The organism is Streptomyces sp. NPDC030991 (assembly GCF_055571235.1).
Map to the genome: position 1 here is coordinate 1 of NZ_JBVIFR010000022.1, position 54,715 is coordinate 54,715.

A 54,715-nucleotide genomic window follows, 5' to 3' on the forward strand; every position below is an offset into this window, starting at 1 on the left:
CCCTCATAGCGGAGCTATGCGGGCGTTCCGGCAACGCGGCGAGCGTGCGTGCCAGGCGTCGCGGGGCAGGCGGGACTTTCGAAACACGCCCTAGAGGCACAGCCAGAGGGCCGAGCCGGAGGGCGGGCAGCCGGAAACCTCGTGTACATCCGGGTGGCCTACGGTGGACCGTGGGCCACCCGACGCATGTGAAGGTTGTTTGCGTGAAGAGCGGGGGTGTGTGGTGCAATCACCCGATGCGTACCCCCCACCGCATATCCAACGCCCCCAATCCGTACGAGCAGTTGGCCGACCTCGCGGACCACCCGCTCGATGACTACCTGTACGAGGAGCCGGAGCGCGCGGAGCCCCGCGCCGGCCTCGCCGACCCCGACGACGCCTGGCTGCCCCCCGACCACGGGCGCGGGCGCCGCAGCCGCCGCCGCAACCGCTTCGCGGGGCTGCCGGCCGTCGCCAAGGGGCTGGTCGCGGTCCTTGTCCTGGTCGCGTTCCTCACCCTCGCCGACCGCTGGGCCGTGCTCTACGCCGAGCACCGCGCCGCGCAGCAGCTCAAGAAGGAGCTGAAGCTGACCGCGGCGCCCGAGGTCGAGATCAAGGGGTTCCCCTTCCTCACGCAGCTCGCCGACCGCCGTGTGGACGAGATGAAGGTCACCGTCCCCGACGTCGCCGCCGACCGCGTCACCCTCGCCGAGGTCTCGGCGACCGCGCACGACGTACGCATCGAGGGCTCGGGCCCCACCGACATCAGCGGCGCGTACGTCGACGCGATGCGGGGCGAGGTGCTGCTCAGCTTCGACGACATGAACCGTGAACTCGGCGCCTCCCAGGTCACGTTCACCAGCCACGGCCGCGACCGCGTGCTGGCCCGCGGCACCCTGCCGGTCGCCGGGCACGAGGTACGGGTGCGGGCCGACGCCACGATCCGCCGCCTCGGCGCGTCCGGCATCTCCACCGACATCGACGGCATGCGTCTCGACATCGGCGACCTCGCCACCTACCGGCCCGGCACCGGCGCCACCGAGGGCCTGCACCTGACCGCCAAGTCGGTGCGGCGCATCACCGAGGAGACCGACAAGGCCAGGCGGCTGCTGTCGATCCCCGCCCTCGTGCACCGGGCCGGCGTCCCGGACTCGGCCGTGCGCCAGGCGTTGCGCGGCGACAAGAAGGTGAGCGAGGTGACCGGTACGCCCCGCTTCGTCAAGAGCCTGATGGGGATGAACCTGATCGACATCGCCCTCGACCACCCCTGGCTCCTCCAGAAGCTCGGCCTGGACCCCTCCCTGCTCAACGGCCTCTCCGAGCTCACCCGCCCCGCGCTCGCCGACCGCCTCTCCCTCGCCTTCCGGCTGCCGAAGCTGCCGGGCGGCCACGGCTACGTACGGCTGCGCGACGTGACCGTGGAGAAGAAGGGCATCCGGGTGGACCTGTCGGGCGCGGGCCTCTCCGTCGGCCACTGAGGTCAGTCGGGTCAGTCGGGACAGTCGGACAGCCGGGTCAGCCGGGTCAGTCGGCGGTGCCGGGGAGTTCCGGTGGCGGTGTCGGGGCGCCGGGCAGCCGCATGGTCGCGACCGTGCCGCCACCGTCCGCCGCGGCGAGCGCCACCTCGCCGCCGTTCGCCTCGACGGTACGGGCCACGATCGACAGCCCGAGCCCCGAACCGGGCAGCGCGCGGGCCGTCGGGGAGCGCCAGAACCGGTCGAAGACATAGGGGAGTTCATCGGCCGGGATGCCCGGCCCGTGATCCCGCACGGTGAGCGTGCCGCGCATCAGCCGCACCTCGACCGTGCCCTTCTCCGGGCTGAACTTCACGGCGTTGTCCAGCAGGTTCACGATCGCCCGCTCCAGCGCCGCCGGTTCCGCCCGTACGTACCAGGGGGCCAGTTCGGAGTCGATGGTCAGCTCGGGGCCGCGCAGCCGGGCGCGTTCGATGGCGGTGCGGACGGTCTCGTGCAGCGAGACCACCTTCAGGGGGCCGTCGCTCCCGTTCAGGCCGGTACGCGACAGCTCCTGGAGGTCCCCGATGAGCGCGGCCAGTTCGATCATCTGCGCCTTCACCGACGCCATCAGCGCCTTGCGGTCGTCCGGGGGGATGGCGCGGCCCGTCTCCTCGCTGCGGGTGAGCAGTTCGATGTTGGTCCGCATCGAGGTGAGCGGGGTGCGCAGCTCGTGCCCCGCGTCGGCGATCAGCTGCTGTTGCAGTTCGCGGGAGGAGGCGAGGGAGGCCGTCATCGAGTTGAACGACGCGGAGAGCCGGGCGATCTCGTCGTCGCCCTCGACGGGGATGCGGACGGTGAGGTCCTCGGTCCTGGCCACGTGTTCGACGGCATCGGTGAGCTTGTCGACGGGCCGCAGCCCGGCGCGGGCGATCCAGAGGCCCGCGGCGGTGGCGCCGAGTACGCCGATGCCGCCTACCAGGAGGAGGATCCAGGCCAGCGAGGTGAGCGGCTTGGTGATCTCGCTCATGGGCTGGGCGATGGAGACGGCGTACCCGTCCTGGAGCAGGTCGGACGCGCGAGGCCCGGGCTGGTAGGTGTAGACGCGCATGGTCGTGCCGTTGTCGCTGTCGGTCGTGTGCAGCGAGAAGTCCTTCTCGCCCTGGGCGACTCGGATGTCGCTGGGCTGCACCGGGATGGGGTCCTGGTTCACGGCTGTGCAGGTACGGTCCGAGGCCGTCACGATCTGGACGGTGTAGTTCCCCACCGGGGGCACCGCCTGGGAGCCGCCGCCGACGCAGGTGGAGGCCACCAGAGCCACGTAGCGGTCGTCGACCTTCGTGTTGCGCAGCGAGGAATCCATCTGCGCCTGCAACTGGGCCCGGGTCATGAACCAGCACGTCACCGCCACCGCGGCGACCGCCGCGGCCACCGCCACCGCGACCAGCAGCGCCAGCCGCGACCGCAACGCCAGCCCGCGCAACCGGCGGAGCCTCCCGCTCATTCGGCCCCGCCGGAGCGCAACACGTACCCCACACCCCGCACCGTGTGGACGAGCCGCGGCTCGCCCCCGGCCTCGGTCTTGCGCCGGAGGTACATCACGTACACGTCCAGCGAGTTGGACGACGGCTCGAAGTCGAAGCCCCACACGGCCTTGAGGATCTGCTCGCGCGTGAGGACCTGGCGCGGGTGGGCCAGGAACATCTCGAGCAGCGTGAACTCGGTGCGGGTCAGTTCGACCGTGCGCTCGCCCCGTGTGACCTCCCGGGTCGCCAGGTCCATCCGCAGGTCGGCGAAGGACAGCGCGTCGGAGTCGTCCATGGCGGCGCCGGCGGCAGCGGCGTAGGAGCTGCGCCGCAGCAGCGCGCGGACGCGGGCGAACAGCTCGTCCAGTTCGAACGGCTTGACCAGGTAGTCGTCGGCGCCCGCGTCGAGCCCGGTGACCCGGTCGCCGACGGTGTCGCGCGCGGTGAGCATCAGGATCGGGGTGGTGGAGCCGGTCGCGCGCAGCCGGCGCGCGGCCGTCAGGCCGTCCATGCGCGGCATCTGGACGTCCAGGACGACCAGGTCCGGCTGGTAGGCGGCCGCCTTCTCCAGCGCGTCGGCGCCGTCGACGGCGACCTCGGTGCCGTAGCCCTCGAAGGCGAGGGAGCGCTGGAGTGCCTCCCGCACCGCCGGCTCGTCGTCGACGATGAGGATGCGGTGCGGGTCGCGGTCGCCTTCGGCGGGGCTCATGGACTGCGCTTCCTTACGGATGAGGGGCGGGCGGGGCCGTACGGGGGTTCAAAGACAGGCTCTCAGCCTCGCACGGGCGCGCGACGGCCGCGTACGGAGCGGCGCGGCGCCGCCGGCACCACTTCGGGGGCGCGGGTGACGGGCGGGTGCAGCGCGGCGGCGACGGCGAGGGCGAGGCCCGGGTCGGCGGGGTCCGCGGGGGTCTCTTCGGGGTGTCGGACGGTGCGGATCATGGTGGTGCTCCTGCTTCTCCCCGGGCGGGGTCAGTTGTCGGCGCCTCCGGCGCGCAGCGTGTCGAGGTCGGCCTTGACGGTGTTGATCGGGATGGCGAAGCCGAGACCGACGCTGCCCGCGCTCGACGAGCCCCCCGACGAACCGGAGGAGTCGGAACTGGCGGAGTACATGGCCGAGTTGATGCCGATGATGTTGCCGTTCATGTCGATGAGGGCGCCGCCGGAGTTGCCGGGGTTGAGGGACGCGTCGGTCTGGAGGGCCTTGTACGTCGTCGTGGACGAGCCGGTGTCGCCGTTGAACTCCTGACCGCCGAACTCGAACGGCCACTGGCCGCTGCCACCCTGCTGCTGTTGCTGCTCCTGGCCCTCGTCGGTGGAGACGGTGACGTCGCGGTCGAGCGCGGAGACGATGCCGCTGGTGACGGTGCCGGTCAGGCCCTCGGGGGAGCCGATGGCGACGACCTGGTCGCCGACCTTGACGCCGTCGGAGTCGCCGAGCGTGGCGGCCTTCAGGCCGGAGGCGTTCTTCAGCTTGATGAGCGCCAGGTCCTTCTTGGCGTCGGTGCCGACGACCTCGGCGGTGTACGACGTGCCGTCGCTCGTCCGCACCTTGATGGAGGAGGCGCCGGAGATGACGTGGTTGTTGGTGAGGATCTCGCCGTCGCTGGTCGTGATGACGCCCGAGCCGGTGGAGGAGCCGGACGAGAGCGTCGCGTTGACCTCGACGATCGACGGGCTGACCGCCGTGGCGACGCCGGAGACGGTGCCCTTCTGGCTGCTGGGCACGACGTTGGTGCTGGTGGTGCTGGAGGCGGTGGTGTCGGAGCCGCTCAGCTCCTGGAAGGCGTACGAGGTGCCGCCGCCGACGACCGCCGCCGCGACGGCCACGGCCGCGAGCAGCCCGACCGGGCCGCGCAGCCGCTTCCGCTTCTTCGGGGCGGCGGGGGCGGCGGGAGTGACGGGGGCGAAAGGCACGACGGGCTGCTCGGGCCCGTACGCGGCGAACTGGGTGGTGTGCGGCCCGCCGCCGTGGCCACCGTGACCGGAGTCACCGCCGGCCGGCCACACCGTCTGCCCGGGAGCGACGCTCACGGGCTCGTGCGACGGCGGGGGCGGGTACGCGCTCTCGGAGTACGGGGACGGCTGCTGGGCGGTGCCTTCGGTGCCGTACTGGGGGGACTCGCCGCTGCGGCGGAAGCTCTCGGTCATGCTGCAAGCGTGTGGCGCGTACATGAGAGGCGGCTGAGCGTGGGCTGAGAGTCCCGGCAGAACCCTGTTTGCCCGAAATAAAGACCCGAGGCGAAGGCCCGAAACCAAGGCCCGAAACCAAGGCCCGAAACGAAGGCCCGAAACGAATGGAGGGCCGCGGCCGGCTACGCGCAGCCGCAGGACTGGCGGACGACGAGGCGCGACGGGAACAGTTTCAGGCGCTCGCGACGCGAGCCCGCGACGCGCAGCGAGTCGTCGAGGACCAGGTCCACCGCGGCCCGCGCCATCGCCGAGCGGTCCGAGGCGACGGTGGTCAGCGGCGGGTCGGTCAGCCCCGCCTCCTTCACGTCGTCGAACCCGGCCACGGCCAGCCCGGCCGGCACGTCGATACGCAGTTCGCGCGCGGCGCGCAGGACGCCGATGGCCTGGTCGTCGGTGGAGCAGAAGATCGCGGGCGGCCGGTCGGGCCCGGCCAGCAGGCCGAGCGCCACCTGGTACGCGTCGTAGCGGTTGTACGGCGCTTCGAACAGCCGGCCCTCGGTGGGGATCCCCGCTTCCTGCATCGCGCGGCGCCACCCCTCGACGTGGTCGGAGACGGGGTCGCCGACGGACGGGGTCTCGGCGGTGCCGCCGAGGCAGGCCACGTACTCGTTGCCGTGCTCCAGGAGGTGGCGGGTGGCGAGCTGGGCGCCGCCCACGTCGTCGGTGACGACGGCGACGTCGTCGATCGCCTCAGGCCGCTCGTGCAGCAGGACGACGCGGGCGTCCCACGCCTCGATCTCGGCGGCGGCCAGGTCGTTGAAGCCGTGGCTGACGAGGATCAGGCCCGAGACCCGCATCCCGAGAAAGGCGCGCAGATAGTGGACCTCGCGGTCACCGACGTAGTCGGAGTTGCCGACGAGGACCATCTTTCCGCGCTCGGACGCCGCCTGTTCCACCGCGTGCGCCATCTCCGCGAAGAACGGCTGGCGCGCGTCCGGCACGATCATGCCTATGAGGTCGGTCCGCCGCGACGCCATGGCCTGGGCGACCCGGTCGGGCCGGTACCCCAGCTCCTTGATCGCGGCGAGTACGCGCTCGCGCGTGGCCGGGGCGACCGGCCGGGGTCCGTTGTTGATCACGTAGGAGACGACGGCGGTCGAAGTACCCGCCAGTCGCGCAACGTCGTCCCGAGTCACCTTGGCCACGCGCGGAGTCTACGCGGATGGACCTGCTAGTGGGCAGGGCGTGAGGGCCCTGCCTACGGCTCTGCCGTGACCGCCCGGACGTGTGCGACAGCGGGGTTGTCCGCTTCGTCGCCATTGCTGGCGTTACCGGAGCCGTCGGCGTTGTTGGGGGCGCCGGCGTCGTCGCCCCGCTTCTCCGACCCGGCGCTCCTCTCGGCGCTCTTCTCGGCGTTCTTCTCCGGCTTCTCCGGGGTCACGAAGCGGTAGCCCACGTTGCGCACGGTGCCGATGAGCGACTCGTGCTCGGGGCCGAGCTTGGCGCGCAGCCGCCGTACGTGGACGTCCACGGTCCGGGTGCCGCCGAAGTAGTCGTAGCCCCAGACCTCCTGGAGCAGCTGGGCGCGCGTGAAGACGCGGCCGGGGTGCTGTGCCAGGTACTTCAGGAGCTCGAACTCCTTGAAGGTCAGATCGAGGACCCGGCCCTTGAGCTTGGCGCTGTACGTCGCCTCGTCCACGGAGAGGTCGCCGTTGCGGATCTCCATGGGGGAGTCGTCGGCGACGATCTGCTGACGGCCCATCGCGAGGCGCAGACGGGCCTCGACCTCGGCAGGTCCCGCGGTGTCGAGGAGTACGTCGTCGATGCCCCAGTCGGCGGTGACGGCGGCGAGGCCGCCCTCCGTCACGACGAGCACCAGCGGACAGCCGGGCCCGGTGGACCGCAGAAGCTGACAGAGGCTGCGGACCTGCGGGAGGTCGCGGCGCCCGTCGATGAGGATGACGTCGGCACCTGGGGTGTCGACGAGGGCGGGGCCTTCGGCGGGGGCCACCCGCACGTTGTGCAGGAGCAGGCCGAGGGCGGGGAGCACCTCCGTCGACGGCTGGAGGGCGTTGGTGAGGAGCAGCAGAGAGCTCATCGCGCCCCACCTGCCCGGGTCGTCATACGTTCGTGCACGGTTCGCTCGCCCATAACGTCTGGTTCCTCCTCGGTCCCTGCGAGGACGTTTGCGGCACTGCTGGTGGTGCTTGTGGTGCTTGTGGTGCTTGTGGTGCTTGTGGTGCTTGGTCGTGCTTGATGCTGCTTTGTTGTACTCGGTCGTACTTGGTGCTGCTTTCGCGTGGGCCCGCGCCCCGGACCCTGCGCCTTCGTATACAACGCTCGCGAAAGCACAAAAGGACCCGGGGGCTGCATTGCCCGAGTCCTCTGCCCAGCAGAATAGCCCACATGACTTGGGGTCCGGCAGATGAAGAGAGCGGATCTTCTGTGCGGCCGATCACTGAACGGCGACTGCGCGTGATCCTTCGTACACAGGACGGCATCGCGATCGACGCGGCGTACGACCCGGGTCCCGGGCCCGGCGACGGCCCCGTGATCGTGCTCGCGCACGGCTTCACCGGCGATCTGGAGCGGCCGCACGTACGACGCGCCGCCGGTGTGTTCGCGCAGCGTGCGGCCGTGGTCACGTTCTCGTTCCGGGGTCATGGGCGCTCCGGCGGGCGCTCGACGGTCGGTGACCGGGAGGTGCTCGATCTCGTGGCGGCCGTCGAGTGGGCGCGTTCGCTCGGCCACGCGCGCGTGGTGACGGTCGGATTCTCGATGGGCGGGTCTGTGGTGCTGCGGCACGCGGCGTCGCACAGGGGGCGCACGGAAGCGCGGACGGACGCGGTCGTCTCCGTGAGCGCCCCGGCCCGGTGGTTCTACCGCGGTACGGCGCCGATGCGGCGGCTGCACTGGGTGGTGACCCGGCCGACGGGCCGCGTCGTCGGCCGGCTCGGGCTGCGCACGCGCATCCAGCCCTGGTCGGGAGGGGTCTGGGACCCCGTCCCGCCGTCGCCCGTCGAGTCGGTCCCGCTGATCGCGCCGACGCCGCTGCTCCTGGTGCACGGCGACCGCGACCCGTACTTCCCGCTCGACCATCCCCGGATGCTGGCCGAGGCGGCTTCCTCGGACGGGGGCCCCGGCGCCGAGTTGTGGCTGGAGCCGGGCATGGGGCACGCGGAGAACGCGGCGAGCGACGAGCTGCTCGGCCGGATCGGGGCGTGGGCCGCCGCCGCGGGTGCCGCACAATAGGACGCCGACCGCACACGAGGAGAGGAGCCGCCGACATGGCTCAGGGCACGATCCGTTACTGGGCGGCGGCCAAGGCGGCCGCCGGCGTCGCGGAGGAACCGTACGACGCGGAGACCCTGGCCGCGGCCCTGACGGCGGTCCGCGCGCGACACCCCGGTGAGCTCGTGCGGGTGCTGCGGCGTTCCTCGTTCCTGATCGACGGGGACCCCGTGGGGACCCGCGGGCATGAGACGGTACGGCTTGCCGAGGGCGGCACGGTCGAGGTGCTCCCGCCGTTCGCAGGAGGGTGACCCCGATGAGCAACGACCAGCAGTATCCGCAGCAGCCCCAGTACGACCAGTACGGACAGCCGTACGAGCAGCAGTCGTATGAGCAGCAGTCCTACGCGCAGCAGCACTCCCAGCAGCAGTACGGGCAACAGCAGCGGCACGGACAGCAGAACTACGGACAGCAGGACTACGGGCAGCAGCAGTACAGCCAGCCGCCGTACAGCCAGCAGCAGTACGGGCAGCCCGGGTACGGGCAGCAGCACGACGACGGGCCGCAGACGCAGCAGTGGCAGGGGCAGACCTGGGACACGCAGGTGCAGCCCGCCCAGCAGCCGTATCTGCCGCCCCAGCAGCAGGAGTGGGCGGCCTACGACGCGGCGCCGACGCCCGGCCCGACGCCGACGCCCGGCCCGGTACCGGCACCGGCACCGGCATCCACTCCTGCCCCGGCCCCCGTCCCGGCCGCCGGGCCCGCGCCGTCCGTCTCCTCCGGGGGCGCCGGATCCGCCGGGCCCTCGTACGGCCCCGCCACCACCACCGGCAACACCCGCGTCACCGACGCCCAGCGCGCCCGCGCCGAAGGCCGCTCGCCGGTCATCGAGCCGGGCATCCAGCCGGCCGCGCTCACGGCCGCCCTGGGCCTGCTGCTCGCGGGCGGCGCCGCCGTCGGCCCGTACGCGCTGCTCGTGCCGCTGCTGCTGCTCCAGGCGGTCACCGCCGCGGGCTGGTTCCGGCTCAACGGCATGTGGCCCGCCCGGCAGGGCATCGCGCTCGCCTTCCTGGGCGGCGTCGTCGCCGACATCGCGCTGCTCGCCGCCGGGCGGGAGAACGGGCCCGCGGCGATCCTGGGCACGCTCGGCGTCTGGGTCCTGCTCACGCTCGTCCTCCAGCTCCGCTCGCACGCCTCGCCGGACGAGCGGATGTACGGCCTGATGGCGACCGTCACCTCGGCGGCGCTGGCCATCGTGGCCACCGGCCACCTCGCGGCCGAGCCGGACGCGGTCACCGTCGGCGCGATCGCCGTGGCCGTCGCCGTCGTGGCCCGCGCGCTGCCGCTGCCGACGCCCGTCTCCGTGGTCGTCGCGCTCGCCGCTGCCGCCGGTGCCGGGATCGCCGCGGGCGGCATGACCGACCTGGGCCAGGACGGCGCGCTGCTCGGGCTCGGCGCGGGCGTCTGCGCGCTGATCGGCCACCGCGTCGCCTCGTACGACTACCCGTCCCGCTTCGTCCACATGACCGCGGGCGTCGCCCTGCCGCTCGCCGCCGCGGCCCCGGCCGTCTACCTGCTGGGCCGTGCGCTGGGCTGAGCGGGCCGCTGTTCCCCGCGGCCCGCGCCCCGCGGCCCACGGTTCCGCCGCGGCCAAGACCGGGCCGCGGCGCCCGGGGGTGCGGGGAACGGCACGGGGAAAGCGCCACCGGGCCGCACCCGCCGGCGCCCCGTCCCCACTCGCGCGTTGATCGACAACTTGGGAACAACCGCGCCCGGCCCCTCCCTCCGCGGACGCGGCCACGTACTCTCGCCGCATGAATCACCTCCGGCGGGGGGACACGGAGCGCCGGGGACGTTCGGATGTGGGGGAGCCCCAAGGCCATGCGCGCACTGCGAATACTGCTGATCTTCGTCGTCATCGTCGGCGGCCTCTTCGTGATCGCCGACCGGGTCGCGGTCCACTTCGCCGAGGGCAAGGCCGCCGACAAGCTGCGCACCAGCGAGGGCCTGGCCGCCACGCCCGACGTCGACATCAAGGGCTTCCCGTTCCTCACCCAGGTCGCGGACGGCAGCCTGGACGACGTCGAGATCGGCATCCGGGACTACGAGGCGAAGAGCGGCGGCGACAGCGTCCGCATCGCCGATCTGAACGCCGAGATGCACGGCGTGAAGTTCGACAGCAGCTTCAGCTCCGCCACCGCCGACTCGGCCACCGGTACCGCCCGGATCTCCTACGCCGAGCTGCTGAAGGCCGTGAAGAAGCAGGACGTGGCCCAGGTCGCCCCGGGGGTGACCGCGGAGATCGTCGGACTCTCGTACGGCGGCGGCGACAAGGTCAAGGTGGCGGTCACCGTGAAGACGCCGGTGATCACCCTGCACCCGACCGTGCTCAGCTCCGTGAAGGTCACCGGCGGCAAGGTCTCGGCCCGCGCCGACAACCTGCCCAAGATCGGCGCGCTCGACCTGGCCGAGGGCCGGATCCGCGCCGTCACCGACTTCCAGCAGGCGATCGACGACCTGCCCGCGGGCATCGAGCTGGACAAGGTCCAGGCCGTCAAGGACGGCATGGAGATCACGGTGAAGGGTTCGAACCTCGACCTCGTCGGGTAGGGACCGGGTCGGATTCGTAGAGACGGGCCGGGTTCGTAGACGGGCAGGGTTCGTAGACGGGCCGGGCGGCTCGTGACGGGCCCGGGCGGCTCGTGGAGGGGCCCGCTCGAAGGGCCGGAAAAGGACGTCGCGTCCGCAGTGCGAGACGGCACCGTCCGTACAGCAGCGCACAGCGGGGCCCGAGCGGCCCAGGAGCGCGGCGGGAGCGGCTTCGAGGGCTGATCATTCTCATCATTCGGATGAATGTGTCTCAGCATTCGACATGCCGGTGACACGGCCGCCGATGCGTCCTTACGATCGGAGGCATGAAGCGACAGGCGGACCTCACGAAGCGGCGGGCAGTAGACCTGTGCCGCGTCGCCGCCATGCTCTGTCGCACTGTCTGAGCGGGACCCCGGCCGTTCGGCCCGACGCCCCGCCTTCCCCGGACCCCTTGAGTCGGCCGGGTCATCGAGTCGACTCGGGGTCGCCCGCGCTCTTCCGCGCACCGAATTCCGCATGCCCCGCCGCAACTGCCCCGGAGGAAGACAGTATGAGCCGCAGCGACGTCCTGGTCGATGCCGACTGGGTCGAGGCCAACCTCGACAACGAGAACGTGGCGATCGTCGAGGTCGACGAGGACACGTCGGCGTACGACAAGAACCACATCAAGAACGCGATCCGCATCGACTGGACCAAGGACCTTCAGGACCCGGTCCGCCGCGACTTCATCGACCAGGCCGGCTTCGAGGAGCTCCTGTCGAAGAAGGGCATCGCCAACGACACGACCGTCGTCCTCTACGGCGGCAACAACAACTGGTTCGCCTCCTACGCGTACTGGTACTTCAAGCTCTACGGCCACCAGGACGTGAAGCTCCTCGACGGCGGCCGCAAGAAGTGGGAGCTCGACTCCCGCGACCTGGTCGACGGCGACAAGGTCCCCAGCCGCCCGGAGACGCAGTACAAGGCCAAGCCGCAGGACACCTCGATCCGCGCCTTCCGCGACGACGTGGTCAACGCGATCGGCAACCAGAACCTCGTCGACGTGCGCTCGCCCGACGAGTTCAGCGGGAAGCTCCTCGCCCCCGCGCACCTGCCGCAGGAGCAGTCGCAGCGTCCGGGCCACGTCCCGTCCGCGCGCAACATCCCGTGGTCGAAGAACGCCAACGACGACGGCACCTTCAAGTCGGACGACGAGCTCAAGGAGCTGTACGCCGAGGAGAGCGTGGACCTCGCCAAGGACTCCATCGCGTACTGCCGCATCGGTGAGCGTTCCGCGCTGACCTGGTTCGTGCTGCACGAGCTGCTCGGTGTCGAGAACGTCAAGAACTACGACGGCTCGTGGACGGAGTACGGCTCCCTCGTCGGCGTGCCGATCGAGCTCGGCGCCGCCAAGTAAGCCGGTCGTCCGGATTCTCAAGGTCCAACTGACCTTTCCTGCCTAGGAGTTACGTATGTGTGGAGCGAAGGCCGGCGGTCCCGACGCCTCGACGATCAAGCCCGGTGAGACCACGATCCAGGGCCAGGTGACCCGCGACGGCGAGCCGGTGACGGGCTACGTCCGCCTCCTCGACTCGACCGGCGAGTTCACCGCCGAGGTCCCCACCTCGGCCACGGGCCAGTTCCGCTTCTACGCGGCCGAGGGCACGTGGACCCTGCGCGCGCTGGTCCCGGGCGGCACCGCGGACCGTACGGTCGTCGCCCAGACGGGCGGGCTCGCGGAGGTCGCGATCGCCGTGTGACGGCGGCGCCGCGACGCGCTTCGAACGGCTGAAGGGCCGCACCCCCGGGGGTTGGACGCCACTGGTACGGGGTGCGGTCCTTCGGCTTGCCCGCAGCCGCTCCCACGGGCTTACGCTGGGGCTATGTACGCGCGGCGGAAGCATCTGTACTTCGCCATGATGGGCCTGTGCATCGGGCTGTTCGTCCTCGCCTGGGCCGTGGTGCGGCTCTGGTCCGTGCCGGCGGCCGTCGCCATGTGCGTCGTCGCCATGGTCATCCCGCCGGTCGCCGCCATCGTCGCCAACCGCCGCGGCCCCGACGACCGCTGGTGGGACGACCCCTCCGGCGACCCCAGGTCCGACGAATGGTGGGACGAACTGGACGGCAAGAAGCGGCGACGCCCCTGACCGCGGGCCGCACCGGCTGGTCGAAGCGGTTTCGTTACCAAGTTCCGTGCAACCCACACGAGTTCTTGTGGGTCTCCTGTGCGCGCGGATACGGAATTCGCGCGTCGAGTTCCGTGGGGGGACCCGTTGGATTACGTACAAACTCCGCAACTGTCGGTACCTGAGGTGCCGCAGCCGGTACCCGGGGCGCCGCGTCCGGCGCGTCGCCGCGGCCGCACCACCCTGCTGATCGCCTGCGCCGCCGTACTCGGCGCCGTCGCGGGGGTGTGCACGGGGTACATCGTGCAGGCCGACCGGGTTCCGGACCGGCTGCCGCCGCTGTCCCAGGCCGAGCTGAAGCAGGCCGAGGGCGAGCCGAAGCCGCTGTCCGCCGCGCAGGACCGGGCGGTGCGCACCGAGGGCGACCTGCGCCGGCTGCTGCTGCGCGCGCCCAAGGGGGCCCGCGACCGCTCCGGCGGGATGGGCGACGACGCCTGGATGGACGTGCAGGAGGTCGCGTCGACGTACGAGAGGCCGGAGCATGCCTTCGCCGACCTGCTGGCGAAGGGCTTCCGGCGCGCGGCGGACGTGCACTGGAGCGAAGGCGGGATGGATGTCGACATCCGGCTCACCCAGTACCGCGATCTGGAGAGCACCGCCGCCCTCGACTCCGCGACCGAGCAGCAGGGGTACCTGGACCAGAACTTCGGCAACGCGCTCCCCGACTACATTCCCGGCTCCGGGATCGGCGCCGTCTACGTCGGGAGCCGGGTGGACGCCGACACCGGTCGGTACGAGGCCGAGGGCATCGCGCTCCGCGGCAGCGTGCAGATGGACTTCTGGCTCAGCAGCGACCGGCCGGTGAGCAAGAAGCGGGCCATGCAGTTGGCCCGCGCACAGTGGGAGCGGATGTGACCGAGAACCAGCAGCAGACCGGGGCCGTGGAACAGGTACCGGCGGCCGAGGAGACGGGGGCCGCTCCGGCACCCGTGACGCGGCGGTCGCGGCGACGCCTGATCGTGGGCCTCGCCGTGACCGCGCTCGTCCTGGGCGTCGTCGGCACCGGTGTCGGTGTCACGGCGTCCCGGGTGGCGACCGCGGACCGGGAGCCGGGCACGCCGCGCTGGCAGTTCCCCGCGCGCGGCGCCGACGCGGACGGAGCGGACGACGACGCGCCGGGACACCGGGGCATCAGCTCCTTCCTGCTGCCCTACCCGGGCGGCTACGAGAAGGGGCCCGACATGGACGAGTTCGGCAGCGACAAGGAGTTCACCGGGCGGGAGGCCATGGCCCTGCGCAAGAAGGCGCTGCGCTTCCTGCCGCTGACCCAGCGCCGGGCCGCCGAGAAGCAGATCGACCGGCAGAAGATCACCGGCATGGCCATGCGCTCGTACGCCACGCCGTACCTGGCCGACGGCGGCATCGTCGTCACGATGTCCCTCTCCCGGATGCAGGGGAGCGGCACGGCCCGGAACATCGCCCGCTCGCAGTCGGCCGGGTTCGACGCGATCAGCGTCTTCCGCAAGGGCCCCACGATCAAGGGGTACAAGGAGGCGCGCTGCTTTCTGCCGCCCAGCGACTCCGAGGAGAAACTGGAGACGATGTTCTGCTCCGCCTACCGGGGCGACGTCCTGGTGACGTTCATGGCGTCCGGGACCAAGAAGGACCCCTTCGGCACCGCTGACGGCAAGGCCTTCGTGGCCTCCGGCCAACCCGCCGAACTGCTGCGCGCCCAGCTGGACCGGCTCGGCAACCTGGGGGAGGCGGTATGAGCGAGAACCAGACCCCGACTCAGGTCCCGACCCAGGCCCCGGTCCAGGCCGAGACCCCGGCCCCGGCCCCGACCCAGGCCCAAGCCCCGGTCCAGACCGAGGCCCCGACCCAGCCCCCGGTCCAGACCGAGACCGAGGCCCCGGCCCAGGCCCCGGCCCAGGCCCCGAGCCAGGCCCAGACGGCGCGACAACAGTCCGAGCCGCCCGCGCCCGCCGAGCCGCCCGCACCGCCGGCACCCCCCGCGGCGCCGCCCCGGCAGCGCCGCGGGCTGCGGGCCGTGCTGCGCTGGACCGCCGCGGTCGTCGTCTTCGCCGCCGTGGCGGGCGGCACCGCCTACGGCCTCACCGAGCAGAAGCGGTCGGACCTGCCCGGGCTCGCGACCGAGTCCGACGGCCGCTGGGAGTACCCGGTGCTCGAACGGCCCGCCCTGCCCAAGGGCGCCCCGCGCCCCTTCGACGAGCGCAACGCCGCGCAGGCGCACTACGCAGACCCGCGCGCCCTGGTGCTGCCCGCGCCCGAGGGGGCCCGCCCCGACCCGGGGCTGCGCACCGACGGCGGCTGGGTCACCACCAAGGCGTTCCTCGCCCAGTACGAGGCGGAGGAGCGCGAGGACATCGGCACCGATCTGACCGACGCGGGCCTGCGGCACATCACCGGCCGCGCCTGGGTGATGCCGGACGGCACCCGCACCCGGATCCTGCTGCTCCACTTCGGCACGGGAGCCGAGGCCACCGCGGTCGCCGACGGCCTGGCGGGCGGGAGCACGCCCCAGCATTACCTGTCCGGGGCGCTGGGCGCCGAGCTCGACCAGTACTTCCCGGAGAAGGCACACGACAGGAACGTCACGGTGTACCCGTTCGACGAGCCGAGCCCGAGCGGCGCGGCCCAGGTGCGGCAGGCGTACCTCGTGGCCGGCGACATGGTCGGCCTGGTGACGCAGCAGCGCAAGGGCAGCGCGGCGGCGGTGCCGTTCCAGCAGACCGTCGCCCTGCAGAGCGAGCTGCTCGGCTGACCCCGCCGCCCGGTGTCACCGCGTGACCCCGCCGGCGGACCTCGCCGAGAGCTCCGGGCCCCACCCGACTAGAGTGGGGTCCGGCTCTGTACCGCATCGATCCGCCAGTACCGGCAGCACCGCCAGTACCGCTCACCGAGGAGCACCCGTGCTTGAGGCCTTCTTCTCCGCTCTCCTTGTCCTGGTCTGCGTCGGCGTTCTCGCCTTCGCCGGTCTGACCGTGAAGAAGCTGTACCAGGGCCAGCGCTGACCCCCGTACGACAGTCCACCGAGAGACGTCTGAACCGCTCATGATCCAGATCCCGTCAGACCTGCACCCCGACCTTCTTCCGCTCGCGTTCCTCCTGGGCGACTGGGCGGGCGCCGGCGTCACCGACTTCCCGGGCGCCGAGAAGGCCAACTTCGGTCAGGAGGTCTCCTTCACCCACGACGGGCGGGACTTCCTGGAGTACCACTCGCACAGCTGGATCCTCGACAGCGACGGCAACAAGGTCCGGCCGCTGGAGTCCGAGGCCGGGTACTGGCGGATCGACAAGGACCGCAAGGTCGAGGTCGTCATGGTCCGTGACGACGGCGTCGTCGAGGTCTGGTACGGCGAGCTGGCCGACAAGAAGCCGCAGATCGACCTGGCCACCGACGCGGTCGCCCGCACCGCGGCCTCCGGCCCGTACAGCGGCGGCAAGCGTCTCTACGGCTACGTGAAGAGCGACCTGATGTGGGTCGGCGAGAAGCAGACCCCCGAGGTCCCGCTGCGCCCCTACATGTCGGCGCAGCTCAAGAAGGTCGTCTCCCCGGAGGAAGTCGCCGAGATGGCGCGCAACCTCCCGGACATGCCCGACGACGGCATCGCCTTCTTCAAGTAGGTCCGGACTCCGGACGGCTCCCGGTCGTTAGACTCGACGCTGTGGTGAGCACCGAGGAAAGCACCGAGGGAACGGACTGGAAGAGCGACCTGCGGCAGCGCGGTTACCGGCTGACACCGCAGCGCCAGCTCGTCCTCGAAGCCGTGGACACCCTGGAGCACGCGACCCCCGACGACATCCTGAGCGAAGTGCGCAGGACGGCGTCGGGGGTCAACATTTCCACCGTGTACCGGACGCTCGAACTCCTGGAGGAGCTCGGGCTCGTCAGCCACGCCCACCTCGGCCACGGGGCGCCCACGTACCACCTCGCCGACCGGCACCACCACATCCACATGGTGTGCAGGGACTGTACGAACGTGATCGAGGCCGATGTCGGCGTGGCCGCGGAGTTCACCGCCAAGCTGCGCGAGCAGTTCGGCTTCGACACCGACCTGAAGCACTTCGCGATCTTCGGCCGCTGCGAGAACTGCACCAAGGAACACGAGGCCCCGCAGGAATAAGCGGGTCCGGCTCCTCGTCGTAGTCTCTGTGAACATGCAGCGACAATCAACGAGCAGTCCCCTGCTGACCCTGCCCGGTGCCGTCCCCGGCGAAGGCGTGGACGAAGGCGTCGCCGCGCACTACGGCGACCTGTTCCGAGAACAGCGTTCCCTCGCCGACGGGGCGGGCGTCGTCGACCTCTCGCACCGCGGCGTGCTCACGGTCACCGGCGACGACCGGCTGAGCTGGCTGCACCTGCTGCTCACCCAGCACGTCTCCGAGCTGCCCCCGGGGCAGTCGACCGAGGCGTTGATCCTCTCCGCCAACGGCCACATCGAGCACGCCCTGTACCTCGTCGACGACGGCACGACGACGTGGGCGCACGTGGAGCCCGGCACGCAGGAGGCGCTCGTCGCGTACCTGGAGTCGATGAAGTTCTTCTACCGGGTCGAAGTCGCCGACGCCACGGGCGAGTTCGCCGTCGTGCACCTGCCCGCCGGGTCCATCGCGCCGGTGCCGGACGGGGTGGCCGTGCGCGAGACCGCGTACGGGCGCGACCTCTTCCTGCCGCGCGGCGACCTGGAGTCGTACGCGCGGGAGAACGGCCCCGCGATCGGGCTCCTCGCCCACGAGGCGCTCCGCGTCGAGCAGCACCGGCCCCGCCTCGGCTTCGAGACCGACCACCGCACCATCCCGCACGAGCTGGGCTGGCTCGACTCGGCCGTCCACCTCCAGAAGGGCTGCTACCGCGGGCAGGAGACCGTCGCCCGCGTGCAGAACCTCGGCAAGCCGCCCCGGCGCCTCGTCTTCCTGCACCTGGACGGCAGCGAGGTCCACCTGCCGCCGCACGGCGCCGACGTCCGGCTCGCGGCGGACGGCCCCGACGGCCGCAAGATCGGCTTCGTGACGACGTCCGTACGCCACCACGAGCTCGGCCCGATCGCCCTCGCCCTGGTGAAGCGGAACGTGCCGCTCGACGCCGAGCTGATGGCGGAGACCACGGCGGCGGCGCAGGAAGTCGTCGTGGAACCCTAGAAGGCTCATAAGATCTTGGGTCCGGCCCTCAGATCTCCAGCAGCACGGTGAACGGGCCGTCGTTGGTCAGGGACACCCGCATCTGCGCCCCGAACCGGCCCGTCGCCACGGTCGCCCCGAGGGCGCGGAGCTGCGCCACGACCTCGTCGACCAGCGGTTCCGCGATGTCACCGGGGGCTGCCGCGTTCCAGGTGGGGCGGCGCCCCTTGCGGGCGTCGCCGTAGAGCGTGAACTGGCTGATCACGAGCAGCGGCGCGTCGATGTCGCTGCACGATTTCTCGTCGGAGAGCATCCGGACCGTCCAGAGCTTGCGGGCCAGTTGCGCCGCTTTCTCCTTGGTGTCCTCGTGCGTGACCCCGACGAGGACACAGAGCCCCTCGCCCTCGATCTCGCCCGCGGTCCGCTTCTCGCCGGCCTCGTCCACGACGACGCTCGCGCCGTCCACTCGTTGTACTACTGCTCGCATACGGCCATCATGCCGTGGTCCCGAACCCCCCATCCGGGGCCTATATGGGGTACTCGCGCACAGAGCGGGCACCATGAGTGGCACCATGCTCACACGTGGTGCGCCGGTGGCGCGCGGCGTCGGTCCGGTCGAGGGGACGGTTAGCACACCATGGATGCTCATGCCATGAGTCACGCGTCGAGTACGAGCCCGCCCGGGGGCCCTGTCTCCCTGACGCACACCGGCAGGGTCGCTCCGATGGCCAGGCCGCCCGTGCAGCGCGTCGGCAGCCCCGAACTGCCGGCCGTTCCCGAGCACGATCTGGCGGGCCTGCGCCTGCCCGAGCTGCGCCGGGTGCGCCGTGAGTCGCAGCAGGACGAGGCGGACCTGAGCTACGTACGCCGACTGCTCCAGGGCCGTATCGACATCCTGCGGGCCGAGCTGGGCCGGCGGCGTGACCCCGAGTCGCCCGTCGTGGACCGGCTCTCGGAGATCCTGCGCGACCAGCCGACGCGGCAGCGTTCATCGGCCCGGCACGTGACGCTCGGCACCCCGCACAGCGAGGAGTTCCGGCGCCTCGCCGCCGAGATGCTCTCCGAGGTCGAGCTCTCCGATCTGGCGGCCCGCACCGATGACGAGCTGCGCGCGGCGATGGGCCGCCTCGTCCGCTACGAGCAGCAGGTCTCGCGGCGCCGCCAGCTCCTCCAGCACACGGCCGACGACTGCAGCGCGGAGATCGCCCGCCGCTACCGGGAGGGCGAGGCGCAGGTCGACGACCTGCTGGTGGGCGGCTGACGGGTGTGCGAGCCGAGCGCAGAGAACCCCCATCCCGCCCTGGACGTGGGCGAGGTGGAGGCGATGTGGCTCGGTGACTGCTGAAGACCGACCGGGCTCCCGGCTCCCCTCCGGAAGGGAGCCCGGTCAGCCGCTCTGGGCCAGCAGCATGACGAGGATGGCGGCCCCGATGCCACTGATCATGGTGTTCTTGGCTTTGAGTCCGACGGAGAGCACGACGAAGGCGATGATGCCCATCGGACCGTACTTCCATTGGATGAGCTGCTCGAATCCGATGGCAAGAGCGGCGATGAGGATGGCGAAGACCGGCATGGGACTACCCCCTTCGGGTCCGAGTGGTGACCAACTACTGCGCCATGGCGGACACGTAGACCAACCTGTGTGATCGACGCCAACCCCCGTGGTTGTCCGACCATGTCGTTCAAGTTGGTCACCAACTCACTGATACTTATCTCCGCTGACGCGACTCATAACCACCTTCTCTTCAACTGCCCAAAGATGGCGGGAAGTTGTAGCGTTGGGCTGTGAGTGCGGAACATGCCGCCGTCAATGGACGGCCCGAGCCGCAGCGGACGCACTGGACGTACCGCGAAGTGGCCGATGAGCTGCGCGCCCGGATCCGTTCCGGGCATCTCCGTCCTGGCCAACGCATGCCTACCCAGGCACAGTTGGCGGACGACTTCGGGGTGGAGCGTTCCGCCGTACGTCAGGCGCTGCGCATTCTGCAGACCGAACATCTGCTGGCCAACGTCACGAAAGGAAGCCCGGCCACCGTCGCGGAGGCCACCCAGACCGAGCCCGGCGGCCCCGGCGCACTCCCGCAGCTGACGATGGTCGCGCTGTCCCAGAAGGTGGCGGACGCGTTCCGCCGCCCTGACGTGGAGATCGACGCCCTGTGCCTGACATCGGTCTCGCTGACGCTCGCGATGGGCGAACCGTTGCGCCACATCCACGCCGGTCGCATAAAACCGGCCAAGGTGCGGGTGCGGGTGCTGCTGCCCAGCAGGGACATCGACCTCGCCTTCCCGGCGCCCGCGGACGCCGCGGTGGAGGCGGACGGGGTGACGAACGGCAGGCTCCAGCGCAACTGGCTCGCCCAGCGCAACGCGCAGGGTCAGGTGCTGCGGCACAGCCTGCTGGCGCTGCGCGGCACGCACGGCATCGACGTGGAGGTGTCGTTCCGCGCGCTGCCGTTCACGCCGCCGGTCCAGCTGTATCTGCTCAACAACGTCGAGGCGCTGTTCGCGTACTACACGCTGTCGCGGCGCGGTGAGCAGATCGACCACGAGCGGGTGGACGTCTACGACGCGCAAGGGGTCCGGCAGATGCTGTTCGCGTTCGAACAGGGGGCGGGACTGCGTGACACGACGTTCATGGAGCAGTCCCACCTGTGGTTCAACAGCCTCTGGAACACCATTAGTTCGGATCTGACGCTCAGTTCCTAGACAACACTTCCGGATTGCTCACTGGAGCGCGGGGCCGGCCACCATGATCGCGAGCAGCACGCCGCCGACGGAACTGCACGTGGCGTTCCTGGCTTTGACGCCGATGGTCAGCAGGAGCAGGCCGACGATGCCGGCCGGCCCGTAGTGCCATTGGACGAGCTGCTCGAAGGTGATCACGAACACCGCGGAGAGGAGGCTCAGGAAGGCCATGACGTTTTCCCCCTTCATCGACGACGGCATCGCCTGGTGCTGGTTGGTCGAAGTTGGCGACCAACTACTCTATGGTTGTCCCCACTTGGTCGGGAGAAATAAACAAGTCGCCAACAACTCCCGCCAAATGGCAGGCAGTTGTACCATTTGGTTGTGACCCAGGAGCGTGGGAGACATGGCTGACATGGCGGACGCGACACTGAACGGAAGCAGAAGGCTCTCGCCCCAGGAGATCGCCGACGACCTGCGGGAGCGGATCAGGGCCGGTCAGCTCAAGGCCGGAGACCGGCTCCCCACCCAGGCCACGCTCGCCGACGAGTTCGGGGTGGAGCGCGGCACGGTCCGCCAAGCTCTCCAACTTCTCCAGACGGACGGCCTGTTGTCCAACATCAGCAAGGGCAGCCCGCCCCGCGTGGCCACCGCTTCCCGCGATCACGACGTACCCCAACCCACCATGGTCGCGCTGGCTCCGCGCCTGGTGGAGGCGTTCGCCTCGCCCAAGGTGCGTATCGACGCCGTCTGCATGACCTCCGAGACGCTGATGCTGGCCCTCGGCGAGCCGCTGCGCCTCATCCACGAGGGCCGGATGCGCCCCGAGTCCATCGACGTACGCATCCTGCTGCCCGGCCGCGACATCGACCTCGCCTTCCCCGTCCCGGTCCCGGACGACACCGAGGGCACCGACCGGGCCGACGACGAGGCGGTCCACCAGCGCTGGCTCGCCACGCGCAACGCCCAGGGCCAGGTCCTGCGGCACAACCTGCGCTCCCTGCGCTCCTCCCACGGCATCGACGTCCAGGTCACCTTCCGCGCGCTGCCGTTCACGCCGCCGGTCAAGCTCTACCTGCTCAACGACGCGGAAGCGCTCCTCTCCTACTACATGGTCACGCGCCGCGAGGAGGAGATCGACAGTGGCACCAAGCTGGAGATGTACGCGGCCACCGGCTCCCAGGCCCTGCTGTTCTCCTTCGAGAAGCGCGCGGGCCACCGTGACCGCGCGTTCGTGGAGGAGTCGCAGAAGTGGTTCACCGCCCTCTGGGAAACCATCACATCGGACCTGACACTCTCCTAGTGACTTCAGATGCGACGAACAAGACCGCTCCCGTGGCTGAAGAGCCGGGAATGAGGCGGGAGTTGGACTCGACGGAGGAGTTGGACCCGACGGAGGAGTTGGCCGACCTGGTCCTGGGCGCGCGCCATGTGCTCTTCGACTTCGACGGGCCGATCTGTCGGCTGTTCGCGGGACGGCCGGCGCCGATGATCGCGAAGTGGCAGGAGGCCTGGCTGGAGGCGCACGGGCTGGGTGACGTGCTCTCCGACGACGAGCGCAGGGGCCAGGACCCGCACGGGGCGCTGGCCCGCCTGGCGTCGAGGCGGCCGGGGAGCGATCTCGTGACGGTGATGGAGGAGCGACTCACCGAGGAGGAGCGGCGGGCCGTTCCCACGGCGTGGCCGACGCCCTTCGCGGACCCGCTCATCCGGACCTGGCACGCCCTGGGCGTGGGGCTGGCCGTCGCGACCAACAACTCGCCGGAGGCGGCGCGGCGCTATCTCGAGGCCCGTGACATCGCGGCCTGCTTCGAGCCCCACGTCTACGGCCGCACGCAGGACCTCACCCGGCTCAAGCCCGACCCTTACTGCCTGCGCCGCGCCATGCAGGGCATGGGGGCGGCTCCGGCCACCACCCTCATGATCGGCGACGCCCCCTCGGACTACGCGGCGGCGGCGGCGGCCGGTGTCGCCTTCCTGGGCTACGCGCGTAATGGGGAGAAGGAGCAGCGGTTGCGGGAGGCCGGGGCGACCCAGATGGTGAGCGGCCTGGAACCGGTTCTGGAGATCCTGCGTGCACGGCGCTGACCAGGCAGTTTCCGCGTAGGCCGGTAAGCCGGGATGAGTTGGCTGCCAACTGTCGTAAAGTCTGGGGGACTTGGCACGGGGGAACTTGGCACGGGGTAGGGAAGTAGGTCGCGGTGAACGACAAGAGCAGGACCGCCCCTCTCACCACTTCCGAAGAGATCGCCGACGACCTCCGCGAGCGGATCCGGTCCGGGGAGCTGAAGCCCGGTGACCGGCTGCCCACCCAGGCCGCGCTGGCCGAGAGGTACGGCGTGGAACGCGGCGCGGTGCGCAATGCGTTGCAGCGCCTCCAGGCCGACGGGATGCTGACGAGCGTCAGCAAGGGAAGCCCGCCCAAGGTCGCGTCGGCCGGTGGACCGCGGACGCACGTGGTGCAGTCGGCGCGGAGCATCCTCGGGCCCCGTCTGGTCTCGGCCTTCCAGGCGCGTGACGTCCGTCTGGACGTGGTCAGCCTGACGGCGGAGACGCTGGTGCTGTCCCTGGGCCAGCCGTTGCGCGAGGTCTACGAGCGGGCGCACGTGCCCCGGTCGATCCGGGTGCGGGTGATGCTGCCCCGGGCCGACGAACGCCTCGACTACCCGTCGCCGGAGAGGGGCTGGGGCCACGACCCCGTCCTGGACGAGGCGATCGACCTGCGCAACCGCATCCAGGGCAGTTCGCACCGCACCATCCTTCAACAGGTGCTGGGGAAGCTGGGCAAGGACGTCGGCCTCGATGTGAGTGTGGAGTTCCGGACCCTGCGCGGCACACCGGTACGCAAGGTGTATCTGCTGAACCGGCAGGAACTCCTGATGGGGCACTACATCCCCGGCAAGTATCCGCGGGACGTGGACGGCTACCCGGACCCGGTGGTGCTGCGCGATGTGGAGGGCGCGGACACCGGGATGTTCGTCTTCGACGCGGCCGACGGCGGGCAGGGGCAGGCGCTGATGGAGGCCGAGCAGCTGACCTTCGACCGGGTCTGGGAGTACGTCGCGCGGCCCTTGCACTGAACCGGTGCCGGAGCGGGCGGGAGGCGCTGTCGCCCGGGCAGGGGAGGAAGACGCCGGGCGGTAAAGGCCGATGCCGTCCAAATAGTGACACGCCGTGAGATCAGCAGCCCCAAGGGCTACTCTGTGCGCTCATGTCGTCACCTCTGCGCCGCAGGGCGCATCAGGCGCTGATCCGCAAGTTCGCGGAGGCACGGCGCCGTGCCCAGCAGGGTGAGGTGGTCACCGGCCATCACAACTCGAACCTGATCGCTCCCTTGGGGCTGCCGCTTGCGGTGCTGCTCGGGATGGGTGGACGGGTGTTCGGGGTCCGGGGCAAGTTCCGTACCCCCGTGGAGACCGTGGAGGTGGTGCCGCGACTGTGGCGCCGTGAATCGGAGGTGCTGCGGGCGGTGAGCGGCAGTCTCCTCCAGGTTCCGCAGTGCCTCGCCGACTTCGGAGAGTGGTCGCTGCACTCCTATCTGGTGGGGGACCCGCTGTCGGCCGTCCGTCCGTCCGGCCGGGTGGGCGAGGAGCGGCTGCGAGCCCTGGCGGAGTTCTTCGCCCGGCTGGCCTCCGTCCCCGTGGAGCGGCTGCCCGAGCTGCCCGAGTCCTTCTGGCCGGAGCCGGGCAGGAGCCGCCAGTTCCTCGGCTGGCTCGCGAAGTTCGCCGACGACAAGGTCCACCGCGTCAACGAGGCCGTCTTCGGTGACCTGTTCCGCGCCGTGGGAATCCCGGACGACGCGATCGAGAAGTTCATGAGACGCGTGCCGCAGGAGCCGCCGGACGGCCTGACGGACCGCCCTTTCGCCGTGCTGCACACCGACGTCCACCGGGGCAACGTGATCGTCGCCCAAGCCCCCGGCGGCCGGGAGCAGTTGTGTGTCATCGACTGGGAGCTCGCCTGCTACGGCGACCCGCTGCACGATCTGGCGACGCATCTGGTCCGGATGGAGTACGACGACGCGGAGCGCCGGGACATGACGGACTTCTGGGCCGCTGCCATGCGAAGGGCGGGGCACGAGCCCATGACGCGCGGGATGGAGGCCGACCTGTCCCGCTATCTGGACTTCGAGTACCTGCAATCGGTCTTCCCGGACGTCATGCGCGCGGCGCTGTCCCTGGGCGACGCGCCGACGGCGGACGATCTCGACAGTGCCGCGGAGCGGGTGTGCCGGGCCACGGACCGGGCCTGGAAGCCGCTGGGTCTCGACGGGGAGGGCCCGGACCTGTCGACGGCGCGCCGAGCGCTGCACGACTGGCACGCGAAGCGGTGGATCCGGCCATCCGCCGAGGTGTGAGCGCTGGCTCACCACACCGTTGCGGCAGCTCGTCGGGGCGTTGATGCTGAACTTTCATGGGGGGTCTGGCGAACGGCGGCACGAGCGCGGCTTGGCGCTCGGCGGTGGAACTCTGCGGCGACGCCTCGGTGGTCGAGGGGCCACTGACGGGTTCGCACCATGAGACGTACGTCTTTCCGCTGAGGACGGGACAGGGCGCACGGCAGGTCCGCTGGAAGAGCCGGGCGGCCCGCGCCGGCCTCGTCAGGTTCGACCGCCGGTGCTTCGCCTCGGAGGCGGACGTGGTCCGCGCGGTGGGCCGACGGGTGCGCCGAGTCCCGGAGTTCATCGAGATCGGCGGTGCGGGGCTGCAGCGTTTCATCGAGGGCGAGACCCTGGCCCGGCTGTGTCCGGCGGGGGAGCTCGTGCCGGGCCGCCTGGTGGGCCAGATCGTGGACGTGTTCCGGGAACTGGTCTCCATCCAGGACCGCACGGTGGGCATGGAGCGCGGGCACACCCCGCCCGGGCGACCCGAGGAGCGGGACACCGGAGCCTGTCTGGACGGCCTCATCACCTTCGTGGAGGACGGTGTCTACGAGGCCCATGCCGACGCGTTCGCGGGCCTCTTCCTCGCTCTGGGGGTCGACCGGGACGCGTTCCGGCGCCTGCGCCACTTCGTCACGGGACTGCGCGAGCGGCCCCTGTGCCTGGTCCACGGAGATCTCCACCGGAAGAACCTCATCGTCGACGCCGGGGGTGAACTCTGGGTGATCGACTGGGAGTTGGCGATGTATGGCGACCCGCTGTACGACCTGGCCACCCATCTGCACCTGATGGGGTACCCGGCGCCGCAGGAGCAGGAGATGACCCGGCTGTGGTGCGAGGCCGTGGAGGAGGTCAGGCCGGGCACGTCGCGGGGATGGCGCGGTGATCTTCCGCTGCTGCTGGGCTTCAAGCGCGCGCAGTCGGTCTTCACCGACGTGATCCGGCGCGGGTTCGAGCTGCGCGCCGACGGCGTGCCCGACGCGGCCCGGCTGTGGCGCACGGCGGCCGGACTCCACGGGGTGCTGGCGCGTGGCGCCCTGCCGCTCGGGCTTGAGGACGTTCCTTCCGTGCGGCACATCTCCGTCGCGTTGGCGGACTGGTGTCGCGGCTACCCTGCACAACCATGACCACCCCCACCGCCCCCGAACCCGCCCGCGGCCTGCGTGAGCGCAAGAAGCAGCGCACCCGGCAGGTGCTCTCCGACACCGCTGTCCGGCTCTTTCTGGAGAAGGGGTACGACAAGGTGTCCGTCGCGGAGGTCGCCGCCGCGGCGGAGGTGTCCAAGCCGACGCTGTTCCGGTACTTCCCGGCCAAGGAGGACCTGGTCCTGCACCGGTTCGCCGACCACGAGGACGAGGCGGCCCGGGTCGTCGCGGGGCGGGCGCCGGGGGTGGCGCCGGTCGAGGCGTTGCGGGAACGCTTCCTGGCGGGCCTGGAGCGGCGGGATCCGGTGACGGGGTTGTGCGACCACCCGGCGGTGCTCGCCTATCAGCGGCTGCTGTACGGGACCCCGGCGCTGGTGGCGAGGTTGCTGGGGTACCAGGAGCGTTCGGAGCGGGCGCTGGCCGAGGCGCTCGGGGGCCCTGCGGTCGAGGCGCGGCTGGCCGCCGGGCAGATCGTGGCGGTGCAGCGGATCCTCGCCGAGGAGAACGTGCGGCGGGTCAGGGCGGGGGAACCGGCCGACGCGGTCGAGGTCGACGCGGTACGCGCCGCCGAGCTGGGGTTCGGGCAGCTGGTGAGCGGGCTGCCGGGGAGGTTCGGGGGCGGTCGGTGAGGCGCGGGGAGGCCGACGGGGAGAGCCGGATGAGGTGGCCTGGGTAGCGGGCAGGGGCCGGGTGGCTTCGAGCGGCCGCCAGGTCGAGCGGGCGACAGGTCGAGAGGGCGACTTCCTCGGTAAAGAATGTAACTCGGTTGTGTTTTTGAGTTAGCCTCGGTGTATGAGACAGCCCTCTCTCGACGCCGAACGCCGCTTTCACGACATCTGCCGAGCCGCCCTCGCCGCGATGATCGAGGGCGCCGACGAGCAAGTAGTCATCGGAGAGAACGCCTCCGCGTCCGGCGCCGACGCCGAGGTGCTCGGTTACCAACTACGCAGTCAGGCCAAGGGACTTCGCGAACTTCCGCAGGGCCCGCTCTTCTTCGGCCGGCTCGACTTCGGGCTCTCCGGCGAGCACACAGGACAGAGCTACCACGTCGGTCGGGTGCGCATCACCGAGCACCCGGCGGCCCCGCCCCACGTGGTCGACTGGCGGGCGCCGGTGTCGCGGGCTTTCTACCAGGCGGGCGCCGCGGATCCACAGGGTGTGGACGTACGGCGCCGGTTCGGGTGGGCGCCGGGAAGCCTCGGTGATTCGGCGGACCTCACCAGCATCGAGGACGAGCGGCTCACCGCCGGGGAGGCCGGCGCCGGCAGCCGGATCCTCGCCGGGGAGATCGAACGGCCCCGCGTCGGCCCCATGCGGGACATCGCCGCCACCATCCAGCCCGAGCAGGACGACCTGGTCCGCGAGGGGCTCGCCACCTCGCTGTGCGTGCAGGGCGCGCCCGGTACCGGCAAGACCGCCGTCGGCCTGCACCGGGCCGCGTACCTGCTCTACACGTACCCGCAGCGGATCCAGCGGGGCGGCCTCCTGGTCCTCGGGCCCAACCGGACCTTCCTCTCCTACATCTCCGCCGTCCTGCCCGCGCTCGGCGAGGGCGGGGTACGCCGGTCGACCGTCGAGGAGCTCGTCGCCCACGGCGAGGTGCGGGCCCGGGACGAGGAGGCCGCGGCCGTCGTCAAGCACGACGTGCGGATGGCGGACGTGGTGCGGCGTGCGCTGTACGCGCGGGTCTCCCCGGACGGACCCGCCGACGACCTCGCCGTGCCGGACGGCTCGTACCGCTGGCGGGTACCGCTCCTGGAGCTGCGGCGGATCGTGGAGGGCGTACGCGACGAGGATCCGCCGTACGCCGTGGGCCGCGAACGGGTCCGCGACCGGGCCGTGCGCCTCATCCAGGAGCGGGCCGAGCGCCGGGGCGTGTCGGCGACCAACGTCTGGCTCCAGAAGATCGGCAGGTCCCGGGCGATGAGCGCGTACGTGGACGCCGCCTGGCCCCGGGTGCGGGCGGAGGAAGTGCTCTGCCAACTCCTGTCCGACGGCGACGCGTTGGCGCGGGCCGCCGACGGGCTGCTCGGTGGCGACGAGCAGAAGGCCGTGCTGTGGACCCGGCCCCCGCGCTCGTACAAGTCCGCCAAGTGGTCCGCCGCCGATCTCGTGCTGCTCGACGAGATCGCCGGGCTCCTCGAACACCCCGAGGGGTACGGCCACATCGTCGTCGACGAGGCGCAGGACCTCTCACCGATGCAGGCGCGGGCCGTCGCGCGGCGCGCTGCCTTCGGCTCGCTGACCGTGCTCGGCGACCTGGCGCAGGGCACCACGCCCTGGGCGGCGCGGAGCTGGGGCGAGCTGCTGACGCATCTGGGCAAGCCGGAGGCGGCCATGGTGCCGCTGACCACGGGGTTCCGGGTGCCGGCGGCCGTTGTCGCCCTGGCCAACCGGGTCCTGGAGCACATCGACGTCGACGTGCCCGCCGCGCAGTCCCTGCGGAAGGACGGGGAGTTGCGGATCGAGGCGGTGCCGGACGTGGTGGCGGGGACGGTCGAGGCGGTCCGGCGGGCGCTCGCGCACGAGGGGTCGGTCGGGGTGATCGCCGCGGAGCGGGACGTGTCGCGGGTGCGCGACGCGCTGGCCGCGGCGGGGTGCGCGACGGCCGGACCCGAGGAGCTCGGCGCCCGGGTCACCGTACTCGCGGCGTCCGTCGCCAAAGGGCTGGAGTACGACCACGTCGTCGCCGTCGAACCGGCCGCCGTCGCGGAGGCGGAGGCGCGGGGGATGGAGCGGCTGTACGTGGTGCTGACCCGGGCGGTCTCACGGCTGGACGTGGTGCACAGCCGGCCGCTGCCGTTCGCCGCCCCTGTCGCGTAGGGCGGCGGAGGGGCGGCCGGGGATCGCCGGGCAGGCCCTGGGGCGTGTTTCGAAAGTCCCTTACACGCCCTAGCCGCGCTGGCGCGGGCGCCTGGTCGCGGCGGGGCTCGGGGCCGGTGTGGCCAGGTGGCCCGTCGCCAGGTGGTTCATCAGGCGCAGGAAGGTCTCCCGGTCGGCAGCCGGGAACGCGGCCAACGCCTCCTCGTGGACGCGGTCCACGATCTCCTGGCTGCGCGCGGCCGCCCGCGCGCCCTCCTCCGTCACCGCGATGATCCGTGCCCGCCGGTCGGTGCTGGAGGGCCTGCGCTCGGCGAGCCCCGACTTCTCCAGGGCGTCGACGGTCACCACCATCGTGGTCTTGTCCATGTCGCCGATCTCGGCCAGCTGGTTCTGGGTGCGCTCCTCCTCCAGCGCGTGCACGAGCACGCAGTGCATGCGCGCCGTCAGTCCGATCTCGGCGAGCGCCGCCGCCATCCGGGTGCGCAGCACGTGGCTGGTGTGGTCCAGGAGGTAGGAGAGGTCCGGCCTGGTCCGGGTGGGCGCGGGCGTCATGGCGGTCATGGGTCCAGGGTAATCCACGACTGATCCCGAGAAAAACAATCTGCAACGGAACTATCTGCTACGGTCATTCCGTTGTCGCCGCCCGGAGTGGGCGGCGGCCCCGACCGGAAGGACCGTCATCGTGTCCGCCGCACTCGCCGCACCCGCGACTCCGCGCAACCGCTCCCGCTGGCTGGCCCTGGGCGTCATCGCCGCCGGGGCCCTGATGATCATTCTCGACGGGTCCATCGTCACCGTGGCCATGCCCGCCATCCAGGACGACCTCAACTTCGCACCCGCCGACCTCAGTTGGGTGGTCAACGCCTACCTCATCGCCTTCGGCAGCCTGCTGCTGCTCGCCGGGCGCCTCGGTGACCTCCTCGGACGCAAGCGGATGTTCCTCGCGGGCACCGCCGTCTTCACCGCCGCCTCGCTCCTCGCCGGACTCGCCACCGGCCCCGCCGTGCTGCTCGCCGCCCGGTTCCTGCAAGGTGTCGGCAGCGCGATGGCCGCCGCGGTCGGCCTCGGCATCCTCGTCACCCTCTTCACCGACCCGCGCGAACGGGCCCGCGCCATCGGGGTGTTCAGCTTCACCGGCGCCGCCGGGGCCTCGATCGGGCAGGTGCTGGGCGGCGTACTGACTGATGCCCTCGACTGGCACTGGATCTTCTTCATCAACCTGCCCATCGGCGCCGCCGTCCTCGCCCTCGCCGTGCCCGCGCTCCCCGCCGACCGCGGTCTCGGACTGCGCGCCGGGGCCGACGCGTGGGGCGCGCTGCTGATCACGGGCGGGCTGATGCTCGGGATCTACGGCGTCGTCAAGATCGAGGAGTACGGGGCGGGCTCGGGCCGCACGATCGGGCTGATCGGCGGTTCGTCCGTACTGGTCGCCGGGTTCGTGGTGCGGCAGGCCCGGGCGCGTACGCCGCTCATGCCGCTGCGCATCCTGCGCTCACGCACCGTTGTCGGCGCCGGTCTCACGCAGATCCTCACGCTCGCCGCGATGTTCGGCTTCCAGGTGCTCGCCGCGCTCTACATGCAGCAGGTCCTCGGGTACGGGGCCGCGGAGACGGGCCTCGCGATGCTGCCCGCCGCCTTCATGATCGGGGCCGTCTCGCTCGGGGTGTCGGCGCGGCTCGCGCACCGGTTCGGGGAGCGGCAGGTACTCCTCGCGGGCCTCGTCCTCCTCGCCGGCGCCCTCGGATATCTGGCCCGGGTACCCGTACAGGGCGCGTACGTTCCCGATCTGCTGCCCGTGATGCTGCTGGTCTCCGGCGGCGGACTCGTACTTCCGGCCCTGGCGGGGCTCGGCATGTCCGCCGCGGGGGAGGAGGACGCGGGGCTCGCCTCCGGCCTGTTCAACACCACGCAGCAGATCGGCATGGCGCTCGGCGTCGCCGTCCTCTCCACGCTCGCCGCGTCCCGCACCGATTCCCTGCTGAGCGGGGGGAGTTCACGCGCCGCCGCGCTCACCGACGGATACCGGCTCGCCTTCACGGTCGGGGCCGCACTGATCGGAGCGGCGTTCGTGGTGGCGCTGCTGGTACTGCGCCGCCCCGCACCCACACCGCCCGCACCGGCGGCGCGGACGGCACCGTCCAGCGCGCCGGCCGCCTGATCCGTACGACGGTCTGACCCGTACGACGGTCTGATCCGCACGGCGGCCGACGCCCGGCCGCGACGACGCCCAGCCGCGCCTACGCCCGGCCGTGCCTACGCCCGTATCTCTCCCCGCACCTCTACTCGCACACCTCTATCCGCCCCGATACCCCTACTTATATGGGAGGCCCCGATGTCCGGTCCCGCGCCCCGTTCCCTCACCGAGTCCGAGTTGCAACAGATCCTCGCGGAGGGCAAGTTCGGCACCCTGGCCAGTGTCCGGAGCACCGGCCATCCGCACCTGTCGACGGTGCTGTACCACTGGAGTCCGGACGAGCGCATTCTGCGGGTCTCCACGACCGAGGGGCGGCTCAAACCGCGCCAGTACCGCGCCGATCCGCATGCCGCCCTGCACGTCAGGCGCGACGACTTCGCCTTCGCCGTCGCCGAGGGCGAGGTCGAGGTGGCGGGGCCGAGTACGGAGCCCGGGGACGCGACAGGCCGCGAACTCCTCTCCATCGCTGGCGAGTTCGTGGCGGAAGGCGCCGAGGACGCCTTCCTGGCGGAGATGGTCGCGGAGCGGCGCGTCGTCCTGCGGCTCAAGGTGACGCGCCTGTACGGCACCGCGCTCGATGTCGCGTAGCCGGTGACGGGAGTTCGACGACGTCGGCGCTCACGCGGTTGATGGTGCCGGAGTCGAGGCGCCGGACCCCCCCCCGGGAGCCCCGCGCACCGCTCAATGCGGGAGCAGCCGCATGGTGGTCGAGGCCGCCGAGTCGCTGGTGATGTGGGCGAGGACGCGGGCCGCGTAACCGCTGTACTTGCGGCGGTAGCCCTCGTCGATCGTGTCGTTGAGGCCGGGGTCGGCGACGGTCTGGAAGGTGACCTCCCGGGTGACGCCACCGCCCGAGACGCGGCCGGCTTCGCGGACGCGGCTCGCGTGGTACCAGTCGGAGCCGGGGCCGTTGACGGAGCGGACGTAGAGGTCGTCGCCCTCGCGGACCACCCAGACGGTGCGGCTGCTGCCCAGGGTGACGCCGTCGGAGCGCAGCGAGGCGATCTCCAGTTCCTCGGCCGCGCCGATCGCGTCGAGTTCGGCGTCCGTCCACGCCGCGGCCGGGGCGGCGGGGTCGGTGGGACCCGCGCTGGCGGCCGGGCCTGTGCTGTCAGTGGGGTCCGTGCTGTCGGTGGGGTCCGTGCTCATCGGCGTACGTCTCCTTGTGTGTGGGGGAGGGCAGACGGGTGTCCTGTCTCAGATAACGGTGGGTAGAGCGAGGTCCTGACCTGCGGTGCCTACGGTTGGGTGGGACAAGCGCGACTCATCCCGTCTCACCCAACCGTAGGCAGTTGCCCGCCAGGCTAGGTTCTCCTCTGCGCTCAAGCCGCGATCCTGCGAAGGGGACGAAGAATGGGGTGAAGTCATCGCTTCCACCCCCCGGTTGACTGATAAACGGACCTGCCCTCACCACGCCCCTTGGGGGGCGGCGGACCCGTCGCAAGTCGATGTTCGTCAGGCAGCAGAACGAACTCACTCGCCGACGGCCACGACTTGTGGAAGCGCAACGACGCTACGAGAAGGAACAGGCGCAGAGGGGTGCTGGATAGGAGATTCTCCCCGACATCACCAGGAGGGCACCAGGCTTCGACTTGGCCCTCTTCTTGCTTGGCGAGTCCTCTCCCTGAGCAGCTGAACTATGCCGCCTCGGTAAAGATCTTCCTCTGCACTTCAAGATGGCTACGCAGGTCAACAACAGCATCGTTCTCGGAAGTCGGTGCTTCTCCCTGAAGTTCGTTCAAGTCAACGGAGTTTGCTTCGGCAAGTTGCCTCGTGTAATCAACCACGATGTTGACCAATATCTCTGCGTGCTTGGTCGAAAAGTCAAGAGTGATACTTCCGTCTTCGCCGGAGTATGCCTTGACAGCATCCAAGTCGGCGATGAGCCGGTCGATGATGTCCAGTTCAAGGCGCCCTTCATGAACTGCTTCCATATAAGCGGCCAACGAGGAGTTGTAACTTTGGACGCACTCCGGCACTTCAGATTTGCCAGTATGCTTGCGCTTCTTTGCGGCGACAATGGCAGCTACTCCTGCTGCCACCGTACCCACTACGGTGATCGGGATGAGGAATCGCGGGTTTTTCAACATCCCTGCCGCACGTGCCACTGCCTTCTCGTTGCTCACGGGCAGGGGGACTTCTTTCAAGTGCTTGACAATCTGTCCCATTTGGTTGCGGATGATGCCGCCGTATTGAATGAGGTTGCCGCCGAGTAGGCCTGCCTCGATCTCTGGCGGAATGTAGAAGGAAGTAGGCTGGCTAATCACTGCTCGTCCTTGCCGTGCGGTCCTTGGCGGCTTCCTTGCAATCGAACGGAAATTGGTTCAGCTGAAACGCTGAGGCAGGCCCAGCAGAAGCGCAGGGTCCGCCACCTCGACAGTCTCGTCGCCCTCTCTGACGTAGGCTTTGCCGCTGAAGAGGGATACCTTCTGCTGCTCGGGAATTCGAATCACGATCACGCCGAGACCGTAGTAATCCGAATGGGTCAAACTTGCCAGCACTGCACCCTTGAGGCCATCGTCCAACCCGGATGCCCGAATAGCGTCTTTCCAGCGAGCCGCGTACCGCTCGGGGGTCTCAGCGAGGGTTTTTGCTTCCCTGTTAACCCCCACGACGAAGCGTCGTCCTACCTTGCGCGGCGTCACGCCATCTAGGCTCGCGATTCGATCTGCGTCCGTCTCCTTGTCCGCCACCCCAATGAGGATCGTCCCTGCCCTACCCTTACCATTATTGGCGATCGCGCAGATAGTTCGCATAACTTTGTCGACGATATTCGGATCGATCTTTCGGTTGCCGTGCAGGCGCAGCATCCCCTGCTTCAGTTCATAGTGCGGAGCTTCGATTTCCGAGCGTCGGATGATGGAGTCGATATCGGTTGTAGTGTGATCTCCGTAGATATCCCGAGGCTCGCTCTTCACGAAGTGAGGGCGGATAAGACCCTTGATCGTTTCGACGTTCTTGCGTCGCTCTGCCGGTGCCGTTGAGCGGCGGCTGGTTTCGATCCGCTTATCAAGATCAGTGATGGCCGACTTCACTCCGTGGTAATCCGCGATCTTCTGATTTTCTCCGATGAGGAGTTCGTGGAACGCGATGAAGAGCACGGCGAAAGCGGAAGGGAAGGGGTTCGTTGTCCTCTTTGAGAAGATAATCGACCGCAGCTTGCTCACGTCGGAATCCGTACAAACTGCACGAATCTCGTCGATGCAGAGTTTGAACTCGGCCGATAACCTATCTGCACCATATGCGTCGAGTGCGCTGATCAGCTGGCGATTTCGATCTGATCCGCTCTCGTAGGCTTGGTCGAGCGCATCCTTCGACCTCTCTACTAGATCTCCCCCGATGACGGATGCTGCGATATCTGCGATGCATTGCTCATCCATTGAGTCGCGCAGGTCGGTAGACCTCAGAATCCCTTGTTCGACCCAGAAGACCTCATCGGCAGCAACCTCATACCCATGCTTCTTTTTGGGGAGGTCGATGCTAATGGACGGCATCTTGTCCAAGCTTAGAACATCGCTTGACGCGTCACCTCTGACTTCGCAGGAAAGTTCGCGGACCAGCGTTGAGAATTCATCCCGGGAGCCTGACTGTCTGCGTTCCTGATCGCTAAGCCTATGGCCATAGGTGTTGATCCTCGCGAAAACGTCATCGATCTCAGCGTCGGTTGCCCCTCGCATGACCGATACGGAAATCGAGTAGTCGAGAAAGGCGCCCACCTCGCGGGGTGTCAAGGTTTCCCCGGCGGTGACGGAGAAGGTATCTTCCTCTTCCGCCCGATTCTTCGCCGTGACGAACTGAGCCACATCGAAATACTCGTCATCTAGTGTCGCAAAGGCAGTTTCGATGAAAGAGGTGATGGTGTGTAGTCGCTGTAGTCCATCGATTACCTCATAGTCTCCCCCCTCTCGTTCCGCCAGCAGAATTGCAGGAATGGGATATTCCTTGAGTACTGATTCGATCAGTTTCTGCTTTTCAGTCAAGGTCCAAACCAGCTTTCGCTGGTAGCGGCGATTAACCCACAGCTTATTTTCGCTGTGCCAGGCGTAGATGGATTGAATGGACTTTTGCTGGGGAGCAAGTTCTGCCATGAGCTAATCCTGTCACGGGATCCCTGTCGCGCGCAGCCGTAGTGTATTGATGGTCACCTACTCGCGGGAACCGTCGGAGTCTGGGTGGCTCCGCTGGGCGTGGCCATGTGCATCTCGGTGCCGTTCGTGGCCTCGGCGCAGTCGGCCTCTGCCCAGGGCCATCGCCAGTACCAAGCTGATCAAGCTCGCTGGCGCAGGCGCAACATCGCTGCTGAGACGATCACCTGACCTCATGTGTGTGAAGACCAGGGCTTACGGCTGTTGTGCCAGCGCTCTTTCCCATCGAAGTATCGATCAATGCGCCGCATCACCATGGCGCACTCCTGGCCGAGCCTGTCGAGGTCGTGATCAGCTCGGAGGGGCGTGTCGTGCGGGAGGCGGCGGTAGAACTCTGCGAGGAGCCGACCGATGTCGTCGGGGTGGCCGCTATGGGCGACGACCGAGCGCCAGAACGGCGTCGTGGCCATGGACATGGCTGCGACCATGCCGGGATATGCCATTGCGTAGAGTCCCGGTCCCCAACCACTGCGTGCTCCGGGCTGCGTGCGGACGATGTTGTGGAGTTCGTCGGTGCCAAGGGATTGGCAATGGGCAGCGAGTTTCTGCCAGAGACCTCGGGCGGCGTCGAGGCACTGGGTGATCAAGGTGTCCCCGTGGCGGCGAATCAGCCGGTGGTGCCACCGCTGAGCACGGACGGTTGCGGGCAACTGTGCGAGGTCAACCTGGTCTTGCGGACGGTGTGCTGCCTTGCCGACCCAGAGACCGTGACGCATGCATACGTGGTGATGGCGGGCAGGCGCGAAAAGCACGATCTGCTGGCCGGGAGCGTGAGCGGCAGCGCACCTTCGGCAGGCCCAACGCTGTTCGCGTCCGGCGGAGCCGGGAACAGCACGGAACCCGGCCTCTTGCCACCATGTGAGTTCCGGAAGCGCTCTCCAGAGGACAGCGGGGGACTGGCCGGTCAGCAGCGCCAGGCGACGCACAGTCTCAGCGGGAGAATCGGGCGCTGACTGGAGCCATCGTGAGGGAACCTTGAGGCGGTCGACGGGGACACGGTTGGCGTCGGCGAGGCGCCGCCAATATGAGCCGAGAGCTTCCTCCGGGAACGGAGCGAGCGGCCGAGGCAGCGGCCTGAAGATCACAGGCTCGAACGCTGTGCTCATCCTGCCGCCTTCCGGGGACGTCGCGAGTCCGGGGCGGAGGACTCGTTGTGGTGGTCGATTCGGATGGACTTCAAGGTGGAGCCGGTGATGCGTTCACTGCCATCGAGGATCGCGGTGATCGCTGCGGCTCGGATCAGGTGAGAGAGGCTGCCGATCATGCCGCCGGTGCGTTGATGCAGGTAGTCCGCCAGCTGCGCGAGGGTGTCCCTCTCGTGGCGGTGTAGCCGCAGCGTGTTCTCCATGGTCGCCACCAGAGAGCGCCACTCGGCGGTGAGTGGGAACGGGCCGGTGCGAACCAGGATGCTGCGGCCGGCCAGCTGGCTGCCGCGGATTCCGGTGAACAGTCCCGAGTGCTCGACGTTGATTCCGGCATATACGAACGTGGCGGGCAGGTGCTCCGTGAAGTACTTCAGGTGGTCCGAGAGCTCCTCACCCGCCGTCGTCGCGAGGTTCATCAGGTGGATTTCGTCGACCAGCACCAGGTCCGTGCGGGCCTCGATCATCACCTGGCAGACCGCGCTGGTGACGTCGGTGGTGTTGTGCCGCGGCGAGATCAGCGGCAGGCCGAGGAACCGGGCGAACTCCATGGCGAGCTTGCGGGGCGAGCCCCGGGGCGGAGCAGTGATGTAGACGACGGGAATGCGGTCGCCTCCCGGAAACCGCTGACGGATGCGTAGTTCGTGCAGGCGCCCGAGCTGCTTGAGCGCGGTCGTCTTCCCGGTCGTCCACTCTCCGGAGACGATCATTCCGCGCCGGGCGCCATGCTCGCGCTGATTGAGCAGGGTCAGCAGCCGTCCCTGGTGGGCGATCTCCTTGACGGTCGAGGTGCGGATCACCTGGAGTTCGGAGTGGTAAGCGATGCGGGCTTCGTCATAGACCTCCCGCACCGGCTGGCTCATCGATCGCCGCTGCTGGTCATCGAGCAGGTCGAAGACGGCTGGGTCCGTGTCGACGAAGTGACGCCACCCGGCCAGCGTCGTGGACGGGTCGGTGCGTACTTCGCCGGGCTTGTCGGCTTCCTCGGAGGGATCAGGGATCTTCACCACCACTTCTCGGCCTCCTTGCGGGCGTCGAAGATCTCCAGCGGGATGATGTCGGCGAGTTCCTCCTCGCTTGTGGCGTTCTCGTCGGCCAGACCGGCCGAGGAGTCGGGCTCGTCGATCGGCCGAGGCCAGGACGGCTGTGCGGTGGCCCGGGTTCGGGCTGCGACCTTGCGTTCCCTGCGGCCTCGGCCCGTGGGCTTGGCTACTGGTGTGTTCGGCCCGTCGGCGGCCTGGTCCAGCAGGGCAACGGCAGCCTGGGCGAGCTCTTCCTCGGTGACCTGATCCGAGCCGCGCTCGGCGAGGATGCGGCGAGCGCGGTCCCAGGCCAGCTCGCCCATCGGCATCGGGGCGGTGCGAAGATGGCGCCAGATCGCGGTGACCCAACCTCCCTGACGGTGGTTGCGTACCCAGACGCGGGAGATGTCGTAAGGGTCGTAGTGCACGTCCCAGCCCCGTCCGTCGTCTCCCGCGCCGGAACGCTGCCGGCGGAAGGGGTTCAACTCCGCGCTGTCGTAGGTGCGGTGGTTGATGCGGACGCCGTAGGAGTTGATCGTCCGACGGTGCCGGGGCAGCAGCTCGATGTACTCCTCCGCACTGAGCGCGACCGGGACGTGCCCGGCGGCCGCGACCAGCGCAGCGTACTTCTCGTTGGGGCTCAGTGCTTTGCCCGGCATCAGCGGGTCCCGCAGGCCCTCGTGCGGCCGGTTCTGCCAGATGACGATCCACTGCTGGAGCAGTTCCTGAACCTGGTGGATCGACCAGACAGCCTCTGCGGCCGGATCGACGCCACGGTGCTCAGTGCTGCGTCCCTTATGGCCAGGGAGGTACTGGGTGAACATCGTGGCCACCGAGCCCAGCGTCTTCTCGATGTGTGGTTTATCCGTAGGGGTGTCGGGGTGAGCGGGCTGGAACGAGATGCCCAATGCCTGGCAGGCAGAGCGGAACGTGTCGGAGATGTACGCCTTGCCCCGGTCGCAGACGATCGTCTCCGGCGTGATCACCGGGACAGCTGCGGCGTCGGCCAGCCGTTCGTCGAGCGCGATGAGCGAGGCGTGGGGGAGGACTGAGCGGGACATCCGCAGTGCGTCCGCCCAGCCCGGCCGCATCGGCTCCGGGGTCATCGCCCGCGCCAGCAGCAGCGCGGCATCCACTGCCTTCGTCGAGGGCCGCAGCACCGCCGCGGCCAATGTGCGGGTCGCGATGTCCACGATGCCGGTCAGCTCGACGGTGTCCACCGTGCCGTCGTCATGGACGACCAGCACGTCCAGGGGAGTTGAGTCGATCTCCATCACCTCGCCCGGCCGGCCTGCGGTGAGCTGGCCGAACATGCCGTCCGGCTGCTTGGCCAGCGAGCGGCGGGTGCGGGCCGAGCCCAGGGTGTGCCGCCCGGAGGAGAGTGCGGACAGCAGCCGGTAGAACGTCGTCCGGGACGGCAGTGCCACCACTCCCGGACCATGTTCGGCCTCCAGCGCACGTTCCATCCGGCGCCGCAGGACCTGAGCGGACACCGTGGAGCGACTGGTCTGGTCCTCCACGACCTTCCGCAGGGTCTCGACGACCCTCCGGTCGACGCGGCCGGTACCGTCCGAGACGGACCGCAACCGCGGGTCGACCAGGCCCAGCGCGCCCTCGCGCTCGAAGCGCCCCCGCATCCGCTGGATCAGCTTCAAGGACACGGGGTGCCCACCAGCCTCAAGCTCCTCCGCCTTGGTCAACTCCCGCTGCCGCAGCGACCGGACCGCCGGATCGTATGCGGCCCTCACCGGCCCGTGCGGGTCCTCCCTCGGACGGCCGGTGAGCATCTCCACCAGGTGCCGCTGCCACCACTCCGCCCGTTCGACGGCCTTGCGAGGAAACCCCTCCAGGGCTCCGGCCGCCGGAACCACCGCACGCACCGAAGACGGCGTGACCACCTCGAAGTCAGCGGACGACAGCAGGTGGGCCAAGAGCACCACGCTCGGCGACTGGTTCTCGTCGACGAGGCGGACCGCAGTCCCCTCCAAAGCCGCCACCGTGTGCAGGCGACCGTCGAAACGGACCAGGTCACCCGCTCGCAGCAGCCGTGGACGCGACGGCATAACCGCCCCCTTCTCGCACCTCTCCGAGCCCGACCCGCGTATCCGCCGACAACAGTCCCGCGCTGAGATCCGCGGCAAGGACGCGCTGCCAGAGCAGGTGGAAGAGCACTGGAAGCACCGCGATCTGATCGCCCACCCGCCTGGCTCCGGCCAGCAGCGAGACCCCCTCGCCGAACACCTCGACCAGTCGATCGGCGACCTGTGGGCGGTGCACGCGCGGATGCCGGTAGCCAGCCAGCCATCGCACGTTCTCCATCAGCACCGCATCCGGCGCCCCCACCCGTACGAAGTCCCACCCCACGAGCCCACAGGCCGCGGCGGTCGTCGCGAACTTCATCGCGTCCCTCGGTCTGATCCGCTCATCCGGGCGCACGTCCACCACCAGGGCTGTGCCATCCGTGCGGCGTACGAAGAAATCCGGTGTGTGCCGCACCCGCTTCCCATCCGGACCCGACCACGACACCTGAAAAGGCTGCGAAGCGACCGCCGTAACCAGCGGGTCGAAGTCGAGCAGCATCAGATGATCGCGCTCCAGCCACGACTCGTAGCCGACGTGCCCACCGCAGGTCGCCGACCAATACCAACCGCACCAGTTGCTCTGACCCCGGAAAGCCTGGAATCGACGCTCAGGCCGTACATCCTCAAACCGCACCGACCACAGCCTGCCCAACGGCCCCCTCCGACGAACGCCCGCCGGATCCACGTACTCGATCTCGAAGTCCTCAGCTGATGCCAGGCCACCCACGTGTGCAGTCATCCAGGCCCCCGTACGCACGACGCCGACCATCCACACCGACCGTAGAAGGGCCGCCACCGCACTGCCCACAGAAGATTGGAACACCGCAGAACTTGCCTACAGATGATCGGGACAACGGTCCTCTTGCCCACAGAAGAGCGGGACTGCCTACACATCGCTGGGACCGGACAGCCGGTGCACGTGCAGTGGCATGGAACACTTTTGCAAGCATTCGCTTGCAAAAGTTAGCGCGGATGCGGCAGTATCCACGTATGGCATCGCTCAACGTCGGAAGTCTCGGCGAGTACCTGCGGGAACAGCGTCGCACCGCGCAGCTGTCGCTCCGTCAACTCGCTGATGCCGCAGGCGTGTCCAACCCGTATCTGAGCCAGATCGAGCGCGGGCTGCGCAAGCCGAGCGCGGAGGTGTTGCAGCAGGTCGCCAAGGCGCTGCGGATCTCCGCCGAGACGCTGTACGTGCGCGCCGGCATCCTCGACGCGGAGCGGGAGCGGGACGAGGTGGAGACGCGTGCGGTGATTCTCGCCGACCCCTCCCTCAACGAGCGCCAGAAGCAAGTCCTGTTGCAGATCTACGAGTCATTCAGGCACGAGAACGGGACCGGTGCCGGCGCCCACGCCGGTGACGGTGACGCCGACCGCGGTACCGACAGCGGTGCCGACGGCGGTACTGACAGTGATACCGAGCCCTCGAGCAAGCAGTAGTAGATGTGATCCCGGAGGACCACGCCATGGCCATCAAGGACGACCTGCGCAAGACCTTCTCCGACCCGACCCCGCTCTACTTCGCCGCCGGTACCGCCGAGTTGGCGTTCCAGCAGGCCAAGAAGGTGCCGGGGCTTGTCGAGCAGCTGCGGGCCGAGGCGCCCGCGCGCTTCGAGGCCGTGCGCAACACCGACCCCAAGGACGTGCAGGACAAGGCGACCGCACGGGCCAAGGAGGCCCAGGCGACGGTCACCGCGAAGGTGACCGAGCTCGTCGCGGCCCTCGACAGCGATTTCAAGAAGTTCGGCGAGAGCGCCCAGGACTTCGCCCTGCGCGGTGTCGGCCTGGCCGCCGAAGCCGCCGTCAAGGCCCGTGAGGCCTACGAGAAGGTCGCCGAGCGCGGCGAGGAGACCGTGAAGGCGTGGCGCGGCGAGGCCGCCGAGGAGATCAACGAGATCGCCGTGGCCGTCGAGCCGGACCCCGAGCCCCAGCCCGCGGCCGCCGCCCCGGCCGGGGAGAGGTCCGCCACCGCGAAGAAGCCCGCCGCCGCCAAGAAGGCGCCGGTCAAGAAGACGACCGCCGCCAAGCCGAGCACGGACTCGGCGGACACGACCGCTCCGACGGCCTCGACCGCTCCGACGGCCTCGACGGACTCCGCGGCGCCCGAGAAGTAGCCCCCGCCGGGCAGGCCGGGCGGACCGGCAGGCCGACCGAAGGGGTGCATCACCCGCATCACGAGCCGGGCACGTACCGCGTGCCCGGCTCGTTGGGCGGGTACGGTGACCGCAGATCCGTAGGACCGTTCAGGAAGACGATTTTGGTGGTGGCGTTGTGCTGATGCAGGGGTTCGCCAATCTCATGTGGCTGCTGAGCATGGCGTTGATCGTCTTCAGCGGCTTCGCGCTCATCGACGCCGCGGTCCGGCGTGAGGACGCCTACCGGGCCGCGGACAAGAAGACCAAGCCGTTCTGGCTGATCGTCCTCGGTATCGCGTTCGTCGTGGACCTGCTCTTCCCGATCCTGTCGTTCCTGCCGATCATCGGGCTCGTCGCGACCATCGTGTACATGGTGGACGTGCGGCCCGCCGTCCGGCAGATCTCCGGTGGCGGGGGCCGCAAGGGGCGCGGTTCCAGCAGCGACGGACCGTACGGTCCGTACAACGGCGGGCGCTGATCTCCGCGCCGCCCTTCCTCAGCGGTCCAGGAGCAGGATCGCCACGTCGTCGGTGAGGTCGCCGCCGTTGAGGTCACGGACCTCGTTCATGGCCGCTTCCAGCAGCTCCTCGCCGCGCAGGCCATCGGCCCGCCGGCGGCGGATCAGCTCCAGCATGCCCTCCTGGCCCAGGCGCTGGTTGCCCTCGCCGACCCGGCCCTCGATCAGGCCGTCCGTGTAGAGCATGAGGCTCCAGGACGCCCCCAACTCCACCTGCGTACGCGGCCAGCGGGCCTTCGGCAGCAGTCCGAGAGCCGGTCCGCCGTTCTCGTACGGGAGCAGCGTCGCCTGCCGTTCCGGGCTCGCGATCAGCGGCGACGGGTGGCCCGCCAGGCACAGGCCCGCGCGGCGGCCGTCCGGCGATATGTCCACCGTGCACAGGGTCGCGAAGATCTCGTCGCTCTCCCGCTCGTGCTCCAGGACCTGCTGGAGCGTGGAGAGGAGCTCGTCGCCGCACAGACCCGCGAAGGTCAACGCCCGCCAGGCGATGCGCAGTTCGACGCCGAGCGCCGCCTCGTCCGGGCCGTGCCCGCAGACGTCGCCGATCATCGCGTGGACCGTGCCGTCGGGGGTGCGCACCGTGTCGTAGAAGTCGCCGCCGAGCAGCGCGCGGGAGCGGCCGGGCCGGTAGCGCGCCGCGAACCGCAGGGGCGAGCCGTCCAGCAGCGGGGTCGGCAGCAGGCCGCGCTCCAGACGGGCGTTCTCCTGGGCGCGGATCCGGGACTCGGTCAGCTTGCGCTGGGCGATGTCGGCGCGCTTGCGCTCGACGGCGTAGCGGACGGCGCGGCCGAGGAGGCGCGCGTCCAGCTCGTCGCGGAACAGGTAGTCCTGGGCGCCGACGCGTACCGCCTCGGCGGCGCGCTCGGCGTCGCCCGACGTGGTCAGGGCGAGCACGGCGTGCCGGGGCGCGAGGCGCAGTACGTGTCGGAGCGTCTCCAGCTCGTCGGTGCCCGCGTCGGCGTCGGCCTTCGGCCCGGGCAGCGCGAGGTCGAGCAGCACGCAGTTCACGTCATGGGTGAGCAGCCGCTCGGCCTCGGTGAGGTTGCGGGCGGTGCGCACCCGGATCGGCCTGCCCGCGGCGTCCGGCATCTCGGGGATGCTGAACGACCCGGCCGGGTCGTCCTCGATGACAAGCAGCGTCAGGGTCGAGGAGCCGGCCGTCGGCGAGGCCGGACGGGTCGGCGGCGCGGCCGGACGGTGGTGCGGCTCCGCCGACGGCGTGCGCGGTGTATTCGGTGTATTCGCTGTATTCGGTGCGGTCGGCGTGGCCGACGCGGTCGGTGTGGTGGGTGCAGTCGGCGCAGCGTGAGCCTGACCACCTTCCACGGCGGGGATGGCTCTCTGCCGCGGTACGGGTACGGGCATCGCTCGGTTTCCTTCCCTCCCCCGAGGGCGCGGTGGGACGAAGGTCCTCGTCCACCAGACGGGGACCTTAGCGGTACCCGGCGCTTCAACGGAATGGTGAGCGGCAAACGGCCAGCGTCATATGCCGCAACCAGTACCGGAATTGGGCAGGTGAGGGCCCCGGGCGGGCCGCTGGGGGATGACGAACATCACGCCGGGCCGCCGGAACCGCGACGGGGCGAGTGCGATGGGTCACGTGTGCCAGGTCACCGCCGTCGGGGCGGCTCACGCGTCCGGCCGCACGACCCCGAGTATCGCCATGGAACCGGCCCCGGCGACCGTCACGTTCCGCCCCGGGCGGGGCGCGTGGATGATCGCGCCGTCCCCTATGTACATCCCGACGTGGCTGGCGTCGTCGTGGTAGATGATCAGGTCGCCGGGGCGCATGTCCCCGACGCCGATGTGCTTGAGCTGCTTCCACTGCTCCTGCGACGTACGCGGGATCGGCTTGCCGGCCGCCGCCCACGCCTGCGAGGTCAGCCCCGAGCAGTCGTACGACTTCGGGCCCTCGGCGCCCCACACGTACGGCTTGCCCAGCTGGGCGGTGGCGAACTCGACGGCCGCCTTGCCGGACTTCGTCGCCTTGCCGCCGATCTCCTTCAGGACGCCCGAGGAGAGCCAGTCCGTCTGCGCCTTCTGCTCGGCCTCCTCCTCCAGCTTCTGGAGCCGCTCGCGCTCCTTCTTCTCGAGCCTGCTCTCCAGGGACTGCGCTTCCTTGATCTGCTTCTCGACCTTCTTCTTGGCGGCGGCCTTCTTCTTGCGGCCCTCCTCCAGGTCCTTCCACTTGGCCGAGGCGTCCTCGGCGTACTCGGCGAGGTCCTTCTGCGTCCGGCCCAGCTCGGACAGCAGGTTCTTCGTGGCCTGCTGGCCCTGGTACATCCGGCCCGCGTTGTCGAGGAACTGCTGCGGGTCGCCGGAGAGCATGAACCGGGCCTCGCGCGGCACCCCGCCCGAGCGGTACTGCTCGCGGGCCGCCGCGCCCGCGCCACCCTTGAGCCGCTTCAGCTTCTTCTGGCCCGCCGCGATCTTCTGGGCCAGCTTCACGATCTCGACGGACTGCTTGTCGGCCTTCTCCTCCGCCGCGTTGTACTCGTCGGTGGCGACCGCCGCGTCGTGGTACAGCTTGTCGATCTTCTTGCGGACGGCTTCCAGGTCACGCGTCTCGGCGGCGCTCGGCGCGGATGCGGCGGCGCCGGAGGCCGAAGGGCTGCCTTGGCCGCTCGGGGAGGACGGCTTGGGGGAGGGCGCGGCGTAGGCCGCGCCGGGCGCCGTCAGCACGGTCACGGCGCACACCAGCGCCACGGCCGACATCGTCCACGTACTCCGCTTGCTCATCCGCTATGCCCCCACAGCCGCGACAAACCTGATTTACCGTCAGTAACATGCGTGCGCTCCGGGGATGGTGCCACGTGAGCGCCGAATGCGACAGACCCCGCACCGTGTGACGAACGGCCCGCCGTGATCGTTCCCCTGGACCGGTGAGCAGTCGCCGATCAGCCGGTGAACGGTGCGCGCGGCGCCAATGCCGCCCAGGTCACGGTCAGTTCACCCTGCCGCCACCTGGTGGACCCGTCGACCACCGGCCAGTCCCCCGACAGGGCCCGCGCCGTACGGATCCAGCGCTGTCGTGCCCCGTACGAGGCGTAGGGCGCGGCCGCCGCCCAGGCCCGGTCGAAGTCCCGCAGGAACGCGTGGACCGGCTCGCCGGGGACATTGCGGTGGATCAGCGCCTTGGGCAGCCGCTCGGCCAGGTCGGAGGGGGTGTGCAGGGAGCCGAGCCGGGTCGCGAACGTCACCGTGCGCGGGCCTTCGGGGCCCAGCGCCACCCACACGTGCCGCCGCCCGATCTCGTCGCAGGTGCCTTCCACCAGCAGGCCGCCCAGTGCGAGCCGCCCGCACAGCCGCTCCCAGACCCCGGCGACCTGTTCCTCGTCGTACTGGCGCAGCACGTTCGCGGCGCGGATCAGCAGGGGCGGTGCCGAGAGGGGCAGCTCGAAGCCGCCGTGCCGGAAGGTGAGCCCGTCCCTCGCGTACGGCTCGGCGGCCGCGACCCGCGCCGGATCGATCTCGATGCCGACCACGCGCGCGTGGGGTGCGGTTTCACGCAACCGGGCGAGCAGCTCCACAGCCGTCCAGGGCGCCGCCCCGTAGCCGAGGTCGACGGCGACCGGGTCGGCGGCGCGGCGCAGTGCGGCCCCGTGCGTGGCGGCGATCCAGCGGTCCATGCGGCGCAGCCGGTTGGGGTTGGTGGTTCCTCGCGTCACTGTTCCCACGGGACGGGAAGGGGTACGCGGGCTCATGGCTACGAGGGTATGCGCTGCGCGCGGAGGCGCTTTGGTTGAGGCCCGGACGGTAATGATTCGGCAAACTGGAAATGGAGGAGCGGGCTCCGGCGTTGCCGCCCTTGGACGGGGCTTCTGCCCTCTCCGCGCCGTGCCCGCAGTACCGCCAGCAGTACGCCCCACCGAGGAGGGCCCGCCACGTGAGCCAGTACGTGACCAGGTTCCGCCGTTCCGGGGGTGCTCCGGCCCGGCTGAGGTTCTCCGGCGGCTCCCGGCGGCCCCGCCGCATCGCCATGCTCAGCGTGCACACCTCACCGCTGCACCAGCCCGGCACGGGCGACGCGGGCGGCATGAACGTCTACATCGTGGAGCTGGCCAAGCGCCTCGCCGCGATCAACGTCGAGGTCGAGATCTTCACCCGCGCCACCACCGGCGGCCTGCCCCCCGAGGTCGAGCTCGCCCCCGGCGTCCTGGTCCGCCACGTGGACGCGGGGCCCTACGAGGGCCTCGCCAAGGAGGAGCTGCCGGCCCAGCTGTGCGCCTTCACCCATGGCGTGATGCAGGCGTGGGCCGGCCACCGCCCCGGCCACTACGACCTCGTGCACTCGCACTACTGGCTGTCCGGGCACGTCGGCTGGCTGGCCGCCGAGCGCTGGGGCGTGCCGCTGGTGCACGCCATGCACACCATGGCCAAGGTCAAGAACGCGGCTCTCGCCGAGGGCGACACCCCCGAGCCCCCGGCCCGCGTCATCGGCGAGACCCAGATCGTGCGCGCCGCCGACCGGCTCATCGCCAACACCGCCGAGGAGGCCGACGAGCTGGTCCGCCACTACGAGGCCGACCCCGGCAAGGTCGCCGTCGTGCACCCGGGCGTGAACCTGGAGCGCTTCCGCCCCGGTGACGGCCGCGCCGCCGCCCGGGCCAGGCTCGGCCTGCCGCAGGACGCCCTCGTGCCGCTCTTCGCCGGCCGCATCCAGCCGCTGAAGGCCCCCGACATCCTGCTCAGGGCCGTCGCCGTACTCCTCGACGAGCGGCCCGAGCTGCGCGCGCGGCTCGTCGTGCCGGTGGTCGGCGGCCCGAGCGGCAGCGGCCTTGCCAAGCCCGCCGCCCTGCAGAAGCTCGCGGCCCGGCTCGGCATCGCCGACGTCGTCCGTTTCCACCCGCCGGTCGGCCAGGACCAGCTCGCCGACTGGTTCCGCGCCGCGTCCCTCCTGGTGATGCCGTCCTACAGCGAGTCCTTCGGGCTCGTCGCCATAGAGGCGCAGGCCGCGGGGACGCCCGTCCTCGCCGCGTCGGTGGGCGGTCTCCCCGTGGCCGTGCGGCACGAGGAGACCGGCTTCCTCGTCGACGGTCACGAACCCGCGCACTACGCGCGCGTGCTGCGGGAGTTCGCCGACCATCCCCACCTTGTGGACAGCCTGGGCGGCGCCGCGGCCCGGCACGCCCAGCACTTCGGCTGGGACACGGCGGCCTCGGCGACGGCCGACGTGTACACCGCGGCCATGCTGGAACACCGCCGTCACGTACCCTCGCACCATGGCTGACCACCTCAAGGCCGCGGAGATCGTCGAGGCTGCGCTCAAGGACGCCGAGCTGGCGTGGGAGTGCCCCCAGGCGGGCTCGTACGTGGTCACCCTGCCGGGCACACGCAAGCTCTCCACGACGCTCTCGCTGCGCCTGGGCCGCCACAGTCTGTCCCTGAACGCCTTCGTGATCCGGCACCCGGACGAGAACGAGGGCGCGGTCCACCGCTGGCTCCTGGAGCGCAATCTGCGCCTGTACGGCGTGAGTTACGCGGTCGACCCGCTCGGCGACATCTACCTCACCGGCAAGCTCCCGCTGGCCGCCGTCACACCCGACGAGCTCGACCGGCTGCTCGGCTCGGTCCTCGAAGCGGCCGACGGGGCGTTCAACACTCTCCTGGAGCTGGGTTTCGCGAGCGCGATCCGCAAGGAGTACGAGTGGCGGGTCGCGCGCGGCGAGTCCACGCGCAACCTGGACGCGTTCACGCATCTGATCGAGCGCCCCGCCAAGTAGTCGGAGCGGCCGGAGAGGGCAGCAGCCCCGCGTAGCCCCCGTATTGCCCATACAACTCGCCGTGTCGCGACCTCTTCCGTGCACGCGGTCGCCGTGGCATGCTCGCGCCCGGCACTCACGTGAACATCGTTCACGTACATGTACGTGGCCATACTCGTACGTCGGTGAAGGGTGGCAGCGGTGCGGGACCTCAGTAGACGCGGCGTGTTGGGCGGGGCGATCGCGGTGGCGGCCACCGCCGTGACCGGAACCGGAACCGGAGCGGGAAGCGCGGCCGCGCACGCCGGCGCCGGCCACGTCCCGGGCATCTGGCGGGAGTTCACCAGAGCCCCCTTCACGCATCCCCAGATCCCGTACGTCGGCCGCGCCGGACACCGCACGGGCCGCGGCCACTTCGACCGCCCGCGGCGCGTCCTGCGGGCCGAGTCCTACGGCGCGGTCGCCGACGGCACGACCGACAGCGCCCCCGCGATCAACCGTGCCCTCGCCGCCGCCGGAAAGGCCGGCGGAGGCACGGTGCTCCTGCGTCCGGGCACGTACCGCGTCGACGACCTGATCCACATCGGCCACGACGACGTGGTGCTCAAGGGCGCGGGCAGCGGCCGCACCAAGCTGTACGCCACCAAGAACCTCACCGAACTCATCGGCGTCTACGGCTCCCGCTACGGCGGCGACAAATCGTCCTGGTCCTGGGCGGGCGGCCTGATCTGGCTCTGCCCGGAGGAGCGGTTCCGGACGCTCACGGACGCGATCAGGGCGAAAGCCTGGCCGTTCGAGGGCTGGACCGGCAACAAGCGCGACGCATGGCGGACCCTGACCACGGTCGACCCTGCCGCACGCGGCTCCTGGTCCGTCACCGTCGCCGACGCCCGCCGGCTCCACCCGGGTGACCTGGTCCTGCTGCGCCTCGCCGACGACGCGGACCACACGCTCCTGGAACACATGGCGGGCGGCGGCCCCGGCCCCGAGTCCTACTTCTGGGACGACAAGACCAAACTCACCTCCTACGTTCCCTACGAGTGGCCGGTGCGCATCGCCTCGGTACGGCGGAACCGGGTCACCTTCGAACGCCCGCTGCCCCTCGACGTACGCCCCGAATGGGACCCGCGGATCACCACCCACGTCACCGCGCTGACCGGCGCGGGGGTCGAGGGCCTGACGCTCGAAGCGGTCGAGACCCCGCAGTCGCCGCACCTCCTCGACAAGGGCTACAACGGCGTCGCGCTGCAATGCACGTACGACTGCTGGGTCGACGACGTCGCCGTCCGGAACGTCGACAACGGCTTCGGGTTCGTCGCCGCCTCCGCCTCGACGCTGCGCCGCACCAGCGTCGGCGGTCGCGGCGCGCACCACCCGTACTACTGCCGCGAGGGCTCGCACGACAACCTGGTCGAGGACTTCACGATCGAGGCGCGCACGGTCGCCGCGCCCGCGGGCACGCAGCTGCACGGCATCAACGTGGAGGGGCTGTCCTCGTACAACGTCTGGTCACGCGGCCGGATGGCGATGGGCACCTTCGACTCGCACCGCGGCATGCCGTTCGCCAACGTCCGCACGGACATCACGGTCGACAACACCGGACAGCACGGCGGCGACGCCTCCGCGGGACCGCTGTTCGGCGCGCGCTTCACCCACTGGAACATCAGGGTCACCAACGAGCGGGCGGGGCTGATGAAGATCGACGGGCTCGCGCCGTGGAGCGCGACGGTCGCCGTCAACACGGTCCGCGAGTTCGGGCAGATCGACGTCCCGGACTTCACCGGCGCCCTCAACTCCCGCCTGGAGCTGTACGGAACGACGGACGCGGTCCGCCCGGTCAACCTGTACGAGGCCCAACGCGCCCTGCGCTGAGCCCCGTCCGGCCCCGCTGTCCGCTACCCGAGGGCGACCATCCGCACGACGGTCACGGTGAGCACGGTCCCCGAGACGTAGTAGAGGACGATCGCCCCGCCGACCGTCGCCTCGCGGCGATCACGCTCACCGGTCACCGAGGTGGAGCCGTGCCCGTACGGGTCGTGGGCGAGAGTGCGGCCCATCTCGGCACGGAAACCGTCCGGGTCCGCCATCTTGGCCAGGGTGTCGTCGGCCGGCGGGGCATACGCGATACGGCAGGGGCTGCGCCTGCGGCGACGGCTCAAGCCGGGCCCCGCCTCTCCGCCTCGTCCCGGGCCAGCCGGGCGAGGATCGCCTCGGCCTCGGGATCGGGCACGGCCTCCAGCATCCAGTGCCGCATGACGGCGTGGATCTCGCCCACCCCGGCCCCGTTGATGGCCCGGTCGAACTCCGTGCGGCGCCGCGGCGGCAGCGCCGCCCGGATCGCCGGAATGCTGTTGGGCACGGACACCTCGACCCCGTCCACGAGCGTTCTGGGCGGTTCGTCGGTCCTGGAGACGTCGGACATGTACGGTCCCGTACCCGTCGGAGCGTAGCGTCAAGCCCGGGCCACGGGGGCCTGGAGTTCCGTCACCCAGTCGTCACGGTTCTCCGGGCACTCCAGGTTGACCTCGCGCGGGTACCCGGCCGACCGGTAGCCGTTGGCGTCGATCCAGCGGGCCAGGCTCTGCGCCGTGGGCAGCACGGTGTCCATCGGGCCGCGGTGCACGATGGTCGCCGCCTGGGCGAAGGGCGGCAGGTCGACGACCCGGAGGGCGCTCTCGTGGAGGGCGCCTTCCTCGGTGGGGGCGGCGGTGGAGGCCGGGACCTGCACCGCGGCGTGGACGGTGATCCGACCGTCGCCCTCCGGGGCGTCCTCGTAGGAGGCGACCCCCGGCCCCGAGGGGGTGATGCCCGCCTCGTCCAGGCGCCGGAAGAGCTCGATGTAGAGGGGGCCGATGACGGGGCCGATGGCCCCGGGTTCGAAACTCGCGGCCGTCGCGGTCAGCTCCGCGACCCGCACGGCGGGAACGCTCTTGATGACGATGTCGTTCGTGGGCATGTGCCCCTCGCTCTCGATGGCCCGGAGCCTCGCCTCGACCTGCACCAGCCTGGCCCCCGCGGCGGCCACGGCACTCTCCAGCTCGGCGCGTCGCAGCCGCAGCATGCCGCGCAGCTCCTCCGTGGTGACCTTCCCGTCCACGATGTCCCGCACCTGCTGGAGGCTGAAGCCGAGGTCCTTGAGCGCGATGACCCGGTTCAGGCGGGCCAACTGGGCGGCGGTGTAGTGGCGGTAACCGGTGGCGGGGTCGACATGAGCCGGGCGCAGCAGGCCGGTGGCGTCGTAGTGACGCAGCATCCGGACCGATACGCGGCCGTGCCGGGCGAAGTCTCCGATGGTGAACATGGTGTCTCCGAGTTCAGCGCCTGACACGGTGTGAGGGTCAAGCGACCCGGCTCACGGAGTCGACGGGGGCGGGCTCGGCGACGGGGACCCGCACGACCGCAGGCTCCCGCTCGGACAGCCCGCGCATCAGCGCCCAGTACCCGGCCGCGGTCACCGTGCCGAGGACCGCGCACCCCGCCCACAGCCACCGCGCGCCCGCGGAGTCGATCACCCAGCCGCCGGCCAGCGGGGCGACCAGGGCCGCGGCGGACCACGAGGTCGTGTAGACGCCCTGGTAGCGGCCTCGGCCCTCGGCGGGGGCGAGGCGGGCGACGAGGCCGGACTGGGTCGGCGCGTTGACCATCTCGCCCAGCGTCCACACCGCGACGGTCAGCGCGTACGTGGCCAGCGACCCGGCGAACGCGGTGAGGGCGAAGCCGTAGCCGATGAAGAGCGAGGAGACGGTCAACAGGCGGCCGGGGTCGCGGCGTTCGATGAAGCGGGTCAGCGGGATCTGGAGGGCCACGATGATGACGCCGTTGACGGCGGCGACGAGACCGACGTCCGCGCTGGAGAACCCTTCCTGGCCCATGACGATCGGCAGCCCGACCGAGCTCTGCGTGAACACGACGGCGACGAGGAAGGAGAGCCCCACCATGAGCATGAAGCGCCCGTCGCGCAGCACGGTCCCCATGGTGACGGTGGGCCGCTGGACGGCGCCGGGCACGACGGTGCGCTCGGGCCGCGACTCCTTCACCTTCACGAAGACGACGCAGGCGCAGGCCAGCGTCATGACGGCCTCGACGAGGAAGCCGAGGGTGTAGCTGTGGGCGACGAGGAAACCGGCGTACACGGAGGAGACGGCGAAGCCCAGGTTGATCGCCCAGTAGTTGAGGGAGAAGGCCCGCACCCGGTCCTCGGGGCGCACGATGTCGGCCATCATCGCCTGGATCGCGGGCCGCGACGCGTTCGAGGCGAGGCCGAGCGCGAAGCCGGTCAGGGCGATCGGCACGGGGTCGCGGACGAAGGCGAGGACGGCGACGGTCACGGCGGTGGCGAGCTGCGCGCCGAGCAGCGTCGGCCGACGCCCGAGCCGGTCGGCGAGGACCCCGCCCAGCATCGAGGCGATGACGCCGCCGAGCCCGATCAGCGAGGCGACGAGACCGGCGTACGCGGCCGAGAAGTCGCGCTGCGCCGTCAGGTAGAGGGCGAGGAAGGTGAGGACGAAGCCGCCGAGCCGGTTCACCAGGGTGCTGGTCCACAGCCACCAGAACTCGCGCGGGAGCCCGGCGACGGACTCCTTGGTGGCACGTCTGAGCGAGGCGACTGACATGGGTGCATCCCCCGGGTGTGATGTAAGCGGCGCAGCAGGTTTCCGTAACTTACGACCCGGGTACGCGCGCGTGCCATTGAATTGACGGGGACCGTCAATCGGCACGGACCAAGCGGGCCGATTAGTCTTGGCCCCATGGCCGACGCACCGTACAAGCTGATCCTCCTCCGCCACGGCGAGAGCGAATGGAACGCGAAGAACCTGTTCACCGGCTGGGTGGACGTCAACCTGAACGAGAAGGGCGAGAAGGAGGCGATCCGCGGCGGTGAGCTGCTGAAGGACGCCGGCCTGCTCCCGGACGTGGTCCACACCTCGCTCCAGAAGCGCGCGATCCGCACGGCGCAGCTGGCGCTGGAGTCCGCCGACCGCCACTGGATCCCCGTCCACCGCTCGTGGCGCCTGAACGAGCGCCACTACGGCGCCCTCCAGGGCAAGGACAAGGCGCAGACCCTCGCCGAGTTCGGCGAGGAGCAGTTCATGCTGTGGCGCCGCTCCTACGACACCCCGCCGCCGCCGCTCGACCGCGACGCGGAGTACTCGCAGTTCTCCGACCCGCGCTACGCGACGCTCCCGCCGGAGCTGCGCCCGCAGACGGAGTGCCTCAAGGACGTCGTCGTCCGCATGCTCCCGTACTGGTTCGACGGCATCGTCCCGGACCTCCTGACGGGCCGCACGGTCCTCGTCGCCGCCCACGGCAACAGCCTGCGCGCCCTCGTCAAGCACCTCGACGGCATCTCCGACGAGGACATCGCGGGCCTGAACATCCCGACGGGCATCCCGCTCTCCTACGAACTCGACGCCGAGTTCAAGCCGGTGAAGCCGGGCGGCACGTACCTCGACCCGGACGCGGCCGCGGCGGCGATCGAGGCGGTCAAGAACCAGGGCAAGAAGAAGTAACGCGACACCGGTAAGCCCCCGACCTGCGAGTTCTTCGCGGGGCGGGGGCTTTTTGGTGGGGCTGGGCCGTCTCTGGGCCGTCAGGTGCGACGACGCCAGCGGCGGACCCGGATGTCGAGGACGATCAGCAGCGCCACGGGGACGGCGACCTGGGCGGGAGCCTCGGCCCAGAGGGCGAGTGCACCGCCGGCTGTGCCGATGAGCGCGATCGGCAAGTCGCGAGGACAGATGTCGACGCTGACACCTGCGCGTGGGACCATGTGGCCTCCATCTGTGGTCGGTTCCTGGCTAGGTTTCTGAGCGCAGAAATGGAAGCGAATGCCGCCCCTGGACGGGCGGCATTCGCATGCTGCTGGAACTTTCCCATAGTTCTCACGTGCCGGACAAACGTGCAGCTAAAAGCCACTCTGTTCGCTTGCGTAGACGGAGTGTCCACGATGGTGGACAGTCAGAGCACTCCAAGAATGCTCGGAGACTTTGAAGACTCTCCAATCTTTCCAGGAGTCCTGTTGTCGCCCTGTGTCGCTTCGTGCGGGATCCACGCTGCCCGCGTCGTGTTGCTGATGCTGACCTGCGTCACCGTGCGCCGTCTTGTTCTCCGCGCGTTGCTACACGGCATGCTGGCGGGGGTTCGATACCTCGTGGACCGGGCGTCAGGTCTGGTTAGCCGGTTTCCTCAGCCGGTTTGTCAAATCCATTTTGCCAAATCCGTTTGGCCAAGTCGGTTTGGCCTAGCCGATTTGAACCTTGATTTGGAACCTAACTTTTGGGCTGCGAAACGGATCTCAAATATGAGGATCCAAATCGGACGCCGTTTGGGGTCGACTGTCGAAGGCTAAGGGCTGTCCCGTAAATGATCTCTGAGTTGCCTCAGGCAGGGCCGATCGCTGTGTGGTCGCCCCGTCTATCCGGCGAGGGCGAGGTTGTACATCCGGGCGATGCCGAGCATGGCTTGGTGGACTCCGTCGCCTTTGAGGCGGCAGTCGCGGAGGATCTTCCAGGTCTTCGTGCGGGCGAAGACGTGCTCAACGCGGGCGCGGACCTGCTTGTGGGACTTGTTGTGCTCTTGCT

59 protein-coding genes and 1 pseudogene (1 of these 60 cut by a window edge) are annotated in these 54,715 nt (G+C 70.1%); 34 read left to right on the top strand and 26 right to left on the bottom strand.

What is annotated here, in order from left to right; translation table 11 throughout:
• The first annotated feature begins 236 nt into the window (after positions 1-236).
• Positions 237-1,457 (top strand): LmeA family phospholipid-binding protein, encoded by a 1,221-nt coding sequence (locus ACZ45E_RS31650; protein ID WP_468227331.1) that lies wholly within the window; start codon positions 237-239, stop codon positions 1,455-1,457.
• A 46-nt stretch (positions 1,458-1,503) separates the two neighbouring features.
• Here the strand turns inward: ACZ45E_RS31650 and ACZ45E_RS31655 are convergent, their stop codons facing one another.
• The 6 genes from ACZ45E_RS31655 to ACZ45E_RS31680 all read right to left on the bottom strand — a co-directional run bounded on the left by ACZ45E_RS31655 (position 1,504) and on the right by ACZ45E_RS31680 (position 7,190).
• Positions 1,504-2,937, bottom strand: a complete 1,434-nt coding sequence (locus ACZ45E_RS31655; protein ID WP_468227334.1) for a HAMP domain-containing sensor histidine kinase — start codon at positions 2,935-2,937, stop codon at positions 1,504-1,506.
• Positions 2,934-3,668, bottom strand: coding sequence for a response regulator transcription factor (locus tag ACZ45E_RS31660; RefSeq protein WP_468227336.1), 735 nt, complete (start codon positions 3,666-3,668; stop codon positions 2,934-2,936). Before ACZ45E_RS31660 ends, ACZ45E_RS31655 begins: the two co-directional genes overlap by 4 nt.
• Positions 3,669-3,730: 62 nt before the next feature.
• The gene (locus tag ACZ45E_RS31665; RefSeq protein ID WP_468227339.1) at positions 3,731-3,901 is read right to left on the bottom strand and encodes a hypothetical protein; all 171 of its coding nucleotides are present in this window, start codon (positions 3,899-3,901) and stop codon (positions 3,731-3,733) included.
• Positions 3,902-3,931: 30 nt separating this feature from the next.
• Complete coding sequence (locus ACZ45E_RS31670; protein WP_468227342.1) at positions 3,932-5,110, bottom strand: S1C family serine protease; 1,179 nt, start codon at positions 5,108-5,110, stop codon at positions 3,932-3,934.
• Between the two features lie 164 nt (positions 5,111-5,274).
• Positions 5,275-6,297, bottom strand: coding sequence for a LacI family DNA-binding transcriptional regulator (locus ACZ45E_RS31675; RefSeq protein WP_468227345.1), 1,023 nt, complete (start codon positions 6,295-6,297; stop codon positions 5,275-5,277).
• 53 nt (positions 6,298-6,350) lie between these two features.
• Positions 6,351-7,190, bottom strand: coding sequence for a response regulator transcription factor (locus ACZ45E_RS31680; protein WP_468227348.1), 840 nt, complete (start codon positions 7,188-7,190; stop codon positions 6,351-6,353).
• Positions 7,191-7,498: 308 nt separating this feature from the next.
• Here ACZ45E_RS31680 and ACZ45E_RS31685 point away from each other — a divergent pair, with 308 nt between their 5' ends.
• From ACZ45E_RS31685 to ygfZ, 14 genes are all read left to right on the top strand, one after another.
• The gene (locus ACZ45E_RS31685) at positions 7,499-8,344 is read left to right on the top strand and encodes an alpha/beta hydrolase (RefSeq protein WP_468227351.1); all 846 of its coding nucleotides are present in this window, start codon (positions 7,499-7,501) and stop codon (positions 8,342-8,344) included.
• A 35-nt stretch (positions 8,345-8,379) separates the two neighbouring features.
• The gene (locus ACZ45E_RS31690) at positions 8,380-8,634 is read left to right on the top strand and encodes a MoaD/ThiS family protein (RefSeq protein ID WP_468227354.1); all 255 of its coding nucleotides are present in this window, start codon (positions 8,380-8,382) and stop codon (positions 8,632-8,634) included.
• Between the two features lie 5 nt (positions 8,635-8,639).
• On the top strand, positions 8,640-9,920 hold the full coding sequence (locus ACZ45E_RS31695) for a hypothetical protein (RefSeq protein WP_468227356.1): 1,281 nt from the start codon (positions 8,640-8,642) through the stop codon (positions 9,918-9,920).
• 284 nt (positions 9,921-10,204) lie between these two features.
• A complete protein-coding gene (locus ACZ45E_RS31700; protein ID WP_468227359.1) occupies positions 10,205-10,933 on the top strand; it encodes an LmeA family phospholipid-binding protein in 729 nt (242 codons plus the stop codon).
• A 305-nt stretch (positions 10,934-11,238) separates the two neighbouring features.
• On the top strand, positions 11,239-11,319 hold the full coding sequence (locus tag ACZ45E_RS31705; protein ID WP_350203226.1) for a putative leader peptide: 81 nt from the start codon (positions 11,239-11,241) through the stop codon (positions 11,317-11,319).
• Positions 11,320-11,465: 146 nt separating this feature from the next.
• Complete coding sequence (locus ACZ45E_RS31710) at positions 11,466-12,311, top strand: sulfurtransferase (protein WP_468227362.1); 846 nt, start codon at positions 11,466-11,468, stop codon at positions 12,309-12,311.
• Positions 12,312-12,366: 55 nt separating this feature from the next.
• Positions 12,367-12,654 (top strand): DUF1416 domain-containing protein, encoded by a 288-nt coding sequence (locus ACZ45E_RS31715; RefSeq protein ID WP_127832476.1) that lies wholly within the window; start codon positions 12,367-12,369, stop codon positions 12,652-12,654.
• Between the two features lie 123 nt (positions 12,655-12,777).
• Entirely contained in the window at positions 12,778-13,041 is a 264-nt protein-coding gene (locus ACZ45E_RS31720; protein WP_468227365.1) for a DUF3099 domain-containing protein, read from the top strand.
• 165 nt (positions 13,042-13,206) lie between these two features.
• Positions 13,207-13,935: a hypothetical protein gene (locus ACZ45E_RS31725; protein WP_468227367.1), complete on the top strand. Its 729-nt coding sequence runs from the start codon at positions 13,207-13,209 to the stop codon at positions 13,933-13,935.
• On the top strand, positions 13,932-14,792 hold the full coding sequence (locus ACZ45E_RS31730) for a hypothetical protein (RefSeq protein ID WP_468227369.1): 861 nt from the start codon (positions 13,932-13,934) through the stop codon (positions 14,790-14,792). The genes ACZ45E_RS31725 and ACZ45E_RS31730 overlap by 4 nt, the downstream gene beginning before the upstream one ends.
• Complete coding sequence (locus ACZ45E_RS31735) at positions 14,789-15,805, top strand: hypothetical protein (protein WP_468227371.1); 1,017 nt, start codon at positions 14,789-14,791, stop codon at positions 15,803-15,805. Before ACZ45E_RS31730 ends, ACZ45E_RS31735 begins: the two co-directional genes overlap by 4 nt.
• A gap of 290 nt (positions 15,806-16,095) precedes the next feature.
• Complete coding sequence (locus tag ACZ45E_RS31740) at positions 16,096-16,668, top strand: heme-binding beta-barrel domain-containing protein (protein WP_468227373.1); 573 nt, start codon at positions 16,096-16,098, stop codon at positions 16,666-16,668.
• Between the two features lie 41 nt (positions 16,669-16,709).
• A complete protein-coding gene (locus tag ACZ45E_RS31745; protein ID WP_468227375.1) occupies positions 16,710-17,168 on the top strand; it encodes a Fur family transcriptional regulator in 459 nt (152 codons plus the stop codon).
• A gap of 34 nt (positions 17,169-17,202) precedes the next feature.
• On the top strand, positions 17,203-18,183 hold the full coding sequence (gene ygfZ, locus ACZ45E_RS31750) for a CAF17-like 4Fe-4S cluster assembly/insertion protein YgfZ (protein ID WP_468227377.1): 981 nt from the start codon (positions 17,203-17,205) through the stop codon (positions 18,181-18,183).
• Between the two features lie 28 nt (positions 18,184-18,211).
• Here the strand turns inward: ygfZ and dtd are convergent, their stop codons facing one another.
• A complete protein-coding gene (gene dtd / locus ACZ45E_RS31755) occupies positions 18,212-18,649 on the bottom strand; it encodes a D-aminoacyl-tRNA deacylase (protein WP_468227379.1) in 438 nt (145 codons plus the stop codon).
• A 237-nt stretch (positions 18,650-18,886) separates the two neighbouring features.
• On the opposite strand from dtd, the gene ACZ45E_RS31760 reads away from it, so the two are divergent.
• Positions 18,887-19,423, top strand: coding sequence for an RsiG family protein (locus ACZ45E_RS31760; protein ID WP_468227381.1), 537 nt, complete (start codon positions 18,887-18,889; stop codon positions 19,421-19,423).
• A gap of 126 nt (positions 19,424-19,549) precedes the next feature.
• On the opposite strand, the gene ACZ45E_RS31765 is transcribed toward ACZ45E_RS31760, so the two are convergent.
• The gene (locus tag ACZ45E_RS31765; RefSeq protein WP_404209324.1) at positions 19,550-19,735 is read right to left on the bottom strand and encodes a hypothetical protein; all 186 of its coding nucleotides are present in this window, start codon (positions 19,733-19,735) and stop codon (positions 19,550-19,552) included.
• Between the two features lie 212 nt (positions 19,736-19,947).
• Here ACZ45E_RS31765 and ACZ45E_RS31770 point away from each other — a divergent pair, with 212 nt between their 5' ends.
• On the top strand, positions 19,948-20,868 hold the full coding sequence (locus ACZ45E_RS31770; RefSeq protein ID WP_468227383.1) for a winged helix-turn-helix domain-containing protein: 921 nt from the start codon (positions 19,948-19,950) through the stop codon (positions 20,866-20,868).
• Positions 20,869-20,886: 18 nt separating this feature from the next.
• Here the strand turns inward: ACZ45E_RS31770 and ACZ45E_RS31775 are convergent, their stop codons facing one another.
• Positions 20,887-21,078, bottom strand: a complete 192-nt coding sequence (locus tag ACZ45E_RS31775) for a hypothetical protein (protein ID WP_468227385.1) — start codon at positions 21,076-21,078, stop codon at positions 20,887-20,889.
• Positions 21,079-21,253: 175 nt separating this feature from the next.
• Here ACZ45E_RS31775 and ACZ45E_RS31780 point away from each other — a divergent pair, with 175 nt between their 5' ends.
• The 7 genes from ACZ45E_RS31780 (at position 21,254) to ACZ45E_RS31810 (ending at position 29,196) form a co-directional block, all read left to right on the top strand.
• Positions 21,254-22,150, top strand: coding sequence for a winged helix-turn-helix domain-containing protein (locus ACZ45E_RS31780; protein WP_468227387.1), 897 nt, complete (start codon positions 21,254-21,256; stop codon positions 22,148-22,150).
• 50 nt (positions 22,151-22,200) lie between these two features.
• Positions 22,201-22,935 (top strand): HAD family hydrolase, encoded by a 735-nt coding sequence (locus ACZ45E_RS31785; protein WP_468227389.1) that lies wholly within the window; start codon positions 22,201-22,203, stop codon positions 22,933-22,935.
• Positions 22,936-23,048: 113 nt separating this feature from the next.
• The gene (locus tag ACZ45E_RS31790; protein ID WP_468227391.1) at positions 23,049-23,927 is read left to right on the top strand and encodes a GntR family transcriptional regulator; all 879 of its coding nucleotides are present in this window, start codon (positions 23,049-23,051) and stop codon (positions 23,925-23,927) included.
• Positions 23,928-24,058: 131 nt separating this feature from the next.
• On the top strand, positions 24,059-25,204 hold the full coding sequence (locus ACZ45E_RS31795; protein ID WP_468227393.1) for a phosphotransferase family protein: 1,146 nt from the start codon (positions 24,059-24,061) through the stop codon (positions 25,202-25,204).
• Between the two features lie 56 nt (positions 25,205-25,260).
• Entirely contained in the window at positions 25,261-26,355 is a 1,095-nt protein-coding gene (locus ACZ45E_RS31800; RefSeq protein WP_468227395.1) for a phosphotransferase, read from the top strand.
• Complete coding sequence (locus ACZ45E_RS31805; RefSeq protein WP_468227398.1) at positions 26,352-27,002, top strand: TetR/AcrR family transcriptional regulator; 651 nt, start codon at positions 26,352-26,354, stop codon at positions 27,000-27,002. Before ACZ45E_RS31800 ends, ACZ45E_RS31805 begins: the two co-directional genes overlap by 4 nt.
• A gap of 163 nt (positions 27,003-27,165) precedes the next feature.
• Entirely contained in the window at positions 27,166-29,196 is a 2,031-nt protein-coding gene (locus tag ACZ45E_RS31810) for a HelD family protein (protein ID WP_468227400.1), read from the top strand.
• 69 nt (positions 29,197-29,265) lie between these two features.
• Here the strand turns inward: ACZ45E_RS31810 and ACZ45E_RS31815 are convergent, their stop codons facing one another.
• Positions 29,266-29,757, bottom strand: a complete 492-nt coding sequence (locus ACZ45E_RS31815; RefSeq protein ID WP_468227403.1) for a MarR family winged helix-turn-helix transcriptional regulator — start codon at positions 29,755-29,757, stop codon at positions 29,266-29,268.
• A gap of 121 nt (positions 29,758-29,878) precedes the next feature.
• Here ACZ45E_RS31815 and ACZ45E_RS31820 point away from each other — a divergent pair, with 121 nt between their 5' ends.
• Positions 29,879-31,354 (top strand): MFS transporter, encoded by a 1,476-nt coding sequence (locus ACZ45E_RS31820; protein WP_468227405.1) that lies wholly within the window; start codon positions 29,879-29,881, stop codon positions 31,352-31,354.
• Between the two features lie 174 nt (positions 31,355-31,528).
• Positions 31,529-31,978, top strand: a complete 450-nt coding sequence (locus tag ACZ45E_RS31825; protein ID WP_468227407.1) for a TIGR03618 family F420-dependent PPOX class oxidoreductase — start codon at positions 31,529-31,531, stop codon at positions 31,976-31,978.
• A gap of 93 nt (positions 31,979-32,071) precedes the next feature.
• On the opposite strand, the gene ACZ45E_RS31830 is transcribed toward ACZ45E_RS31825, so the two are convergent.
• The 4 genes from ACZ45E_RS31830 to ACZ45E_RS31845 all read right to left on the bottom strand — a co-directional run bounded on the left by ACZ45E_RS31830 (position 32,072) and on the right by ACZ45E_RS31845 (position 35,951).
• The gene (locus ACZ45E_RS31830; protein WP_468227410.1) at positions 32,072-32,539 is read right to left on the bottom strand and encodes a DUF2255 family protein; all 468 of its coding nucleotides are present in this window, start codon (positions 32,537-32,539) and stop codon (positions 32,072-32,074) included.
• A gap of 488 nt (positions 32,540-33,027) precedes the next feature.
• Entirely contained in the window at positions 33,028-33,657 is a 630-nt protein-coding gene (locus tag ACZ45E_RS31835; RefSeq protein WP_468227413.1) for a hypothetical protein, read from the bottom strand.
• A gap of 57 nt (positions 33,658-33,714) precedes the next feature.
• Entirely contained in the window at positions 33,715-35,478 is a 1,764-nt protein-coding gene (locus ACZ45E_RS31840) for a GmrSD restriction endonuclease domain-containing protein (RefSeq protein WP_468227415.1), read from the bottom strand.
• A 230-nt stretch (positions 35,479-35,708) separates the two neighbouring features.
• Entirely contained in the window at positions 35,709-35,951 is a 243-nt protein-coding gene (locus ACZ45E_RS31845; RefSeq protein WP_468227417.1) for a hypothetical protein, read from the bottom strand.
• Between the two features lie 84 nt (positions 35,952-36,035).
• On the opposite strand from ACZ45E_RS31845, the gene ACZ45E_RS31850 reads away from it, so the two are divergent.
• The gene (locus ACZ45E_RS31850; RefSeq protein ID WP_468227419.1) at positions 36,036-36,488 is read left to right on the top strand and encodes a hypothetical protein; all 453 of its coding nucleotides are present in this window, start codon (positions 36,036-36,038) and stop codon (positions 36,486-36,488) included.
• A gap of 149 nt (positions 36,489-36,637) precedes the next feature.
• On the opposite strand, the gene ACZ45E_RS31855 is transcribed toward ACZ45E_RS31850, so the two are convergent.
• Genes ACZ45E_RS31855 through ACZ45E_RS31865 form a run of 3 tightly spaced genes read right to left on the bottom strand, consistent with a single transcriptional unit; the run spans position 36,638 to position 40,519 of the window.
• Complete coding sequence (locus ACZ45E_RS31855; RefSeq protein WP_468227422.1) at positions 36,638-37,687, bottom strand: TniB family NTP-binding protein; 1,050 nt, start codon at positions 37,685-37,687, stop codon at positions 36,638-36,640.
• On the bottom strand, positions 37,681-39,762 hold the full coding sequence (locus ACZ45E_RS31860; RefSeq protein ID WP_468227425.1) for a transposase: 2,082 nt from the start codon (positions 39,760-39,762) through the stop codon (positions 37,681-37,683). The genes ACZ45E_RS31855 and ACZ45E_RS31860 overlap by 7 nt, the downstream gene beginning before the upstream one ends.
• Complete coding sequence (locus ACZ45E_RS31865; protein ID WP_468227428.1) at positions 39,728-40,519, bottom strand: TnsA-like heteromeric transposase endonuclease subunit; 792 nt, start codon at positions 40,517-40,519, stop codon at positions 39,728-39,730. The genes ACZ45E_RS31860 and ACZ45E_RS31865 overlap by 35 nt, the downstream gene beginning before the upstream one ends.
• A 251-nt stretch (positions 40,520-40,770) precedes the next feature.
• Here ACZ45E_RS31865 and ACZ45E_RS31870 point away from each other — a divergent pair, with 251 nt between their 5' ends.
• The 3 genes from ACZ45E_RS31870 (at position 40,771) to ACZ45E_RS31880 (ending at position 42,393) form a co-directional block, all read left to right on the top strand.
• Positions 40,771-41,220 (top strand): helix-turn-helix domain-containing protein, encoded by a 450-nt coding sequence (locus tag ACZ45E_RS31870; protein WP_468227431.1) that lies wholly within the window; start codon positions 40,771-40,773, stop codon positions 41,218-41,220.
• A gap of 26 nt (positions 41,221-41,246) precedes the next feature.
• A complete protein-coding gene (locus tag ACZ45E_RS31875) occupies positions 41,247-41,894 on the top strand; it encodes a hypothetical protein (protein ID WP_468227433.1) in 648 nt (215 codons plus the stop codon).
• A 163-nt stretch (positions 41,895-42,057) separates the two neighbouring features.
• Complete coding sequence (locus ACZ45E_RS31880; protein WP_468227649.1) at positions 42,058-42,393, top strand: DUF2516 family protein; 336 nt, start codon at positions 42,058-42,060, stop codon at positions 42,391-42,393.
• A gap of 18 nt (positions 42,394-42,411) precedes the next feature.
• On the opposite strand, the gene ACZ45E_RS31885 is transcribed toward ACZ45E_RS31880, so the two are convergent.
• The 3 genes from ACZ45E_RS31885 to ACZ45E_RS31895 form a co-directional block, all read right to left on the bottom strand.
• Complete coding sequence (locus ACZ45E_RS31885) at positions 42,412-43,797, bottom strand: PP2C family protein-serine/threonine phosphatase (protein ID WP_468227436.1); 1,386 nt, start codon at positions 43,795-43,797, stop codon at positions 42,412-42,414.
• Between the two features lie 264 nt (positions 43,798-44,061).
• Positions 44,062-45,171, bottom strand: coding sequence for a C40 family peptidase (locus ACZ45E_RS31890; protein ID WP_468227439.1), 1,110 nt, complete (start codon positions 45,169-45,171; stop codon positions 44,062-44,064).
• Between the two features lie 158 nt (positions 45,172-45,329).
• Positions 45,330-46,136 carry a class I SAM-dependent methyltransferase gene (locus ACZ45E_RS31895; protein WP_468227441.1) on the bottom strand — a complete coding sequence of 269 codons (807 nt, stop codon included), beginning with the start codon at positions 46,134-46,136 and terminating at the stop codon, positions 45,330-45,332.
• A gap of 182 nt (positions 46,137-46,318) precedes the next feature.
• On the opposite strand from ACZ45E_RS31895, the gene mshA reads away from it, so the two are divergent.
• From mshA to ACZ45E_RS31910, 3 genes are all read left to right on the top strand, one after another.
• Positions 46,319-47,662 carry a D-inositol-3-phosphate glycosyltransferase gene (gene mshA, locus ACZ45E_RS31900; RefSeq protein ID WP_468227444.1) on the top strand — a complete coding sequence of 448 codons (1,344 nt, stop codon included), beginning with the start codon at positions 46,319-46,321 and terminating at the stop codon, positions 47,660-47,662.
• Positions 47,655-48,155 (top strand): type III secretion system chaperone family protein, encoded by a 501-nt coding sequence (locus tag ACZ45E_RS31905; protein WP_468227447.1) that lies wholly within the window; start codon positions 47,655-47,657, stop codon positions 48,153-48,155. The genes mshA and ACZ45E_RS31905 overlap by 8 nt, the downstream gene beginning before the upstream one ends.
• Before the next feature lie 180 nt (positions 48,156-48,335).
• On the top strand, positions 48,336-50,006 hold the full coding sequence (locus tag ACZ45E_RS31910) for a glycosyl hydrolase family 28-related protein (RefSeq protein WP_468227449.1): 1,671 nt from the start codon (positions 48,336-48,338) through the stop codon (positions 50,004-50,006).
• A gap of 23 nt (positions 50,007-50,029) precedes the next feature.
• Here the strand turns inward: ACZ45E_RS31910 and ACZ45E_RS31915 are convergent, their stop codons facing one another.
• From ACZ45E_RS31915 to ACZ45E_RS31930, 4 genes are all read right to left on the bottom strand, one after another.
• A complete protein-coding gene (locus ACZ45E_RS31915; protein WP_468227452.1) occupies positions 50,030-50,221 on the bottom strand; it encodes a hypothetical protein in 192 nt (63 codons plus the stop codon).
• A gap of 68 nt (positions 50,222-50,289) precedes the next feature.
• Positions 50,290-50,556, bottom strand: a complete 267-nt coding sequence (locus ACZ45E_RS31920; RefSeq protein ID WP_468227455.1) for a hypothetical protein — start codon at positions 50,554-50,556, stop codon at positions 50,290-50,292.
• Between the two features lie 30 nt (positions 50,557-50,586).
• Positions 50,587-51,435: a MerR family transcriptional regulator gene (locus ACZ45E_RS31925; protein WP_468227458.1), complete on the bottom strand. Its 849-nt coding sequence runs from the start codon at positions 51,433-51,435 to the stop codon at positions 50,587-50,589.
• A gap of 37 nt (positions 51,436-51,472) precedes the next feature.
• Positions 51,473-52,747: an MDR family MFS transporter gene (locus ACZ45E_RS31930; protein ID WP_468227461.1), complete on the bottom strand. Its 1,275-nt coding sequence runs from the start codon at positions 52,745-52,747 to the stop codon at positions 51,473-51,475.
• A gap of 135 nt (positions 52,748-52,882) precedes the next feature.
• On the opposite strand from ACZ45E_RS31930, the gene ACZ45E_RS31935 reads away from it, so the two are divergent.
• A complete protein-coding gene (locus ACZ45E_RS31935) occupies positions 52,883-53,644 on the top strand; it encodes a phosphoglyceromutase (protein WP_468227464.1) in 762 nt (253 codons plus the stop codon).
• Between the two features lie 80 nt (positions 53,645-53,724).
• On the opposite strand, the gene ACZ45E_RS31940 is transcribed toward ACZ45E_RS31935, so the two are convergent.
• Positions 53,725-53,904, bottom strand: a complete 180-nt coding sequence (locus ACZ45E_RS31940; protein WP_468227467.1) for a hypothetical protein — start codon at positions 53,902-53,904, stop codon at positions 53,725-53,727.
• A 644-nt stretch (positions 53,905-54,548) separates the two neighbouring features.
• Positions 54,549-54,715 (bottom strand): annotated as a pseudogene (locus tag ACZ45E_RS31945) (transposase); it runs 593 nt beyond the window's last position.

Coding starts and splice junctions, on each gene's coding strand:
- ACZ45E_RS31650 (WP_468227331.1), top strand. CDS start 237: ATGCGTACCCCCCACCGCATATCCAACGCCCCCAATCCGTACGAGCAG.
- ACZ45E_RS31655 (WP_468227334.1), bottom strand. CDS start 2,937: ATGAGCGGGAGGCTCCGCCGGTTGCGCGGGCTGGCGTTGCGGTCGCGG.
- ACZ45E_RS31660 (WP_468227336.1), bottom strand. CDS start 3,668: ATGAGCCCCGCCGAAGGCGACCGCGACCCGCACCGCATCCTCATCGTC.
- ACZ45E_RS31665 (WP_468227339.1), bottom strand. CDS start 3,901: ATGATCCGCACCGTCCGACACCCCGAAGAGACCCCCGCGGACCCCGCC.
- ACZ45E_RS31670 (WP_468227342.1), bottom strand. CDS start 5,110: ATGACCGAGAGCTTCCGCCGCAGCGGCGAGTCCCCCCAGTACGGCACC.
- ACZ45E_RS31680 (WP_468227348.1), bottom strand. CDS start 7,190: ATGAGCTCTCTGCTGCTCCTCACCAACGCCCTCCAGCCGTCGACGGAG.
- ACZ45E_RS31685 (WP_468227351.1), top strand. CDS start 7,499: ATGACTTGGGGTCCGGCAGATGAAGAGAGCGGATCTTCTGTGCGGCCG.
- ACZ45E_RS31690 (WP_468227354.1), top strand. CDS start 8,380: ATGGCTCAGGGCACGATCCGTTACTGGGCGGCGGCCAAGGCGGCCGCC.
- ACZ45E_RS31695 (WP_468227356.1), top strand. CDS start 8,640: ATGAGCAACGACCAGCAGTATCCGCAGCAGCCCCAGTACGACCAGTAC.
- ACZ45E_RS31700 (WP_468227359.1), top strand. CDS start 10,205: ATGCGCGCACTGCGAATACTGCTGATCTTCGTCGTCATCGTCGGCGGC.
- ACZ45E_RS31705 (WP_350203226.1), top strand. CDS start 11,239: ATGAAGCGACAGGCGGACCTCACGAAGCGGCGGGCAGTAGACCTGTGC.
- ACZ45E_RS31710 (WP_468227362.1), top strand. CDS start 11,466: ATGAGCCGCAGCGACGTCCTGGTCGATGCCGACTGGGTCGAGGCCAAC.
- ACZ45E_RS31715 (WP_127832476.1), top strand. CDS start 12,367: ATGTGTGGAGCGAAGGCCGGCGGTCCCGACGCCTCGACGATCAAGCCC.
- ACZ45E_RS31720 (WP_468227365.1), top strand. CDS start 12,778: ATGTACGCGCGGCGGAAGCATCTGTACTTCGCCATGATGGGCCTGTGC.
- ACZ45E_RS31735 (WP_468227371.1), top strand. CDS start 14,789: ATGAGCGAGAACCAGACCCCGACTCAGGTCCCGACCCAGGCCCCGGTC.
- ACZ45E_RS31740 (WP_468227373.1), top strand. CDS start 16,096: ATGATCCAGATCCCGTCAGACCTGCACCCCGACCTTCTTCCGCTCGCG.
- ygfZ (WP_468227377.1), top strand. CDS start 17,203: ATGCAGCGACAATCAACGAGCAGTCCCCTGCTGACCCTGCCCGGTGCC.
- dtd (WP_468227379.1), bottom strand. CDS start 18,649: ATGCGAGCAGTAGTACAACGAGTGGACGGCGCGAGCGTCGTCGTGGAC.
- ACZ45E_RS31760 (WP_468227381.1), top strand. CDS start 18,887: ATGGCCAGGCCGCCCGTGCAGCGCGTCGGCAGCCCCGAACTGCCGGCC.
- ACZ45E_RS31765 (WP_404209324.1), bottom strand. CDS start 19,735: ATGCCGGTCTTCGCCATCCTCATCGCCGCTCTTGCCATCGGATTCGAG.
- ACZ45E_RS31775 (WP_468227385.1), bottom strand. CDS start 21,078: ATGGCCTTCCTGAGCCTCCTCTCCGCGGTGTTCGTGATCACCTTCGAG.
- ACZ45E_RS31780 (WP_468227387.1), top strand. CDS start 21,254: ATGGCTGACATGGCGGACGCGACACTGAACGGAAGCAGAAGGCTCTCG.
- ACZ45E_RS31785 (WP_468227389.1), top strand. CDS start 22,201: ATGAGGCGGGAGTTGGACTCGACGGAGGAGTTGGACCCGACGGAGGAG.
- ACZ45E_RS31795 (WP_468227393.1), top strand. CDS start 24,059: ATGTCGTCACCTCTGCGCCGCAGGGCGCATCAGGCGCTGATCCGCAAG.
- ACZ45E_RS31800 (WP_468227395.1), top strand. CDS start 25,261: ATGGGGGGTCTGGCGAACGGCGGCACGAGCGCGGCTTGGCGCTCGGCG.
- ACZ45E_RS31805 (WP_468227398.1), top strand. CDS start 26,352: ATGACCACCCCCACCGCCCCCGAACCCGCCCGCGGCCTGCGTGAGCGC.
- ACZ45E_RS31810 (WP_468227400.1), top strand. CDS start 27,166: ATGAGACAGCCCTCTCTCGACGCCGAACGCCGCTTTCACGACATCTGC.
- ACZ45E_RS31815 (WP_468227403.1), bottom strand. CDS start 29,757: ATGACCGCCATGACGCCCGCGCCCACCCGGACCAGGCCGGACCTCTCC.
- ACZ45E_RS31825 (WP_468227407.1), top strand. CDS start 31,529: ATGTCCGGTCCCGCGCCCCGTTCCCTCACCGAGTCCGAGTTGCAACAG.
- ACZ45E_RS31830 (WP_468227410.1), bottom strand. CDS start 32,539: ATGAGCACGGACCCCACCGACAGCACGGACCCCACTGACAGCACAGGC.
- ACZ45E_RS31840 (WP_468227415.1), bottom strand. CDS start 35,478: ATGGCAGAACTTGCTCCCCAGCAAAAGTCCATTCAATCCATCTACGCC.
- ACZ45E_RS31845 (WP_468227417.1), bottom strand. CDS start 35,951: ATGTCCATGGCCACGACGCCGTTCTGGCGCTCGGTCGTCGCCCATAGC.
- ACZ45E_RS31860 (WP_468227425.1), bottom strand. CDS start 39,762: ATGCCGTCGCGTCCACGGCTGCTGCGAGCGGGTGACCTGGTCCGTTTC.
- ACZ45E_RS31865 (WP_468227428.1), bottom strand. CDS start 40,519: ATGACTGCACACGTGGGTGGCCTGGCATCAGCTGAGGACTTCGAGATC.
- ACZ45E_RS31870 (WP_468227431.1), top strand. CDS start 40,771: ATGGCATCGCTCAACGTCGGAAGTCTCGGCGAGTACCTGCGGGAACAG.
- ACZ45E_RS31875 (WP_468227433.1), top strand. CDS start 41,247: ATGGCCATCAAGGACGACCTGCGCAAGACCTTCTCCGACCCGACCCCG.
- ACZ45E_RS31880 (WP_468227649.1), top strand. CDS start 42,058: ATGCAGGGGTTCGCCAATCTCATGTGGCTGCTGAGCATGGCGTTGATC.
- ACZ45E_RS31885 (WP_468227436.1), bottom strand. CDS start 43,797: ATGCCCGTACCCGTACCGCGGCAGAGAGCCATCCCCGCCGTGGAAGGT.
- ACZ45E_RS31890 (WP_468227439.1), bottom strand. CDS start 45,171: ATGAGCAAGCGGAGTACGTGGACGATGTCGGCCGTGGCGCTGGTGTGC.
- ACZ45E_RS31895 (WP_468227441.1), bottom strand. CDS start 46,136: ATGAGCCCGCGTACCCCTTCCCGTCCCGTGGGAACAGTGACGCGAGGA.
- ACZ45E_RS31905 (WP_468227447.1), top strand. CDS start 47,655: ATGGCTGACCACCTCAAGGCCGCGGAGATCGTCGAGGCTGCGCTCAAG.
- ACZ45E_RS31915 (WP_468227452.1), bottom strand. CDS start 50,221: ATGGCGGACCCGGACGGTTTCCGTGCCGAGATGGGCCGCACTCTCGCC.
- ACZ45E_RS31920 (WP_468227455.1), bottom strand. CDS start 50,556: ATGTCCGACGTCTCCAGGACCGACGAACCGCCCAGAACGCTCGTGGAC.
- ACZ45E_RS31925 (WP_468227458.1), bottom strand. CDS start 51,435: ATGTTCACCATCGGAGACTTCGCCCGGCACGGCCGCGTATCGGTCCGG.
- ACZ45E_RS31930 (WP_468227461.1), bottom strand. CDS start 52,747: ATGTCAGTCGCCTCGCTCAGACGTGCCACCAAGGAGTCCGTCGCCGGG.
- ACZ45E_RS31935 (WP_468227464.1), top strand. CDS start 52,883: ATGGCCGACGCACCGTACAAGCTGATCCTCCTCCGCCACGGCGAGAGC.
- ACZ45E_RS31940 (WP_468227467.1), bottom strand. CDS start 53,904: ATGGTCCCACGCGCAGGTGTCAGCGTCGACATCTGTCCTCGCGACTTG.